Source organism: Terriglobales bacterium (assembly GCA_035487355.1).
In the GTDB taxonomy this organism is placed as follows: Bacteria; Acidobacteriota; Terriglobia; order Terriglobales; family Acidobacteriaceae; genus QIAW01.
Genome location: DATHMF010000022.1, coordinates 1 through 57,671, shown reverse-complemented (window position 1 = coordinate 57,671; position 57,671 = coordinate 1). Strand labels below are relative to the sequence as shown.

53 protein-coding genes and 1 tRNA gene (1 of these 54 running past the window's edge) are annotated in these 57,671 nt (G+C 54.0%); 34 read left to right on the top strand and 20 right to left on the bottom strand.

Features of this window, described 5'->3' with window-relative positions; translation table 11 throughout:
* Together VK738_04410 and VK738_04405 are read left to right on the top strand one after the other, a co-directional pair.
* Nucleotides 1-756: the 3' portion of a hypothetical protein gene (locus VK738_04410; protein ID HTD21871.1), read on the top strand. 741 nt of this gene lie to the left of the window's left edge; only the last 756 of its 1,497 coding nucleotides appear in the window; its start codon lies off the left edge, out of view; the stop codon is at nt 754-756.
* 322 nt (nt 757-1,078) lie between these two features.
* Complete coding sequence (locus VK738_04405; GenBank protein HTD21870.1) at nt 1,079-1,375, top strand: hypothetical protein; 297 nt, start codon at nt 1,079-1,081, stop codon at nt 1,373-1,375.
* 34 nt (nt 1,376-1,409) lie between these two features.
* On the opposite strand, the gene VK738_04400 is transcribed toward VK738_04405, so the two are convergent.
* Entirely contained in the window at nt 1,410-1,568 is a 159-nt protein-coding gene (locus VK738_04400) for a hypothetical protein (protein ID HTD21869.1), read from the bottom strand.
* A gap of 40 nt (nt 1,569-1,608) precedes the next feature.
* Here VK738_04400 and VK738_04395 point away from each other — a divergent pair, with 40 nt between their 5' ends.
* The 24 genes from VK738_04395 to VK738_04280 all read left to right on the top strand — a co-directional run bounded on the left by VK738_04395 (nt 1,609) and on the right by VK738_04280 (nt 26,826).
* Entirely contained in the window at nt 1,609-1,995 is a 387-nt protein-coding gene (locus VK738_04395; GenBank protein HTD21868.1) for a hypothetical protein, read from the top strand.
* A gap of 9 nt (nt 1,996-2,004) precedes the next feature.
* Nucleotides 2,005-2,622, top strand: coding sequence for a hypothetical protein (locus VK738_04390; GenBank protein HTD21867.1), 618 nt, complete (start codon nt 2,005-2,007; stop codon nt 2,620-2,622).
* A 124-nt stretch (nt 2,623-2,746) separates the two neighbouring features.
* Nucleotides 2,747-3,064: a hypothetical protein gene (locus VK738_04385; GenBank protein ID HTD21866.1), complete on the top strand. Its 318-nt coding sequence runs from the start codon at nt 2,747-2,749 to the stop codon at nt 3,062-3,064.
* Nucleotides 3,061-3,510: a hypothetical protein gene (locus VK738_04380; GenBank protein ID HTD21865.1), complete on the top strand. Its 450-nt coding sequence runs from the start codon at nt 3,061-3,063 to the stop codon at nt 3,508-3,510. Before VK738_04385 ends, VK738_04380 begins: the two co-directional genes overlap by 4 nt.
* Before the next feature lie 82 nt (nt 3,511-3,592).
* Nucleotides 3,593-5,467, top strand: coding sequence for a hypothetical protein (locus VK738_04375; protein HTD21864.1), 1,875 nt, complete (start codon nt 3,593-3,595; stop codon nt 5,465-5,467).
* A complete protein-coding gene (locus VK738_04370) occupies nt 5,464-6,000 on the top strand; it encodes a hypothetical protein (GenBank protein HTD21863.1) in 537 nt (178 codons plus the stop codon). Before VK738_04375 ends, VK738_04370 begins: the two co-directional genes overlap by 4 nt.
* A 169-nt stretch (nt 6,001-6,169) precedes the next feature.
* Nucleotides 6,170-6,409: a hypothetical protein gene (locus VK738_04365; protein HTD21862.1), complete on the top strand. Its 240-nt coding sequence runs from the start codon at nt 6,170-6,172 to the stop codon at nt 6,407-6,409.
* A 109-nt stretch (nt 6,410-6,518) separates the two neighbouring features.
* Nucleotides 6,519-7,082: a hypothetical protein gene (locus VK738_04360; protein ID HTD21861.1), complete on the top strand. Its 564-nt coding sequence runs from the start codon at nt 6,519-6,521 to the stop codon at nt 7,080-7,082.
* Entirely contained in the window at nt 7,079-8,386 is a 1,308-nt protein-coding gene (locus VK738_04355) for a hypothetical protein (GenBank protein ID HTD21860.1), read from the top strand. The genes VK738_04360 and VK738_04355 overlap by 4 nt, the downstream gene beginning before the upstream one ends.
* Before the next feature lie 60 nt (nt 8,387-8,446).
* On the top strand, nt 8,447-9,304 hold the full coding sequence (locus VK738_04350; GenBank protein ID HTD21859.1) for a tetratricopeptide repeat protein: 858 nt from the start codon (nt 8,447-8,449) through the stop codon (nt 9,302-9,304).
* Between the two features lie 289 nt (nt 9,305-9,593).
* Nucleotides 9,594-12,200 carry a hypothetical protein gene (locus VK738_04345; protein HTD21858.1) on the top strand — a complete coding sequence of 869 codons (2,607 nt, stop codon included), beginning with the start codon at nt 9,594-9,596 and terminating at the stop codon, nt 12,198-12,200.
* Nucleotides 12,193-13,518, top strand: a complete 1,326-nt coding sequence (locus VK738_04340; GenBank protein ID HTD21857.1) for a hypothetical protein — start codon at nt 12,193-12,195, stop codon at nt 13,516-13,518. Before VK738_04345 ends, VK738_04340 begins: the two co-directional genes overlap by 8 nt.
* A gap of 86 nt (nt 13,519-13,604) precedes the next feature.
* Nucleotides 13,605-14,897, top strand: coding sequence for a hypothetical protein (locus VK738_04335; protein HTD21856.1), 1,293 nt, complete (start codon nt 13,605-13,607; stop codon nt 14,895-14,897).
* 118 nt (nt 14,898-15,015) lie between these two features.
* Nucleotides 15,016-16,608 carry a hypothetical protein gene (locus VK738_04330; protein HTD21855.1) on the top strand — a complete coding sequence of 531 codons (1,593 nt, stop codon included), beginning with the start codon at nt 15,016-15,018 and terminating at the stop codon, nt 16,606-16,608.
* Between the two features lie 6 nt (nt 16,609-16,614).
* The gene (locus tag VK738_04325) at nt 16,615-17,256 is read left to right on the top strand and encodes a hypothetical protein (protein ID HTD21854.1); all 642 of its coding nucleotides are present in this window, start codon (nt 16,615-16,617) and stop codon (nt 17,254-17,256) included.
* Between the two features lie 28 nt (nt 17,257-17,284).
* Nucleotides 17,285-18,070 carry a hypothetical protein gene (locus VK738_04320; GenBank protein ID HTD21853.1) on the top strand — a complete coding sequence of 262 codons (786 nt, stop codon included), beginning with the start codon at nt 17,285-17,287 and terminating at the stop codon, nt 18,068-18,070.
* 81 nt (nt 18,071-18,151) lie between these two features.
* Nucleotides 18,152-18,889 carry a hypothetical protein gene (locus tag VK738_04315; GenBank protein ID HTD21852.1) on the top strand — a complete coding sequence of 246 codons (738 nt, stop codon included), beginning with the start codon at nt 18,152-18,154 and terminating at the stop codon, nt 18,887-18,889.
* Nucleotides 18,890-18,944: 55 nt separating this feature from the next.
* On the top strand, nt 18,945-19,313 hold the full coding sequence (locus VK738_04310; GenBank protein ID HTD21851.1) for a hypothetical protein: 369 nt from the start codon (nt 18,945-18,947) through the stop codon (nt 19,311-19,313).
* 85 nt (nt 19,314-19,398) lie between these two features.
* Nucleotides 19,399-22,089: a hypothetical protein gene (locus VK738_04305; protein HTD21850.1), complete on the top strand. Its 2,691-nt coding sequence runs from the start codon at nt 19,399-19,401 to the stop codon at nt 22,087-22,089.
* Nucleotides 22,090-23,067, top strand: coding sequence for a hypothetical protein (locus tag VK738_04300; GenBank protein HTD21849.1), 978 nt, complete (start codon nt 22,090-22,092; stop codon nt 23,065-23,067). It abuts the gene before it with no gap.
* Between the two features lies 1 nt (nt 23,068).
* Nucleotides 23,069-23,485 carry a hypothetical protein gene (locus tag VK738_04295; protein ID HTD21848.1) on the top strand — a complete coding sequence of 139 codons (417 nt, stop codon included), beginning with the start codon at nt 23,069-23,071 and terminating at the stop codon, nt 23,483-23,485.
* Complete coding sequence (locus tag VK738_04290) at nt 23,472-24,122, top strand: hypothetical protein (GenBank protein HTD21847.1); 651 nt, start codon at nt 23,472-23,474, stop codon at nt 24,120-24,122. The genes VK738_04295 and VK738_04290 overlap by 14 nt, the downstream gene beginning before the upstream one ends.
* Nucleotides 24,123-24,131: 9 nt before the next feature.
* Nucleotides 24,132-25,019, top strand: coding sequence for a hypothetical protein (locus VK738_04285; GenBank protein ID HTD21846.1), 888 nt, complete (start codon nt 24,132-24,134; stop codon nt 25,017-25,019).
* A gap of 31 nt (nt 25,020-25,050) precedes the next feature.
* Nucleotides 25,051-26,826, top strand: a complete 1,776-nt coding sequence (locus VK738_04280) for a transglycosylase SLT domain-containing protein (protein ID HTD21845.1) — start codon at nt 25,051-25,053, stop codon at nt 26,824-26,826.
* Nucleotides 26,827-26,869: 43 nt separating this feature from the next.
* Here VK738_04280 and VK738_04275 read toward each other — a convergent pair whose 3' ends face one another.
* On the bottom strand, nt 26,870-27,310 hold the full coding sequence (locus VK738_04275; GenBank protein ID HTD21844.1) for a hypothetical protein: 441 nt from the start codon (nt 27,308-27,310) through the stop codon (nt 26,870-26,872).
* 421 nt (nt 27,311-27,731) lie between these two features.
* Nucleotides 27,732-28,424, bottom strand: coding sequence for a hypothetical protein (locus VK738_04270; GenBank protein ID HTD21843.1), 693 nt, complete (start codon nt 28,422-28,424; stop codon nt 27,732-27,734).
* 344 nt (nt 28,425-28,768) lie between these two features.
* Here VK738_04270 and VK738_04265 point away from each other — a divergent pair, with 344 nt between their 5' ends.
* From VK738_04265 to VK738_04250, 4 genes are all read left to right on the top strand, one after another.
* Nucleotides 28,769-29,422 (top strand): histidine phosphatase family protein, encoded by a 654-nt coding sequence (locus VK738_04265; GenBank protein ID HTD21842.1) that lies wholly within the window; start codon nt 28,769-28,771, stop codon nt 29,420-29,422.
* Nucleotides 29,382-29,666, top strand: a complete 285-nt coding sequence (locus VK738_04260; protein ID HTD21841.1) for a hypothetical protein — start codon at nt 29,382-29,384, stop codon at nt 29,664-29,666. The genes VK738_04265 and VK738_04260 overlap by 41 nt, the downstream gene beginning before the upstream one ends.
* 73 nt (nt 29,667-29,739) lie before the next feature.
* Entirely contained in the window at nt 29,740-30,225 is a 486-nt protein-coding gene (locus VK738_04255; protein HTD21840.1) for a glycosyl hydrolase 108 family protein, read from the top strand.
* Nucleotides 30,226-30,312: 87 nt separating this feature from the next.
* Nucleotides 30,313-30,486, top strand: coding sequence for a hypothetical protein (locus VK738_04250; GenBank protein HTD21839.1), 174 nt, complete (start codon nt 30,313-30,315; stop codon nt 30,484-30,486).
* Nucleotides 30,487-30,990: 504 nt separating this feature from the next.
* Here VK738_04250 and VK738_04245 read toward each other — a convergent pair.
* On the bottom strand, nt 30,991-31,461 hold the full coding sequence (locus VK738_04245; protein ID HTD21838.1) for a DUF1203 domain-containing protein: 471 nt from the start codon (nt 31,459-31,461) through the stop codon (nt 30,991-30,993).
* Nucleotides 31,462-32,021: 560 nt separating this feature from the next.
* Between VK738_04245 and VK738_04240 the strand changes: the two genes are divergently transcribed.
* Nucleotides 32,022-33,017, top strand: a complete 996-nt coding sequence (locus tag VK738_04240; GenBank protein HTD21837.1) for a tyrosine-type recombinase/integrase — start codon at nt 32,022-32,024, stop codon at nt 33,015-33,017.
* 827 nt (nt 33,018-33,844) lie between these two features.
* On the opposite strand, the gene VK738_04235 is transcribed toward VK738_04240, so the two are convergent.
* Nucleotides 33,845-35,191 (bottom strand): DUF2252 domain-containing protein, encoded by a 1,347-nt coding sequence (locus tag VK738_04235; protein HTD21836.1) that lies wholly within the window; start codon nt 35,189-35,191, stop codon nt 33,845-33,847.
* A 701-nt stretch (nt 35,192-35,892) separates the two neighbouring features.
* Here VK738_04235 and VK738_04230 point away from each other — a divergent pair.
* Nucleotides 35,893-37,815 carry a 30S ribosomal protein S1 gene (locus VK738_04230; GenBank protein HTD21835.1) on the top strand — a complete coding sequence of 641 codons (1,923 nt, stop codon included), beginning with the start codon at nt 35,893-35,895 and terminating at the stop codon, nt 37,813-37,815.
* 108 nt (nt 37,816-37,923) lie between these two features.
* On the opposite strand, the gene VK738_04225 is transcribed toward VK738_04230, so the two are convergent.
* From VK738_04225 to VK738_04215, 3 genes are all read right to left on the bottom strand, one after another.
* Nucleotides 37,924-38,361 carry a carboxypeptidase-like regulatory domain-containing protein gene (locus VK738_04225; GenBank protein HTD21834.1) on the bottom strand — a complete coding sequence of 146 codons (438 nt, stop codon included), beginning with the start codon at nt 38,359-38,361 and terminating at the stop codon, nt 37,924-37,926.
* A gap of 79 nt (nt 38,362-38,440) precedes the next feature.
* Nucleotides 38,441-38,851 (bottom strand): hypothetical protein, encoded by a 411-nt coding sequence (locus VK738_04220; protein HTD21833.1) that lies wholly within the window; start codon nt 38,849-38,851, stop codon nt 38,441-38,443.
* The gene (locus VK738_04215; GenBank protein HTD21832.1) at nt 38,841-39,038 is read right to left on the bottom strand and encodes a hypothetical protein; all 198 of its coding nucleotides are present in this window, start codon (nt 39,036-39,038) and stop codon (nt 38,841-38,843) included. Before VK738_04215 ends, VK738_04220 begins: the two co-directional genes overlap by 11 nt.
* A 113-nt stretch (nt 39,039-39,151) precedes the next feature.
* Here VK738_04215 and VK738_04210 point away from each other — a divergent pair, with 113 nt between their 5' ends.
* A complete protein-coding gene (locus VK738_04210) occupies nt 39,152-40,630 on the top strand; it encodes a M20/M25/M40 family metallo-hydrolase (protein ID HTD21831.1) in 1,479 nt (492 codons plus the stop codon).
* 5 nt (nt 40,631-40,635) lie between these two features.
* Nucleotides 40,636-41,586 (top strand): rhomboid family intramembrane serine protease, encoded by a 951-nt coding sequence (locus tag VK738_04205; protein HTD21830.1) that lies wholly within the window; start codon nt 40,636-40,638, stop codon nt 41,584-41,586.
* Between the two features lie 60 nt (nt 41,587-41,646).
* On the opposite strand, the gene pyk is transcribed toward VK738_04205, so the two are convergent.
* The 12 genes from pyk to VK738_04145 all read right to left on the bottom strand — a co-directional run.
* Entirely contained in the window at nt 41,647-43,236 is a 1,590-nt protein-coding gene (gene pyk / locus VK738_04200) for a pyruvate kinase (GenBank protein HTD21829.1), read from the bottom strand.
* A 36-nt stretch (nt 43,237-43,272) separates the two neighbouring features.
* Entirely contained in the window at nt 43,273-44,154 is an 882-nt protein-coding gene (locus VK738_04195) for a YihY/virulence factor BrkB family protein (protein HTD21828.1), read from the bottom strand.
* 253 nt (nt 44,155-44,407) lie between these two features.
* Nucleotides 44,408-48,607, bottom strand: coding sequence for a DNA-directed RNA polymerase subunit beta' (gene rpoC, locus VK738_04190; GenBank protein HTD21827.1), 4,200 nt, complete (start codon nt 48,605-48,607; stop codon nt 44,408-44,410).
* Between the two features lie 171 nt (nt 48,608-48,778).
* Nucleotides 48,779-53,254: a DNA-directed RNA polymerase subunit beta gene (gene rpoB, locus VK738_04185; GenBank protein HTD21826.1), complete on the bottom strand. Its 4,476-nt coding sequence runs from the start codon at nt 53,252-53,254 to the stop codon at nt 48,779-48,781.
* A 387-nt stretch (nt 53,255-53,641) separates the two neighbouring features.
* Nucleotides 53,642-54,025, bottom strand: a complete 384-nt coding sequence (gene rplL, locus VK738_04180; GenBank protein HTD21825.1) for a 50S ribosomal protein L7/L12 — start codon at nt 54,023-54,025, stop codon at nt 53,642-53,644.
* A 186-nt stretch (nt 54,026-54,211) separates the two neighbouring features.
* A complete protein-coding gene (rplJ, locus tag VK738_04175) occupies nt 54,212-54,745 on the bottom strand; it encodes a 50S ribosomal protein L10 (GenBank protein HTD21824.1) in 534 nt (177 codons plus the stop codon).
* A 71-nt stretch (nt 54,746-54,816) separates the two neighbouring features.
* The gene (gene rplA / locus VK738_04170; GenBank protein HTD21823.1) at nt 54,817-55,524 is read right to left on the bottom strand and encodes a 50S ribosomal protein L1; all 708 of its coding nucleotides are present in this window, start codon (nt 55,522-55,524) and stop codon (nt 54,817-54,819) included.
* Nucleotides 55,525-55,591: 67 nt separating this feature from the next.
* Complete coding sequence (gene rplK / locus VK738_04165; protein HTD21822.1) at nt 55,592-56,026, bottom strand: 50S ribosomal protein L11; 435 nt, start codon at nt 56,024-56,026, stop codon at nt 55,592-55,594.
* A 51-nt stretch (nt 56,027-56,077) separates the two neighbouring features.
* Nucleotides 56,078-56,698 (bottom strand): transcription termination/antitermination protein NusG, encoded by a 621-nt coding sequence (gene nusG / locus VK738_04160; protein HTD21821.1) that lies wholly within the window; start codon nt 56,696-56,698, stop codon nt 56,078-56,080.
* 11 nt (nt 56,699-56,709) lie between these two features.
* Nucleotides 56,710-56,970, bottom strand: coding sequence for a preprotein translocase subunit SecE (secE, locus tag VK738_04155; protein ID HTD21820.1), 261 nt, complete (start codon nt 56,968-56,970; stop codon nt 56,710-56,712).
* Between the two features lie 66 nt (nt 56,971-57,036).
* A tRNA-Trp gene (locus VK738_04150) sits at nt 57,037-57,112 on the bottom strand.
* A gap of 324 nt (nt 57,113-57,436) precedes the next feature.
* The coding region (locus VK738_04145; protein ID HTD21819.1) for a hypothetical protein at nt 57,437-57,671 on the bottom strand (235 nt) is incomplete at its 5' end.

Here is a 57,671-nt window from a genome sequence, read left to right as displayed (position 1 = left end):
GGACACCTACTGGGCCGCTGGGACGTCTTTGCAGGACAGTACTTCGACAATTTTGATCCAACAAAACAGGTCAAGCGACCGGAAGAGATGGGGATCCAAGGCTGGCATCCGCGATGGATTGGCATTGACTGGGGATTCCAGCATGACGCGGTTGCTCATTGGTGTGCACAAGACGGAAAAGTAACCAATATCTATCGCGAACTGGTACGCAACCATATCGGACCGCGAGCACTGGCACAAGAGATTGTTGACCGATGCCAGTATGCCCTGGAGAAAATTGACGGCATCTTTCTCTCGCCAGATGCTTTCGCGCAGAGAACCAGCGAAGACAGCATCGCGGAGCAGATGCGGCAGATCTTTATCCACAACGGCCTGCCATCACCGCAACGAGCGGATGATGACCGCATTGGAGGCTGGATGCTGATGCGGGAGATGCTGGAGCGGGGTGAGCTGTTCATCGGTTCAAACTGTGACAAGCTCATTTCTACGCTTCCCCAGATGAGCCGCGACGACAGCAAGGTGGAAGACTGCGCAAAGTTCGAGGGCGATGACGCCGCTGACTCGGCCCGCTACGCGCTTAAGAGCCGCCTGGGCTCAAGAAAGATGCCCATTGAGGACCGAGTTCTGGCACAGATTACAACGGACGACTTACACAGCCGAACGCTGATGTACCAAAAGTTTGCCAGTGAGGAAAAGAAGAAGGACAAGCCGATCAAATTCTTTCGCCGACCCAAGGCGGGAGCATGGAGGGGTTAGGTTATTGACACTTCGCTACGCGTCGGCCTTTGGCAGAGCGGAGTTGTTCATCTCAGTAGCTTAACGGCCCGGCTAAAGAGGCTGCAGAAAAACATCGATTCTGGCGCTCCACTTCGTTGTGCGCTTGCTTTCGGCAGAGCGGAGTTGTTCATTTTCAAGAGCTTGACGGCACAGCTAAAGCTGTGCCTCTCCGAAAGATCAAACTAAATTGAGTTTCTCCGCAACCTGTAAAGTCGTGCCCTCACACGTGATCACGCCGAAAGGTATGGCCACGCTAGAAACGCTCTAGTATCCGATTCATCACCGCATAACTGAAATCACCATGGTCACTTATCTTTTCACGGTTGACAATGTAGGGCAGGGCGAACAGATCATTGTGCAGAGTATCTGTTCGCGGATCCGCCTCAAGCAGAATGACCAATCGGTCTCTACATTACAGCCCTTTGTGGTGAGAATTCCGGGCGCCAGCTCGCCGGCGGTGCGGCATGAGGGCGGAGAGACGATTGAATTCCTGGGAAGATTTACCCCCAACAGCGTGCTGGGTTACGTTGAGCTGGTGAATTCCGCGGCCGTACAGTTTGCACAGATTGAAGACTTCCCCGCGGCGATGCCGTTGTGAGCCATGCATGAGATTTTGTTGGATTCGTCATCCCCTAGCGCGAAAGTACCTGAATGGCAATGGGAAGTTTCATGTCAGATCTCTTCTCCTCAACGACGCCAAGCTGGAAGAGATCGCCGTTGATGCCAGAAAGCACCACCCAACCGAGATTGAGGAAGAACTCGAAGCGCGAGTGTTGTATCGCTATGCGCACCTATATCCAATCACAATTGAACGGATTATGAGGTTTTTATATGAGCGAGCAAAACGTAAACATTGACCGAGTGGGTGGAACCCAGGTCACAAGTCCGTTGCCGGTTTCGGGAACGGTGGCACTGACCACTAATCAGTCTGTGCAGGATGCAGCGGACGGTACGCCAGCGAAAGCAGCCCCACCTGTCGCTATTCAGACGGGCGGAACGGATACGTTGAACCTGCGGACGTTCTCCACTGACCAAAATGGGAATTTAAACATCAGCCCAAATGGGATTTATGACCTGCTGAGCTCAATTCTGCTGGAACTTCGGGCCATGAGATTGGCAATGGTTTCTCTTGCGTGCCAGGGGAATTTGGCCGATCCGCAAGACTTCTCGCCATTCAGTTTCCAAGATGGCAACGTGTCCGAGGCAGATGTCAACTAGGAGATTTGAATGCTTCTACAAGGTGAAGTAGGACCAAAATCGTATCAGGACGGAGCAACACCCAACCTTCGCTTCGGCAGACTGGCGGACGCGATATTTTCAGAGCTGAATGGAAGATATTACGAACAGGTCTACAGGGGCAACGTCTTTATCGCCGCGCTGCAAGCCGGCACGGCAATTACCAACTTGAATGCTACGGCAACAGGACTGATTTTGACAAACCCTGCAGGTTCCGGTAAGAACCTGGTGCTGTTAGAAATCCTGTTGGCGCAAACTTCCACAGCCGCGGCGGCAACGAACTGGGTGGCACTCGCCGCCAACGTGAACCCGACAGCGGCGGCGGTAGTCCATACAACCCCAGTTACACTGCGGAATGCTCTGCTCGGCTCCGGGGCCAGCTCTGTAGCTTTTGCCGACAGCGCGGCTACGCTTCCGGCAGCGCCAGTTGTGATTCGGGCGCTCCATGCACCCTCGATCTCGGCAACGGCGACGACGGCCGTGCCTCCGTTTATAAAAGATGAGGTCGCGGGCGCAGTCATCGTGGCACCGGGCACTGCAATCTCGCTTACATCAAGCGCCGCCTTCAGCGCAATTGCCTCGTTCACCTGGGCAGAGCTGCCGATTTAGAAGCAGTACTCAGTTGTCAGTATTCGGTACTCGGTTGCCATTCGCAAATAGTTGGCGACTGAGTCGTAAGCAATCACTACGGCTAACACCCCAGTTACAAAACTTCAATCGACATTCAATCACCATGGAAAAACTACGACAGCTTTGGGCGTGGATAACGACCTCGCGGTACGTGCTGCACCTGGAAGAGGAAAACCGGCAGCTCAAGGAAGAAAATCGCGGGCTGCTGAATGCGCTGCTTTATCAGCGCAACCTGCCTGCAATCGACAGAGCGGGACGCGTGGGCGACAAGGCCGGGACACAGATGCCGCGCAGGATGTCGTTCCATCAGATGCAGTTTGAAATTGACCGTAAGGCGCATCAGCAGCAGTTGCGCGATGAGGCAGCGCGCGGAAAGAAAGAGGCAGAGCCATGGGCTTCCCCTACCACCCAAGACCAATGAAAGCGGGCTGGAACAAAGGTGAGTTGCGCAGCAGCAACATGAATTCTGAAGGCACGGACCAGGGTTGGCGTGATTCAACGCCGCATGGTTCAGGCGCGGCGGCAGGATCGGGCACTGAGGTCAGCGGTTACGTGGAGTCTCCGGTGGAGAAGCGCTGCGGCACGTGTGAGTACCTGGAGAACGGAAAATTTTGCAATCAGGAGACCGTACTTAAAGATCCGGAGGTACCAAACAGCAGTAACGGGCTGAAGATCGTAGATCCCAAGAACGGGTGTTGCAGCTTCTGGGAGGCTGGCGAGACGGGCAGCCGGCAGCAATCACACGAGGCTTTAGACCAGCCAAAAGACAAACCGAGAACCGGCGCTACATCTTTGAAGCCATCATCGGAGCGCCGCCGTGAGGGGTCTGATGAGAAAGCTCCTAAGTTGAGAATGACCTTCTATTAACAGAGCCTTTCGAGCAAGACGCACTGGCCGCCATATGGCGGCTTTTTTATTGGGCAATGAATTCCGTTCTACGAGGACATGAATGATGGCACCGTTATTTTGGAACCAGGGACCGGCCAATCAGCAATCTGGGCCGCTTCCCAGTTACTATCCTCCGCCCGGTCAACTCTATGGCACAGATCCGGCATTGCTAAACATTGCCATGAGGAGGTACCTGCTTAATCAGCAGAAACAGGCGCAACCAGGGATGGGGGCCTCAGGGAATCCGCTCTGGCAGCCAGCAACTATGACCTCTGCGCCTGCTCCTTTGGGGCGGTTGGGACCAGGTGGACTGGAGAGACCACTGGGCTTAGGCACACAATCACAGCAGGGTACGCGGTTGGGGTCGGGCTTTTTTCAAACTCCTGCGAGCGGGCAGAGGGTTCTCGATGGGCAAACGAATTTAGGCCAGAACGCTAACGGTGGATTTGGCGGCTGGAACCCCCAGCCGATTTCTTCCAGGCCACTTCCGTTGGCTGGACCGTCAGACTGGAACGGAATTCCTTCAGGGCCCTTGGCCAGGAACGTTAATGGCGGAGTGGGTGGAAACGGGTCAGGCGGGCTGGGGTTGACACCGGCTTACCGGACGACACAGGCGCCGGCCTATCCGACCACACAGGCGCCGTCAACGTTCAACGATCCGGTGACGGCGATCCGACAGAGGGCGGCACTTCAGACTTTGAGAGGATTGTATGGGTTCGGTGGATTGACGGACCAGGAACTCAATCGCCTGGCGGCCCGTTATGGCTATGCGTCGAATGGCATGGGTGGGCAGCCGACCCAGACCAGCAACGCGCTGGCCTCTTCAGCTCAATATAGGCCCGCCAGCCTGTCGGCCTCGAATGGGCAGCCGATGGCAACGACCACAGCGCAGAATCAGCAAGGACACCATAGACAGTTTCAACACCCGATTAATTACCTCAGTCCCCCACTTGCGCCAGCTCCACCAGGGGTTAACCAAAGCGCCTGGAAGGAATCGGTTAGGCAGTACCAAGCTAACAGAGGGAATGACGTGCCGGCGGCGCCTTATCCATTACATGGGTGGGAGCTTGTATCCGCGGAGGACAGAAAGAAATTGGGGAATATGATGTCTAGCGGCAACCGAGCGGGCGCAAATGCCTATGCTAAAGAGGTGGCTGAGAAAGCTTATAGGGACCATCCGGTAGAAAAGTGGCTGCCTTATGGCCCCAACCTGCCCAGCACACGAGAAAGTGTCCGGGATGTAGACAATCTAGAGCATTCTGGCGAGTGGGCGCACGTTTCGCCGCAAGAAAGGTCGAATCTGGCCGCTTTGCTGGCCAAAGGGCAGGTGGACGAGGCGAACCAATATGCAAGAAAACTGAATAGCGACGTGCAAGTCAGGCTGGCGAAACGTAGCCTGGATGCGCGGCCGGAACCTCCGTCGCTGGCGCCTGAGTTCTGGGACACGGCTAAAATCAACAAGCTACGCGGATATCAGGCGGCAAACATAATTGCTAACGAAGATCGTGACGTTCTGCCTGGCCCCTCCACGCCGGAAGACCTGCAGAAGGCGAGAGTAGCGCAAGCCCATGCCATTATCAATGCCGACCGGAATCTGGGGGATGCGAGACAAGGTCTTGTGGGTACGGCGCCATCCGAAATCAAAGACCGGAAATTTGCCAATTCGGAGCAGTACCGGCAAGCATTGAACGCTGTGCGTACATCTCGGGAAGAAGATTTACGAGGAATTGACCCAACTGGGGATAGAATGCCTTTTAATAATCGGTACAACACCCTCGATAAGGGCAAACGTAAGATTGGTAGCGAAAGTGTAAATTTGCATCAGCCGTACGGACCTTTTGTGTGGGGCAAGACACCTACTTACGTAATGCTGTACGACAATACTCAGGACGAACTGAGAAGAATCGAGAGGATGAAGAAAAAGGAAAAGAAATGAAGTCTGTAATATTCTCTTGCGTTGTCGTGTGTAGTCTACTCATCTCAGCAGCGGCTGGAGCACAGCAGCCAAGCCAGCGTGAAGTTCAGAAAATGCTCGACTGCACGATGCGTCCCAGCCACGGTCCCTGGGTGGATGAAGACCTTTACTCATACGGTCGTCTAAGTTTCAGCTATTTTTACCAACCTCAACAAACGGAAGAAGATGATCAGGGCGATAATCTGTACTTTGCGTTCTGGAACAAAAGCAGAACTCGCGGCAAGTTTGTGCATTTTTGGTTTCGCCGCAAAGACGTAAAAAATGAGTTCAATCTCATCAATGATGGTTGGATTCGAACCACGAAACGCAAGCTCAATGTGGATGACGTTATGGGCGGAGTCTATGAGTATGAAAAATATACGAAGCTGCTACCCCGGCTAAAACGGCAGCCGCTTCACACGGTGGCAATGCGGCAAATTCACCGGACATCTGCAGTATGCACGTATCTGGGTGGCGGCGTCAGCAACAGCTACGATACTCCAGAAAAACCATGAGAGCGAAAATCATCACTAGAAATCTCTAGCGAAAAACAGAGCGACTGCCGGCGGGACGCCGGTGCTACGGATGAAAGACTTGCTCTCAGCTTGTCTATCCCTATCTTCTTTATATGGCTCCTGTTTATATAGCTCCTGAAAGATGACGGCCGAAGGCTGGCCAAATCATATGATCGCAAAAGCAACTGTTACACAATCGGAAGAGGGCAAAGGCCTGGAGTTCAAGATCCTGGCGCAGGCGTATGACAGCAGCCAGCACACGCTGATGCAGCGGGTGTGCCGCTTTCCGGAAAATTTTGAAGTAGAGTTCGACGAGCCGCGCATGGAAGAGGGCTACCTGTCGTTTACATTCAAGATCGTTGAATACAAGCCTTTGATTCCGATTCCGCAGATGGAGTCGGAGGCGTAGAAAGCATTTCGGAGTTTGCGTATCTGGGGTTGAGCCGCCCGATGGCGGCTTTTTTATTGGACGAGAGCCCCTAGTCCACAGATTGAATCCTGACACGAGGACATGAATTATGGCAGCGTCATTTGGAAAGAGAACACAAAGCCAAGGACCGGTGCAACAGGCGGGGAATCCTGCCGAAGCAAACCAGAAAGGGCAGCGGCTGCCTAGCTACTATCCGCCACCGGGCGAACTCTATGGCACGAATCCGGCGCTGCTGAATATCGCCATGCGTCGGTATCTCCTCGAGCAGAGCAAACAGGCACAGCCCAGGATGGGTGTGGCGGGCAGCAGCGGTACGAATCTATTGGGAGGCGGGTTGGCGGGTGCTCGTCCGCGGCTTGGTGCTCCCATTTTGGGAGGAGTGCTGGGGAGTACAGGTGTCGCGCCCAATTCAGGAATAGGCAGAAATACACTCTTCGGTTCCACCCCGCTCAATGCGAGACCGGTTCCGGCGATTGGGGGATATGGTCACGGCGCGCAGCAAGTAATGAGCGGGACTCAGCATGGTAGTGCAGGCGGCAACCAACAACCATCACCGCAAGGCTGGGTGACCGCAACGGGCCCTAACGGTCACAAGATTGCTGTGCATAACGGTCAATGGGTTGATGCACAAACTGGGCAACCAATTCGATGAGTTCGTCAGCAATTCCTCCGCTGCCGGCGGGGTACAAACTGGACCGGCAATCAGGCGTGGCGCACTCGGGGATTCCACCGGTTCCTACCGGCTATCAGCTCGATCATCCTCCATTGCCGCCAGGTTACAAGCTGGATCAGCCACAGAGCACAGCACGCTTCCGAGACCCTTGGGGCTCGCCTCGTCCCGCTCCCACACCAAGCGCCCATTACAGGGGTGGCGGTTCCAAACCAGCAGAGTCGCCATTCAGTAAGAACTTCCAGGAAGCTGTTCCGGAGGTTGGCAAGGGGCTTCTCGGATTAGGCGAAGGTCTGTTCATGGGACCGCCAGGCATGGCGATCATGGGGATGAAGCATGGTTGGGATAACCTGCAATCGGTTCGACAAACCGGCAAAACTCTTGAACAACGCCATAATGAAGTGCAAAGAGCTGCCGGATACGGCCCTTTCTATCGTTATCTTTCAACTCCGCTGGCTGAAGGGATCGGCGTCCCTGTCCGTAACATCGAGCAGAATGCCAAAGAAGGAAAGACCGGGGCAATCTGGGGCGATATCGCAGTACCTCTAGCGACCGCTGTCGCGCCGATAGCGGGCCGAGGCGCAATGCGAGCCCCAGCAGTTGAAGGTATCCTGCCTGAGAGCGCGCCGATGCCTAGCGGCGTGCTAGACGAAGCCGCCCCGGTACGGATGCTAACGCCGGAAGTCACGCCTTCGGATGTGCCGCCTGAAGCTGAGCAGAACTACCACGCTCCTCAGTACAAAGCGGCCCCAGCCAAGGCTCCCAGAGCGCCGCGAGGCGCCGCGGTTGAAACGAAACCGCTTACACCGGAACAGGAGGCAGTCAGGACCACCCCTGAATGGGTTAGAAACCCTGAAACGGGCAAGATGGAGCTCGCTTCAGAAGCCTCCGAAGCTGCCAAAACAGAGCCCGAACCGGCAGCGAAAGCCTCACGACGAGCTAAGGTTTCGGAACGTCCTGATCCGCAGGATAGGCCGGTTACATCGAATAGGCCAAAGACACCGAAGGACCGAAGTCTTCAAGGCACGCAAGAGCAATTAGAAGGGGTGGGACAGTATCAGAAGATTAAGATAAAACAGGGGAAACAAGCTGGTGAAGAAGGTGAACAACCGGGAGGCTATAACCTCGTTCTTGGTAAGAGTGACCAGGGTGTCCAGCAGCCCCTCGACAAAATCAGAAGCCTGGAGGAGGCAGAGAAGGAGGAGGAGCGAAAGAACGCAGAGGAAGACAAGAAGGCAGAGGAGCCTGGAGAAGCCAGCAGAGGAGCCACCCGAGGAGCCAGATGATGAGTAGATTGGTTGAAAACAATAATTTAACATTGGGGAAGTTGAATCGGAGTGTTAAACATGAGGTCGTTGGAAGATAAGGCTAAAGAGGCAAAGAACTCAGGCGACCTTGAGAGTGCTCTCAAGCTCAGGAGAGAGATTGCAGTAAAAAAACAAACCGCTGTTCATTTCTGCCTCTATGGAAGAGCTGCCGAAGAACTGAAGCGATGGAGAGAAACCGAAGAGGCTTATAAAGAAGCATTACGGCTAGATCCAAACTTTTCTCATGCAATGAAGTGCATGGGAATTCTGCAGTTTAAAAGGACGGATGGGCGCAGGAAAGAATCCCTGCGGGCCGCAAGAGACTGGTTCTTAAAAGCGCTCAAGTATGAATACGATGTGGGCACGCTTACATTTCTGGGCGGCACATATCATGCTTTGAATGACATGGCAGCGGCCCGCCGGACTTTTGAAGAAGCGATTAAAGTGGATCCGAATTACGAGGAGGCGCTCTATAACCTTGCGTTTATGGAGAAAGAGAGAAATCCTGAAAGAGCGGTCAAGTTATTGGAGAAGGCGATTGAAATCGATCCGTATTATGCGGCTGCACACCACCATATCGGGTTGCTCTATCACAAATCAGGCGATCTCGAGCGAGCGGAGCATCATCTACGGCGCACCCTGGAGAACGACCCGGAAGAATATTGGACGCATCTGTATTTGGCCAATTGCTTGGCCGGACAAGGCAAAGACGATGAAGCCGAGAAGGAATACCGCTACGCCACAAATTCGCATCCAGAAATTGTAGGAGGGTTTGAGTTCTTCGCGCGGTTTTTGGAAGACATAGGGAAAACAAAGGAAGCAGCGGAGGCCCGCAGTAAAGTGAAATACGAGCCGGGAGAGCCGGTGGTTCGTCCACGCAAAAGTCAAGCTGGGTAAGTACGATTTTGTGAGGTACGATTTGCAATGCGATTTCTGCATTTGGAAGTAAACTACCTGTAATTTCATTCAAATTTTCTCGGATATCAGCCCTGATCTGCGTGAGATGGAGGGAGCCCATTACCGGCCCCCTCCGCTTTCAGGATGACATAAAAACAGCAACAAGGTTACAAAGGAAATACACTACTGGCGCTATCGCACAGGCGGGGACGCCTGTGCCACACGATCCACTAGAAATCGCGCGTGGCTGATGCCATGCCCTATCACTCTGAAACTTTCCAAATAATCTATGGCAACCAGCGCATTTACTACGCCTGAACTTGATGGTAAACCACAAGAACCAGTCTCAAACCCCAAGTTCCAGGCTCCAAGCACAGAAGCAGATCCAAGCTCTCAGCCACAAGCTGCAAGCAATTACGGCCCCAACAACGAAGAGCTGGAAAAGAACGAGCCCGAGATTGTCTCGGCGCTGCGCGACCTTATCTATAACTACCGGCGCGAGGGCATCGTAAGCCGGCGGCAGGAGATCAGACGAATACGGCAGGCGCGGCTGTTCTGGGCGGGGCTGCAATACAACTTTTTCTCTCCCTCGGACATGAGCTGGCACCTGCCCTTTGAGATGACGCCAATGGACGACGCAGCGCAGTACGAGGGGCAACGCTACCAGTTCGTCACCAATTACTTCCAAGCGTTCGGGCTGAGTTTTATCGCCCTGATCTCGCAAGACGTGCCTTCGGTGCGGGCGTTTCCGCAGTCGGCACAGTCGGAGCAGGACATTTCCACGGCCAAGGCGGCGACCAAGATCGTGGACCTGATTGAAGAAAACAACCATGTGGCCGACCTGCTGACCTCGGTTGGCTGGTATTTGTGGACCGACGGAAAGATTGGCAGCTACACGCGCTACGTGGCCGATGGCGACAGGTTCGGCTACCGTGAAGTAGAAGACTACGACGTGGACATGGTGAAGCTGGGAGAGGATGCGTATCTGTGTCCGGTGTGCGGAAGCGAAACACCCACTAGTACTCAGTCCTCAGTACTCAGTACTCAGAAAAGCAGTTCCGAGTTTCCAGTTTCGAGTTTCGGGTCGCCAAAACTGAGCGCCGACGAGTTGAACGGTGAAACTAACGGCTTGCAAACACGAACGACCGAGGCAAACACTTCTGAAACCGGGCCTAATACCTTCGGGGCTAGAACCAGTACTTTTGGAGCGGTGTGCAAGTGCGGGCAGCCACTGACGGAAGAAGATTTCAAGCTGGCGGAGATGGTTGAATCACCCAAATTAACCAACACGCGCAAAGTACCGCGAGGGCAGGAGCTTATCACGATCATCGGTGGACTGGAGCTGAACACGCCGGTGTGGGCGACGGAGCAGCACGAATATCCGTACCTGCAGTGGGAGGTGGAGGCGCACCGGGCGCGGCTGCGAGCATCGTATCCTCATGCGGCGGACAAGATCATCAATTTTGGCGCGGTGGATGCCGAAGACGTTTACTCGCGGGCCTCGCGAATCAGCGTGCGGCAAGGGTTGCCGGTGGCGCATACGGGCGACGCGCTGGAGAAACTCGTCACCTACCTGCGCACATGGCTGCGCCCATGGGCGTTTTACGAAATTGAAGACAAGAAAATCCGCGAGAGGTTGCTGGAATTGTTTCCCAATGGCTGCTACATAGCCTTTGCCGGGAACACGTACCTGGAGAGCCGCAACGAGAAGATGGATGAACACTGGGTGGTGAAACATGCGCTGCCCGGCGATGGACAGAACCGGCCGGCAGTTGGCAGCTCGATGATGGAGATCCAGGAGAGATATAACGTCCTCTCCAACATACAAGCTGAAACCTACGAGTTTGGCATTCCGCCGGTGTACGCCGACCCGGAGACGCTGGATTTCGATGCGCTGCCTTCGCAGACGGCCGAGCCAGCCGCGCATTATCCGGCGAGAGCAAAGCCAGGGATGTCACTAGCTGACAGCTTCTTTCAGCCGGCACCAGCGGTCATTTCCCGCGACTTCATTCAACACCAGCAAGACTTAATTGGCCCCGTAGCACAGATGCTTACTGGGCTGTTCCCCGCCGTGTATGGCGGCTCAATGGATGACATCAAGACGGCGAGTGCCTACGCGCAGGCACGCGATCAGGCCATGGGGCGCCTGGGCATGGTGTGGCGGCGGTTGAAAGATTTTTACGCTCGCACTATGGAAAATGCGGTGGATTGCTTCCGCAAGAACCGGCCTGAAGATGTTGAGATTCCCATTCTAGGAGAGGGCGGGGAGTTTGAATCGAAGTGGATCCGGGAAGCGGACCTGCGCGGCAATATCCAGATGCGAACGGAAGTTTCCGAGACATTCCCGCGCCTCAGGAGCCAACAGCGGGCGGTGCTGCAGCAGTTGATGCAATCCAAAGACCCTGAAATTACACGGATTCTTGCTGATCCGGCCAACATTAACTGGATCAAAGACACAATCGGGCTGACCGAGATCGTAGTCCCTGGAGAAGACTCGCGGGCAAAGCAGATGCGGGAAATTGCGCAGTTGCTGCAATCGGGACCGATACAGAGCGCGACACCCGATCCGATGACAGGCGCCATGGTTCCAAAGACCATGCCCAGCATTGGGATTGATGAGCTGTTTGACGAGCACGCGGTGGAGTTTGGCGAGTGCGTGCGCTGGGCCAACTCCGATGCCGGCCAGCAGGCGAAGATTGATGATCCGCAGGGATTTGAAAATGTTCGTGCCCATGCGCTAATGCACAAACAGGCGATGATGCGTAAGCAGGCAATGATGGCGAACGCACCAGACGCAAAAGCCGCTGCGTCCAAAAACACAAAAGCGCCAGGGATGGTGCAGGCCGCTCCAGGCAATCCAGCTTTGCAAAAAACACCAGGAGACATCAATGCCTGAGATAGAAGCCGCCCCAGCGGTGAACTCTGGGACAGCGACATCGGAAACCATCGCAATAGAAGATGATGCGGTAGAGACCGGTCCCGCGAAGTCAGACGAGGAACTTGTTGGGCTCGAGCCTGACGCGTACCGTGCTGAATATAAAGAACCAAACGATCAAAAAACGCAGGAAGACAATCCACAAGCGGCCAAAGACGAAAAAGATGTTCCCTCAGATGAAGAAGAGATTGCCGCTGGCCAACCGTTTCCAGAGTCATTCAAAAAGGCGATTGCAGCTAACCCTGAAATCAAGCCCGAATTACAGCGGCTTTGGGACCAACATCAGGCCTTCCGCGAGATCTTCCCCACGGTTGCTGAAGCACGCGCTGTGCGGGAGCTTTTCCCCGGCGGTGCTGCGGATGCGAAAGCGGTCCTCTCCAAGGCAAGGGAGATGGAGCAGAGCGACCAGCTATTTTTCTCACGCGATCCTTACGCGCAACGAGAGCTGGCGGCCAACATGCTTGCGATGGACCCGCAGGCGTTTGGCGCAATGCTCAAGGTCAGCTCGGACCTGGTAAGAGAAAAGCAGCCGGAACTTTATCAGGCATTTACTTCAGGTCTTGCGACCCAGGCACTTGCGGGAGAGGGTTTTCATGAGCACCTGGGGATGATAGCGCAGGCACTGGAAAACAACGATCTGCATTCGCTGCAGCGACTGGCAAGCCAGCTCGTACAGTGGGTCAGTGGAAATGGAGGATCCACCGGGCAAAGACCGCCACTGGCGGAAGCGAAGACGCAGCGCGAGCAGATGCTCGAACGCGAACTCAACAGCCTCACCCTGCAGCAGAGTGCGACATTTTCAGATTCAATAAACCGAACTGTGATTCCACAGATTGATGGCGAAATTCACAAACTGATCGAGCCGGTAGCCAAAGGACTACCCGCCTATGCCCGCGAAGGAGCAGTTCAATCTCTCGCTGATCAAATTCACGCTGGAATTCAACAGCGCCTTAAAAGCGACAACTATTACTACAACCAAGTCATTCCCCTTCACACGAGCATGAACTACGGAGCGCAAAACCGTGAAGTTGCTTCCAAGATCATCGTCTCACGCGCACTCTTACACCTTAAGCCCGTGGCCAAACAGGTGTTGCAAACCTGGACGCCGCGGCAGATCGACCAAGCCAAATATGCAGCCGAAAAGGCCGAAAGCGCGGCACGCCGCACCGATATTAGCGGCGGAGGACTCACGCACGGCAGGCCGCACGCCAAGATCACCAAAGATGAGGCGCGCGACATGTCGGATGAACAATTAATTGATTGGGCCCTCAAACGTTAATCGAAGCCAGCGTCACCGCGCCATCTTAAAAAACAGTTCTCAGTTCAGTCTCAACAAAACCACGAACTTAGAGCGCAGGAGCAACTATGCCTATTGGTGCAGCACAATCAGTCAACGATACCCTTGCTGCGCAACTGGAAAAAGTCCGCGACGTGTTGTCGCTCATGTACGAGCGCGATGACGAGCTTCTCGGGCTGATCCAGAAGCGCGGAGACATTGAATATGTGTCCGCCCGTTTAATGCGTATACCACTACAGATCACGCCTGGCGGACGCGGCCAGCAGTACAGCCCGGATGGCGGCGCCGTCGGCCGTGGTTCAGCAACCCTATACGACGTAGCGCAGGTCACACCGTTTTACTGGTCATTCCCGATTGAAATCAACACCCAAGTCCGCTACACCACGGATTCCAAAGAGAAGGCAGTCGAGAACGTGGTGAAGCGCGAAGTCACCAACGGCATGGCGCAATTCCGCGCTTTCCTGAATAAGCTGTTGCAGACCAATGGCAACGGCGTACTGGGAGCCATCAACAACGTCTCTGGCACTACATATACAATGGCGGTTCCCAATGGCGCGGCACTGGTCTACAAAGGCCAGCAAATTCAGGTGTATGACAACACGTTAAGCATCAATCGCGGTCCGGCCAATGTAACTGCAGCCGATCCGGTGACGGCGCAGACTATTACAGTGGACGCTTCTCCGTCGGGAACCGTGGCAACAGACGTCATCGCCGTACAGGGACTCTCGGGCAGTCTGACAACGCAGTCGTCATTGTTCGGGCTCAAATACCACCAGAATAATTCCACAACGGGAACGTGGCTGAACCTGAATCGTGCGACCTATCCGGTGGAACTAGCAACACCGCGCGTTAACGGCGGCAATGCTGCGCTTACTCCCACAATGGCCCGCCTAGCCTACAACAAAATGCGCAAAGCATTAGGCGTAAGAAAAGACCAAGACATGAAGAAGCTTATTGCGTACATGAACGTTGAGCAGGAACATGCCTGGGAAAACCTTGGAATCACCATTAGCCAAGTCATCAAGGAAGGGCCCAACGGCGGAGCAGACTCTTTGGATCTGCTCTTCACCGGACAGAAAACAATTGGCGGTGTCAAGATTCAACCTTCAATCTATGCCGACCAAACCCGTATTGACTTCATTGATCTGAGCCACTGGGGCAGGGCTGTCTCTAAAGACATTGGATACTGGGATGATGGTAGCGGGAAAACTATATTCCCAATCATCGTCACTTCGGGTCCTGGCGCCGGTGCGCCGCAGGCAACGCAGTGGTTCTCATTCGATACTGGCTTTCAGGTGTGGAACGATTCACCACGTTCGGGGGCATTCATTGACAACCTGGCTCGCCCGACCGGGTACTAAAAACAATCTCTAACTTCGAGCAAATTTAGTGGCCACTTTTGGGGTGGAACTCAACCAAGTTCCGCCCCAACTTATTTCATCCCGGCATACCGGGATTGAAAATCAGGAGATTTTGAAAATGAAAAAGGTTCTTGCAGCACTCGCAATTGTATTTGCGCTCTCACTGTCGGCTTTTGGGCAAGGAGAGCCAAGCCGCGCTCCCGGACGCGCGTTCGTGACCGCCTACAATCACTGGGCTGTGCAAGTGGCCAGCGGAAATGCAGCCACTGGTACACAAACCATCCAGCTCAAGCAGGGAATGGTCAACCTTACCGATGGGCGATCCATCAATCCGTTCAATGTCAATGCTCCCATCACAATTGACATCGGAGCCAACCAAGAAACGGTCACACCCACTTCGGTTTCCGGGTGTGGGAGCGCGGCAATCCCTGGACAACTCCCAACCTGCGCCATCACCGCAAGCTTTTCATTTCTGCATGGTCCGGGGACGTTTGTCACCTCCGGGACCTTTGGCCTACAGGAAGCCATCAACGACTGCGCGAGTCCGGTGCAGCCGACTAAGTGTGGCATGGTGACAGTGGCAGGGGACTTCAACGGAACTGACACAACACTCTTCAACTCTGTTCTCTCTCCCACCTTCAGTTCTGGAGCGACACTTCCGGGAGCAATTGCTGCCACGGTGACCATTGAAGACTTGCGTAGCTTCCCGCCGCGCTACTGGGCGCCTGAACCTTCGGCGGTCATCTTGATTGCCGCACCAGCCGCGCCAACCCTAGGCGTTGTGACCGGAGGTTTGAGTTCGGGCGCATACAAGGGAACGGAAGCCTATGTAGATTGCCGAGGCGGCATAAGCCTTGATTCAGCAGAATCGGCTGCCACTGCCACCACGACAGGGGTAACTTTTCCATCGCCGGCGGCAACGGCTGGAGCTTGTGGATGGTTGCCCCGGCTGAGTACGGCGGGCGGCAGCGGCAATGAAATCCTGGCTGCCTCTCCGCTGACTTCTGCTAATTGCCCCCTGTCAACACTCCTGCCCGCTTCTTCAATTCCAGCGTGTGCGATTGGAGCAACCGCTACCATAACTGCAGCCAACCCATCAAACACAGCTAAACCGAGCGTCGAATCCAATGCCTTTGTGAGCTATACTCCGCAGCCCTTCAGCGGTGCCTTTCCCGCGCCTTTCGTCCAGAACTACCCGTTTGGCATCTTTGTGGCGACGGCAACGCTGAATGCTTCCAATGCTGATGCTGCTCAGATCGGTCCTATCCCGGCTGGATACTTTAACAAGCTGGGCGCTTCCTGGGATCTCTGCATTAAGGGCGCGACAGCAACGCAGGCAGCGGGGTCCCTATTAACCGTAAACGTTAACATAGCTAATGAATATGCGCAGTCCCCGGTTACGGTTTCTACGCTTGCTTTCCCAACGCAAACACAGGCCGCTGCAGGAACGTTTGAAGGCTGCGTTACATTGCAGACTTCAACGACTGGGTCCAGCGGTAAGTTCTGGGCATCAACCCCTGACGGGCCGTGGGTCAACTTCCTGAACACAGTCCCTGCTACTCAAGTAGTGACCGCCGATGCTTCCGCAGCGGCATCTTCAGCGGTCAACCTGACTAAGCAGATTTACCTTTCAGTGAACCTGCAGGCAGCCAACGCAAATAACATCACAGGCCCGATTATTAACTCGGTGTCTATTACTCCAAGGCAATAAACGAAAATGGAAGCTCCCAAGTGGGTGGCTGAACGGCTTTTGCTGGTTGGTGGCAAGAACCGCTTCGGCGACCCTAATTATCGAACATCCTGGTCAAGTACTCGCACGGAAATTGTTGGAGGCGAGTGGGAGGACTACAGCGAAAGCGGGATTTGGATCCGGACTGTGATCGAAACACGTCGCGTGCCCAAGTATTGGACACATCCTGATCGCTGGATCGTAGAAAAGTGGCTGCCACCGGAAGAATATGGCTCTCCTGAGAGCTGGCATCAGCAGACGACGGAGTATCTCCGTGGACAAGCTGTTGCCCAGCTCGGGCCGTACCCGGAGCGCGGAGATTATGAACTCGCTTTTGTAGTGGAAGACCACAATGGCAACTTTGTGCCGCTGACAGAGCCGATTGTAGAAGGAATCGTCAGATGCATTGAGGCCAGCCGCAATTTTTCAGCCGCGCAAAGGAAGGCGGCACTCTTCCGTCGGGAAGAAAAAAAACAGGAAACCATTCAGAAGGAAAACCTCGATATAGTTTCCGATGCTATGTTGCCGTTCCATGGAGCGAACGGCCAGGTTGTCTTGACCGGTTTCAAAGACTTGCCCGACGGCAAGGCTAATAATCCTCAGTTGTCTGTGACTAATCCTCAGCACTGAGATCTGAAAAACTGAGCCAGGAGGATTTGTGGCAATTTCCATAGATGAATTACGGGCAAAATTTCACAAAGCTGTACGCGATGGCAACATCCTAGCAGCAGAGGAATTAGCGAAACAACTTAACAGCCAGCCTTCACATGAAGATGCTTTTATCTGCAACATTACGGAAAAGACATGGGGGCCTATCAATATGTGGCACTATATGGCTCCTGTCGTAATCCACGGGAAAAAGCCAAGTGACGGCTACAGCATTACGCGCATCACTCCACATACGGACCACATTGACCTTGGGGAAGGCAAAACGCTGCCAGTTTTCATCCCTGCGCGCGAGACCGCGGAGGACATTTGCAGAATTTTTAATAATGACATCGGTGAACACAGCTATTCTGGATTCTTCGTCATTGAAAACGGTGAGACACCCACAGAACATGAAGTGGAGAGCGCGAGAGGGAAGCTAGAAGAGTTTTACAAACGCCTAGTCAATGTAGCCGATCAAGAATGGGACCGAGGATTGAAAGTTAACATCAGCGATTTGCACCGTTCGGCTGGACGATATTTCAAGCTCAACAAACCTTGGCTCCCCGACCTGCGACTGAAGAAAGAATGCCCCGTGTGCGCGGAGAGTATCCCGGCAAGTGCAGCCAGATGCAAGGGATGCGGAGCGATTCTCGATCAAGAGCTGGCAGCAAAATATGGGCTGGTTAAGCCTAAAATTCAGTCACAATCCGCGGGATCGTTGCTCCAAGCTGAGCTTGAGTCGGAACCTGTCCTTGCAGGGAAACAAGAAGTGGCTCGCGGGAAGCAACATAGATAGAGCTCTTACATCGAGCATGAATCCGTCGCATGTCCCCATAACGCTGTTCCAATTGTGATCACAAAGTAAAGAAAAGAATAAATGCCATCCATTGTTGTTCCATTCGGACAATTCGATAATGCCGGAACCATAGCTACACATGCCCAAGCTTTGCTGAATGACCAAGGCGCAAACCTTTACGTTGCAGTTGCGATGGGAACGCAGGCAGCCGGGCAGATCAACCTTATCCCATATATGAACGTGGCCTACCGCAAAATTCAACGGTCGCTGGCAAACATTGGCTCGACGGTGTTCACAGAAGACGATGTGTACGCGATCATCCCAGCGATGACAGCGGTGGACCCGTCGGCAGTGGTGACGTACCAACCGCCAGGAGACCTGCTGAACCCACTCAAGTTATGGGAGCGGCAGAGCGGCAGCTCGGACGACTTTGTCGAGATGATTGACATGACCGAACGTGGCGGGCTGCCCTCGCAGATGCAAGGACCAGCACTTGGATTCTGGGAATGGAGAGTTGACGCAATCTATTTTATCGGGGCCACGCAAGACAGGCAAATAAGATTGCGCTACCAGAAACAGTTACCCGACCTGATAGATAGTACAAGCCCGGTACTGATTCGTAGTTGCAGAAATGCGCTTACGTTCTTCACTGCGGCGCTGGCTTCGCAGTCGAGAGGGTCTCCACTGGCAAGAGATTGGGACGCAGCAGGGCAAGACGCACTTAACGCGATCCTTTCCCGTGATATTCGCAGCCGACAGCGTTCGCCTGTGCGCCGGAGACCATACAGTAGCCGACAGACTCCAGCATTCTGGTATTGAGAGGTAATGCTGAGTGTCAGGCATGTTTTCAGCATGACAAATTAAGGAGAAAACAATGGCAGTTACGATCACGCTCACATCCAACAATATAGATGCCAGCGCAAACAATTTTGTTTATGCAATCGCAACTTTGAGTTTTTCAGGAAGTTATTCTACAGGAGGTGATACGCTCGATTTTTCAACTGTAGCCTCGGTTGTGCCCAGCGACCTGCCTCCCATAAATGTCATCGCGGATTCAAATGGAGGCCCGGGAACCTTCGGGTTCTCGGGCGGGTACTTCCAGATTGTTGCAGGAAACACACTGAAGACGTGGCTCATAAAGTTCATTCAGGCAGGCGGCAGCGAACTCGGCGCCGGCGCTTACCCCTCAACTGTCCTCACGGATTCTATCTTCCTGAACATCACTTACCGCAAGCTTCTCTAAAAGCAGTACTTCTTTAAAAGCAACTATTAGAACTCGCACTAAGTGCTGAGAGACCTACAACTTTGAAATCGAGGGCTGAGTAACAATGTCGGTTGCCGGATACATTGACGTTCCCCTTGAAGTATTCTCTGGGTTGGTTACTGACCTTTCGCCCTCAGAGCTTCCAGCGGGAGTGTCCCCAGACTGCCAGGATGTAGCTTTTGAACTGGCAGGAGCGGTAAAAACTCGCCCAGGGTTGCTAGCGAAGGTCACTGGCCTAGGGCCTAATGTTAACTACATAAAGACGTACATTCCACAACCGGGTACGGTGAAAACCCTAACCTTCGACTCTGCGGGGCAGCTCGCGCAGGAGACGGCGGACGGGGTTGTTTCGTTGGCTTCACCCTCGCTCATGACCGCGAGCTCTTATTGCAAAAGCACTTCGCAGTTTGCCAGTGCCACCAGCCAATTCGCTAAAGAGTGGCTGGCATTCAGCGATGGCAAGTTTGGGACAGATATTCCGCGATTGTTCGATAACGTCAACCTGGATAGGGTAAGCCAAGCAGGTCCGGGAGCAGCGATTACAGCGGTAGAGTCGGGCGCTGCGGGGAATATACCGGCTGGGGTGCACAAAGTTTCTGTCTTCTTTGTTGACCGGCAAGGCTACTGGACTCAACCCTCGCCGCCGACAACTTGGACCGCCAGCGGAGGGAAGAAAGTCACGCTCACGAATGTCTGGACCGGGCCTGCGAATATTCAGGCAAGGATTGTTTGCTTTACGGCTGCCGGGCAGTCGAGCTTCTTCTTCACCAACGGCCAAAATGGCCTGCCGCAAATGGAGATTTTCGACAATAACCCTGCCAACACAGGTCCTTTGGATTTCGACTTCACTGATGCCCAGTTGCAATCAGGAACCTCGGTGGATTACCTATTCCGCCTGCTCGAGCTGGGGGAATGTGCTGGCGTTATTGACTACAACGGGCGGCTTATCTGGTGGGGAGAGCGAAACAAAGTCAACAACTTCCTCAACCTGACGTTTGATGGCGGATTCAATGGCAATGTTCCCTTGGGATGGACATTAGATGGCACATTTGGCACGGGGGGCTCACAGGAGAGAACCAACGTGGTTTGGGGCTCTGCCTATAACATGCTAGGGAATGGTAATGCGGCGGTCGGGCTTATCTTCCAGAGCGCCTATCAAGACATCAATGGAGTTCCCATTCTTCGCCCCAATGTCGGGTATTCGGTACGGGCCAGGGTGCGACTGTCGGGAAGTCCGGGGCTAGGAGCATCATTCAAGATTGACCTTGCCAGCTCAACTGTCAACACAACTGGAATGTTGCTGGCTTCCAGCCAAGTCACATCCAGTTACCAGGAATTTACCGCAGTGCTGGGAACGGCGGCGCAACTCGCCACCATCCCTTCTGATCTAGTGATGCGGGTGTTTACCACTGGCACGCCGAATAACGGCGCCGGCTTCATCGTGGACAACATCGAAGTCTATCCCACAAACCAGCCCTACAACGACAGCACTTTGAGGGTGAGCCGGGTCTTTGACCCGGAAAGCTATGACGGAGTTAATGGAGTCATCTCAGTCACACCTAACAACGGGCAGAGAATTACTTCTGTCTTCAAGATCAAAGAGCGGCTGTTTATTGTGAAAGAGAGAAGCCTGTATGTCACCCAGGACACGGGTAATAGCGAGCCGGCGCAGTGGACGGTGACCGAGGTCAGCAACAAGATCGGAACGCCATCTATTAACGGAGTTTCGGTCGGTGAGGACTGGGCCATCCTCGCAGACCGAAGCGGGGCCTATTTGACGGATGGCGGCGAACCGCGAAAGTTGAGTCAGGAGATACAGCCGACATGGGATGCCATCAATGACAATGCCTTACAGACAATCTGGACGGCGGTGGAGACGCGCACGCGCCGGATGTATTTCGGAGTTCCCACTATGGCCAATATTACGGGCAGCGGGGCATCTCGCAGCAGCAATGTGGTAACCATTACCACATCCGCGGCGCACAGCTTCAGCGTCGGCGGAGCAGTAACGATTGCTGGGGTAAGCGATCCCAGCTTCAACAGCACTTTTGTCATTTCTACAATTCCGAGTTCCACGACTTTCACTTATACGCAGGTCGCTGGCAACGCCTCGAGCGGTAATGGAACAGCAGCGTTCGCAACTCCCAATAAGATTTACACGTTAGATTACCGGGGAATGAATTCAGCGGCAGAAATTGCCGACGGGCATGCGGTACAGCTTTTCATTTATACGGGAACATTGCGGGCTCTATCTAAAGCCCGGCGTTGGGCTCCATGGAACGTAACATCAAATTCCGGGGCTGTTATAGAGCGCTTTGACGGTACTGCACAGATGGCGATTGGGAATGGAGCCGGGAACGGGAAGCTTTACCTGCTCTCGGACACGCAATTTACAGATGACGGCGCAGCTATCAACAGCTATTACACCACCTATTTTTTCCTGACGCATGAGCAAGAGGCCCAGTTCAGGATCACACCCCATAGAAAACTTGTTCCCTATCTTACGATGTTTGTCGAGGGCAGCGGGACACTGGCGATCTCGGCGTTTGCCAACAGCCTCCTGACCACAGCACAGGCCATACCTAGTCTCACTTTATCCAATCCAGCAACGCGCGATTTGGAGCGCCCCATCAGTGTGCTCAGTGAAAGAATTGCGTTCAGATTTGGAACGAACGTCGTAGGTTCATGGTTCAAGATGCAGAAATTTATTCCTGCATTTGTGCAAGACCCAGCGGGCCCGGTGAGGGGGGCCTAGATGCTAAGCAACCGATGGAACCAGGTAAAGGACCCTGAAGCCAAAGAGAGCCTTCGTCTGATCGAACAGGCCATCAATCAGCTCGGCAACGCTATTGGGATTGATCCTTTCCCGAGCCAACAGAATTTAGTTGCAAAAGCTGGTAATCCTATCTTTGCTCCGCAGCCGCCCTCGGCTTTTTCGGTCACTCAGGTCAGTGGAGGAGTTCTTGTTTCCATCACGTCCAATTCAGCAAACATCAAACCGGTGAATTATTTTGTGGAATCTTCGGCTACGGCGGATTTTGCCAGCGCAACCGTTTACCCGTTGGGCATTCTGCAGGCCGCTACTATCAACATCGGCACGGCAACATTGTATTGGCGGTGCCGTTGCCAAGCGTTCACTTCGCAATTCAGCGGTTATCTCCCCTTTGGTGCGCCGACGGCTGTAACGGGAGGGTCTTCAGCGCTGGGCAGTACCACGGGAAGCGGAGCCGTGGTTCTGCAGACCGGCCCAACGATCGTTACACCCACTATCAGCGGCAACGAGACCGTTACGGGAGATTTACTGCTCAATGGAAAGATCAAGAACCAAGCGGGCACCACCATCATGGGTGTCACGCAAAAGACCGGGAGCGGAACCGGCAACTACTCAACCACATTGGCAGCGTTCACCGACATTGATGGAACGAATCTATCATTCACAACGGTCGTTCCTGTTGGATGGAAAGCTCTCATAACATTTAGTTGCAGTTGCTCACTGAGCGCCACTACGAATGCCAACTTCGCCATTACTGATGCAGGTGCAGGGTTGATGACACAGGGTCTGACCGGGACCACCATCCAGATCATATCGTTCCATATCCTCTTTACCGGCGACGGAGCATCGCACACCTTCAAGATGCAATACAACGTCGCTGGAGGCAATACCCTGACGGTTTTCAACAGTGCCGCAACGCTAGCTCCGGTTCTGACTGTGCTTCTCATGCCCTCAAATTAACATGAAAATCCGCCACGCCACAGCCGAAGACGCCAGAGCTTTAAAGGCCATACACGCGCAGATGGGCATTGACTACCAGCTTCCCGAATTGGAAAAGATGGCGAGCGCAATTGTCTTTGAAGATGACAGTGGAACGGTGCGCATGGCAATTCTGCTGAGACCAACGGTGGAAGCTTACATGCTGGTGGATCGGGAAGATAAGGTTTCCGCGCGAGAGCGATGGTCGCGTTTTTTGTGCATCCACAAGGCCGCATTGCAGGATGCGGCTGCCAAGGGGATCGAAGATGGCTATGCATTCCCGCCTCCACATCTAGACAAATCATTTGGCCGTAAGCTGAAACGGCTAGGATGGTTTCGGCCATGGCCAGCCTGGAACAAGATTGTAAAAAAGGAGGACAACCCTGATGAAAATCTATAACAAACTGGTGATCTCGATGATCACAGGCGAAGTTCTGGAAGAGGACTCTAACGACTATTCCGGACCGATCGCCTGGGCACGCGGTGGCGAGACCTCATCGCAAAAGCAGGCGTCTGCTGCTGCTGAAGCTGAGCGGGAAAAACAGGACGCTTACAATCAGCAGCTCTTCACCCAGCAGCAAGCGGACCGCGCAAGGCTGCTGCCGCAATACCAGAGCATTTACGACACGCCGATGTCGGCAGAGGAGAGAGGCGCGGGATTGGCAACTGCGGGCGGTCCATTCGACGCGGCGCAAACCGTTGCTGAACATCGCGCCGGTGTCACCGGCAACTATTCTGGGCTCGGTGAAAATGAGGACCAGCTCGCACGCAGCCGCTCACAAGCACTGTCACAAGAGCGAGGGCAACAAGACGCAACGTCGATGGGGAGGAAGATCGCCGCGCTGCAGGGCATGAGCCAACTGTACGGGATAGACGCGCAGACAATGGCGCGGTTGATGGGAATCCCGGTTGAGTACCTGAACACGCAGGCGGGAATTGCGAACGAAGCAGCGCGTAACCCAAGCTTCCTCGACCAGCTCGCGCTGACCACATTGAGCGCCGCGGGAGGGATTGGCGCGGCATACGCGAAGAAATAGGAGTCTGACATGGCACCACTCTACGGTTTTCCCGATGACCTCTGGCAACAGATGCTGAGCCGCATTGGCCCTGGTCTGCCAACCATCCAACAACAACTTCCGCAGCGGCGGACTTTGGGAATGCCGCCGCGCAACGCACCGGCGCCGATCAACGTACCGCCGTCTCGCGGGCCGATGCGCGGGCCGATTCAAGATGCGACAGCTCCCAATGTGCCGTTGCCTGGCTCGCCGCAAGTGGATTCCGTAGTCGCCGGCATGAAAGACCTCTACGGAATAAATCCGGCAATGGCTAACGCGGTCGCGCGCCGGCAACTCGCTCCCAATACAGGAACGAAGCAAACGGGCGCCGGGCCGATCGGCGCGAATGCCTTCGACACCGCCAACCCGCAAACCACGGCAGCGTTCAACGCAGCCAACCAGCGGCTGAGCGGCATGGAGCAAAAGGGACCTCCGCAGTATCACGGTTTCAAAAAATTCTTCGACACGCTGGCGCGACTGACACCGTACGGGAACCTGGTCGAAGGTGCAGCCGGCATCGGAACCACGGGATACCGGGACCGCCTAGCGCACGCTAAAGAGGACGTGGACCGCCTGGGACAACAACTCAATCATGACTCTGTGCGCCGATATCAGACGCGGCAACCGACACAAGATAGTCAGGCAACACCAGCCGGCTGGAGTCTTCAACCAAATGATGATGCTCAGCGGGACGAGGACACCGACCATCAGGATAACGAAGACGAGCAGAATCTCCCATACCAGGGTCCTACCGACGGAATGGGACTGGGGACGTACGATTCTCCACAAAACTCAATCATCTCTGCTCTGAACCCTGTCCAGGCCTCGCTCAAGAAAAAAGCTCAAGCTCCTCGTGAGCTTTGGACTTTCTACTCCTGAACGCTGACACTCCCAATATTGGTAATCACACATGGCAGGTCAAGTCGTAAAGTTCAATCCGGTGGCAGAGGTGCGGCTACGGTATCCAGGCCTCGTGGGGTCGAATGATCAAACCATCCTGCAGCACTTGAGCGACCCCAATAAGTTTCGCTCCGCCTTTCCGGAATACGGCCATCTCAATGACGCGACTATCCGGCACAATATGGGCCAATATTCGGCCTCGGCACGGCCGGAACAGTTAACGCCTGCGCACAGTCGAGGCCCACGCATTACTCCGGGAATTCAGGACGATCAACGTTACGAAACCATCAAACAGCAGCAATACCGTGGTGTTGCGCCTTCCAAAGACGAACAGATCTGGGCCAAAGCCTATGAGAAGCGCAAGGCCGCTGGCCCCGCGACCAACGCAGTAGAGGCCGCCGAGCATCACGACAAAGGATTACTGGCTCCCGAAATGGGAAGCGGCACCATTCAGCCGGGCACGCTAGGAAGTGGCGGCTCGGGCATGGCGGACACCAGGTTGGGAGGCTCAGGCACCCGGGCGGGTGCGAACTTGTTGCGAGTCAACCCTGCCTGGCAGGTCGGCGGCACGGGAACGACAGCAGGAAACACGCAACCTCTGCTGCCAAACGCTCCCTCTTCGCTCTCCCGTCCGGCGGGTTACAGCCCCGCTCTGTCCGGGCGGCCACAGCTCTCCGTGGGAACCTATGGTAACAGCAGGCTGCTGACTCAGAACGCTATTCCGACGCCCTCAGCGCGACCAACGGTGCCGAACGACCGGGACTATGTGGAATCTATACAGCGGCAAGGGGCACTGCAAGGGATGGCTGGGTTGTATGGAATCGACCCTGTGCGGTTTGCCGAGATTGCTGGCGTAGCAATCCCGACGAGCGCAGTTCCTGGTGGGCCAATGGGTCAAAACATCAATCCGCAATGGAGTCAGTATAGTTATAGTGGATTACCGATTCATTCAGCCGGCTCACTGGGATTAAGCAACCAAACCGCCCCAAACAAAATGGTGGCTCCGATCCAGCAATTGCGGGACGGTGATCAGAGCGGGCAGGTTCCGAAAAAGGGTGCGACTTCAGTTCAACACACGACCGAACACCGGAAGACACATCGCCAACCGCCGTCGAATCTGCCCACTACTGTTCCGCAGCAACAGGCTGACCCGAAAGACGTGGAGGCGCAAATAGCCGCTGAAGCAAAGAAATATGGAATTCCGCTTGACATCGCTTTGGCTGTAGCGGACCAAGAGAGCTCCTTCAACATCAACATGGTGAATCCGCTCAGCTACGATTATGGATTAATGCAAGTCAACTGGACATACTTCCCCACTGCGGAAAAGCTGCAAGCAAAGCAGAAAAAAATAGCCGAGATGAGAAAATCCGGCAAGGCAGAGCACCAGATAAGAGAGCAAATGCTTAAAGAAGAACCCTTGAAGGATGAAAACGGAGTCGGCATCGAAATTGATCAAAAACGTGTACTGAGCGACTGGAAGTACAATCTACACATCGGCATGGCCATTCTTCGAGACAACTATCGGTTTGCGAAGAAGCATGCTAAGCCTCCTACTCCCGAGAATATCGTTCGCCTTACATATGCCCGTTATAATTCCGCAAGTTGGAAGCAATACGAGGAAATCCAGTCAGAAATTTACAGAAACGTGTACTGGTTTGTAGAAAAATATAATAAATACACTCAACACCCGATCACACTGAAAGCCCCTCTGTACCGTCCTCATAAAGCTCCAAGATCGTCCCACCGACATGCCCAGCATCCTACTGAACCGCTTCATAAGCGTTGAGACCAAAGGACGAGAACTAGGGAAACTAGATTTTGATGTCATTTTATAGCTTCTTCCCAGCGCGAATACCCTCATCTGAGAGTTCAGTATGCATACCGAGTTCTACAAAACGATTGCCCTCCCAGTGCAAAGTGAAGACATCCATGGCTGACACACAGCATTTTGCATCTCCAGGAAGAGGATGGCCGCTGCGCACAATCAGCCTTCTTGACTTTTCGTTGAAGGATAAATAAGGCTTGCTGGTAACAAAATCATTGTCCCACTCGAGCTGCTCGATCGTCATCAAGTGATGGGCTGTTAATTCAAAGACTTGCGCTATCCCTTCCACCGTGGAACTCCCGTACCCGCCCTGCAAGGTATATGAAACTATTGCATACTGCCGGTCACCATTCTCGGATGGCAAGTAGTGAATAGCATTGAGGTGTACGGATTGAAATCCTCCGTGTCTGTATCGGATGAAACGTTTGCCGTGCTCAATCTTCATTGTCGCGTTTGGGTTTCCATTAGCATTAAAGACATGCATGGCGAGATCTTGGAAATTGACATCTTGGATTCGCTCATATTGACCCCGGAATGCGTAATGTATAGAGAAATTGTTCAAAAAGGGTCCAATGTCGGCAGCATATGGTACAGAGTTCGATTGCATCGAAGACCGGGAGCGCGCAAGCGTGGAAGGCGGGAAAAGGGTACAAAGGCTCAACAAAAAAGATATGGCCAGGCGGCCCGGCAGAAAAGAGCTTGTACTAGTAGGCTCGAAAGTGGGGACTTTCATCATTGCGTACCAATTCCGTCGGTAAGCGGCTCGAAAAGCTTTCAGTAGGCAGTGCCGACTTTATTTTAAAGCAACTTTCTCTTAATGCAAGCATTTCGGGATGCCAGCCAAGCGGTCGCGAAGCACTAGGCAATTACGGATCGAGTTTCTTTCCCATGCGGATTCCATAGTCAGAAAGTTCGGGGTGCATGCCGGGATTAACGAAAGCACTCCCATTCCAGTTGAAAGTGACCACATCCATCGCCGATACACAGCAGTGCGCGTCTTGTGGAAGATAATGGGCAGCACGAATAACCAATGTGTGGGATTCTTCATTGAAAGATATGTAGGGCTTGCTAGTGTCAAACTCCTTATCCCACTCAAGCTGCTGGATTGCCGCCAAACGATGTTTGTAGAGTTCAAAGACTTGCGCTATTCCACCCATAGGCGACCCTCCACTTCCGATAGACCATGTGTACCAAACTACGGCATATTGCCGGTCAGCATCCAGGGAGGGTAAGTATTGAACGGCGTCAAGTTCTACAGCCTCGAATCCCATTTCTCTGTTTCTGACGGAGTACCATCCATCCTTAAGCTTTACTGTGAAATCTGGTTTCCCCTTATCGTTGAAGTAATGAAAGGGGAGATTTAGGAAATCAACGTCCGCTATTCGTTCATAAGGCGTTGGGTAGGCATAGCGGACAGAAACATCATTGACGATATCTTGGTGGGAGCCTGCGAGCGCACAAAACGAGGGAAAGGCACAAAGACACGTCAGAAAAACTAAGACGAAGAGGCTCCGCAGAAAAGAACTTGCATTCGCAGGTTCGAAGGCATGGACTTTCATAACAGCACCGGCCGCGCACAGGCTCGCGGCTGAGAATAATTTCTTTGCCTCCGGCGTTGTGCGCCAAGCTTATTCCGGAACAACTTCTCCAAAAGCGCAACCAATCAAAATACACGGCATTTTGCCCCGTTTTCCAATGGGTTTCTATCAAAAGCAAGGCTTCCACACGCAAATTGCAGAGGACTTGAGAGACAACCACTTCCAAGAGAACAGCCAAGGTAACAACATATGCCCCTCATGCACATGTCAAGCTGCGCCATAACAACCAACGAAACCACAGAAGACAAATTTGGATGGATGCGATCCGCGCTTCTGGTGCTGATGCTCCTCGAGATGTTAACACTATGGAAAACACTCTTTATTTAATCCGCCACGCACCTACACGGCTCAACGACCCCGAGCACGAGCGCTCGCGCGGCTGGGGCATGTTTCCGCCAGATCCCGAAAAATTAAAAGAACTGGTCCCACAGATTGCCGAAGTGCTGCAGAACGAAAGCATCCGCCGGCTGGTGGCTTCAGACCTGCCGCGTGCCGCCGTTACAGCCCGTGAGTTGGGGAAAGAGATGGGAATTCCACACCACGTCACGCGTCAGCTTCGCACTTGGAACACGGGCGGTATGACCGGCAAGTCAGAAAAAGAAGTAGTACCGCTAAAGAAGAAATACATCGAGCATCCTGATTTGAAGCCACCTGATGGTGAACCGTTTGAGGCTTTCGAGAAACGCTGGGGTAGGGCGCTGCGGCAATTTATGAGACATAACGAGAGCCATCCTGATGACCAAGTTGCTCTGGTGATCCACGGAAATATGGATATGTCTGCTCCGGCAATTGTGCTCGAGGAAAAAGTCACCGCCAAACATTATGACCAGATGCGGCCGCCAGGTTCAATTTCGGTTTTGCGCTGGAGCAAAGGCACTGAACCACACATTGACGTCGTAAACGAAGGGATAGGCAGCAATGACGGAAGCCGAGACGCTGATAATTCAGAAGATAGATGACGTCCATAAGCGCATTAATGATATGCACGGCCGTATGGACGAATTGACCAGAAGTTCCACCGCGCTCGAGGTCAAAGTGACAGAGCTCGTAGGTAACGGGCAGCCAGGCAAGATTCGCCAAATGGAAAAAGATATTGAGGTTCACAGCAAATTTATGTGGATTTTGTTTGGGCTCCTGGGTGCCGGCTCTCTGAGTGAACTGGCGGCGCATGGCAGTCAATTATTGAAGCTGATCTTCAAATAAGTTCTGCTTGGTAGCGCGCAAAACCGCCACATCACGACTGAATCTCCATTGAATACCGAGGCAATTTGCATTTATGGCTGACTTTCAGCAAGCGTTCGATTTCATGCTCCCGCATGAGGGGCAATATGTAAGTGATCCCACCGATCCCGGTAGTGAGACGAAATATGGGATCAGCAAGCGATCGTATCCCAAGTTGAATATCAAGAACCTGACCGTGGAACAAGCGGCGCAAATCTATGAACGTGATTTCTGGGAAAAGATTCATGGCGGCAAGATTCAGGATCAGGCTCTAGCCAACAAACTTTTCGATCTGGCGGTGAATATGGGCGTAGGGCGCGCGATTCGGTTACTTCAAGAAGCCTCTGGGCTTTGCGGTCTGCCGCTCAAGGAAGATGGTGTCATGGGAACGCAGACGCTCACTGTCATTAATATGTGCAACTCCGGTGCGCTGCTGCTGGAATTCAAAGCGCTGGCTTCGAGTTACTATCGCGAGCTGGCGCATGTGCATCCGGCGCTGCAGCGCTTTTTAGGTGGGTGGCTGAAACGAGCAGCGGCTTAAAGCGCCGCAGCGTATGTAGGCCACCTGAAACATTAACTGCAACAGCTTTGGCGGGAGATCTCCCGCCATTTTTATTTGGAGGATAGAATGAAAAGCAACTTAGCAAAAATCTTTGGCTGGATAGCCGCTGGGGCTTTGTCGCTCTCGCAATTGGGCCTTCATGTCGGGCATATTGGCAACACCGACGTGCTTGGATTGATTGGAGCGATTGCCGCAGCCATAGGAATCCACAGCGCCAGCAACACCGACGGCAAAAACTAAGGGCGGCGTCAGTCGGTAGTTTTCAGACGTTAGTCCCCAAGTTAAAAATTCTGCTTACTACAGACTAATATTCCCTGCGGGCGAAGCCGCTCTTGAGCTTCGCCTTTCCTCTTTTCTCGCGGCCTAGTTTCAGCCTCTCGCCGAGAAACTAGCCACCTCTGATTAACCCCTCACGTACACCTGCCCATCATCCGCTACTCGTTTGTCTCTATATTCTTCACCTTCTCCAGGAAAATTAAGCACGCAGCAATATTCGCCTCCTCAGTCCATGTCACTTCGTCAGTTATTCTCCTTCCAATAGTTCCACCAATTCCCTTCTAATTCCAAAACTTGATACCAGGTCAATTGGGTCAGCACGCGGCTCAAGTCATCCATCTGCGATGAGGTGTTGAGTCCCGATAAAAAAACAGCTAGACAAGTGTGTGTTGTTTAGTGGCTTTCTAGCTTACGCGGATGCTGGCGTGCTCATGTCTTTGCATACTCATGAGATAGTGCACTACCGTCTTACTCAGCACGTTCTAGGCGAAAGTCATAGCAACCAGCTTCTGTGTCACGAACGTGCAAATACCGGACGCCGGGCAGAGCGAGTAGGCTTTCAACCGGCCCTTCAACCAGACCATTATCGACGTACTCCTCTCCTGCTATTTTCCGCCCCGCGCCGTAGGCAATCATGGTGAGCCGATGCGAGCGAATGTCTTTAGGAAATCCCGAACTCTCTTCATGCCGATGGCACGGTTCGGCATGAATGAAGATGGGGCCCGGCAGTGGCAATGGTTCTAAACCATGGAAAGGATCGTAGGTAAACAAAATGCGCTTCTCTTCTCCAATTTGGAAGGTGTGGAGACAATGTCGACATGGACCGTACCCGGTTGCAACTTCTATGTAGGCAGGATGTCCATACCCGGGTGCTTCAAGAGTCGCGCGTACACGTTCTGCAAGCTTAGTTGGGATCGCGATGACTCGAATGGAACTCATTTTTCCCCTCTTCATAGAGATTGAGATATCAGGCAGTTGCCAAAGCTCATCCCGTAAATTATGGGGCTACTCCGTTTTGAGAGCTATCCGAAGCTTGCGTTCAATGTGGTAATTGGTTATGAAGAAGCACACAGTGAAAATGAAGCTGATGGGAGTGCGGAAGCTCTCCACAGCACAACCCATACGGGAATATCCCGCCTAAGTACTTCCTTGTTGGAATCTTTCCAAAGTGGCACAAAGTGCGTTTTTTGTGACTCTTCTTTTTTATGTACCCTTCAATCCCTCCGCATCCAAGCGAATTAAAGTTCTGTAATACTTTAACGAGATGAGGCGTTTTTGAGTTCCATTTTGGCTTGAGGACCATTCTGGCACGGCTATTCGCACCGTGCCGCCAGACCAGGAAAAGATTTATGTATATCTTAAAGCTTATATCATTGAAAACAAGATAACTATAATTATTGACAGCGAACAAAAGGCGAATCTACAATTCAATCTTCCGCTGATTCCCACGCGCGCATTGCTGCCATGGTCCAGCGTGCGAATCCAGAAAGAAGGCTGTTATGCAATTTGCCATTACCCCCGATGAATCTTTTGCCACCGCCGCCGAAATCTGGCTTCAGTCTCGCAAATTCGATGGTCCTGCCGCCCCCCACGGGACTCGGCGCCGTCATCGTTATGTTAGCGAGCGTACCCTGAGGAGTTATGCCCAGTACATCCGTTCGTTGAATCAGTTTTTTGGTTGCATTTCTATCGGTGAAATCAATGCCGGTCATCTGCGCAAATATCAGGCCACACGCGCACCCCATGCTGGCCCTAACAAGATCAACCAGGAGCTTGGCCTGCTGATACAAGTCTTAAAGCGCGGCGAGTCCTGGTCGCTGGAGTTGGAAGAAGCCTATGAGCCGCTGCAATACGAAGAAGGCGAGATTCCGCGGGCACTTTCCCCCGAAGAGCAGGAGCACTTTCTTTCCGTTGCATCCAGCCAGGAGCGCTGGCGGGTCATATATTGTTATGCGCTCATCGTTCTTAATACCACGTCTTCAAGCTATGAGATGCGCGGACTGCGCTTGGGCGATGTCTCCCGTGGCGATGCCATGATCTATGTTCGCTGGGGGAAGAACAAATACCGCGTGCGCAGCGTCCCCCTGCTAGAGGATGGCCAGTGGGCAATAGCACAGCTCATCGAGCGTGCCCGCGTTCTCGGTACTCGTGATCCGCAGCACTACCTTTTCCCTATGCGCCTCATCACAAATATGTGGGATCCAACTCGCCCGGTCAGCGATTGGGGCTTGGTAAAACCGTGGAACGAAGTGCGCTCATCTGCCGGCTTCCCCTGGTTCCAGATCAACGCCCTGCGTCACACCGCACTTACCCGCTACGCTGAGGCTGGCACGCCGATAGAGATCATGAAGTCCTACGCCGGCCACATCAGCGAGAAAATGACGCGCCATTACGTGCAGATTGGCGAGATCGTAAAGCGGCGCTACGCGGTCGCGGCCGCGCAGAAAAAGCCCACCAGAATAGGAGCGGCGCCTCCCTGGGCGCAGTCCATGTAAACGTCTGGAGGGGAAAGTGCGAGCTTTGCTTGTCAAAAAGGAATAATCACGAAGAAGAAATAAAACCTGGCTAAAAACAGTACTCATAGGGTAACTAACAAAAAGATTTCCAGATAGGATTCTTTCCCATAATGGAATTACCGCGCCTTCGATTTTGCAAAACAGTTGCTGCAAAGCTCTGGCTGTGCGATTAGAATGCCAACATATCCCCTCAACTCTTACACAAGGCCTCCGATTTCCACTTCGGGGGCCTAAAATTCCACGAAGCAGTCTCGATGTTCGAACCGCAGGGAAATTGGAGAGCCAGAAAAGTTAGCCGCACCCCTCATTGTTTTAGCTGGCCTCCGAATGAGGCCCAATGGGCACTGAACAGACCATTAATTCGACTGGTACTGGCCCGTGAGTGCGAAGACCGCCGTAGGTCAGGTCGGCGTAACAGCAGGTAAACAGAGTATTTGCCGCATCCGTTTCTAAAAATATTTGATAGTGCTGGATTCATTACAACACTGGTCTTTTTGCTCTTAGGCGGCTCAAGCGCGCCATGAGCAGTCGCACCTCGAACTTTTTACAGATAAAATCAGCTCCTGAGGAACATAATTTTTCTAAAATGTTTGGAAAATGTCACTTGAAATTATGCAAACTAAAGAAAGTATTACAAATTATGTTATTGACAACTTATCCTGCAATATTTAATGTACTCTCACAAATAGCGGTGACCACTGTTTATGGTTGGCTGAGAAGACAGCACAAGGTTATATTTGTGTAGAACAGAGTTCTCATAATCCCTTGGTCGCAGGTTCGAAAAACCAAATATTTTTGATTAGTGCTTATTCCTTTGACGCTTGAATTTTTCCGGCTTTGATCATGGTTTTAAGCTGCGTATGATCACGGCAAGCTTGGTCGGCATAGGAAAAGGCAAATTTTGTAATAGCCTTATCGATCTTGTCGCTGGAACCAAGATATCCGGTTAAGGCTGCTGGGTTGCCTGCGCGGGAATGTCCTTTGGCCAGCAGTTCGCCGCATACCCGGACATAATCCGTCAGCCCCTGTCCTTTCAACTCCTCCATCTCAATGCCGGCCTTATGATCATTGAGCTGTCGAACCAGGTAGTCGCGGCCTTCGATGGCAGTCCAGCCCAGGAGCGGATCGCACTGGGTTTGCATACGACGCTGGCCTTCCACCACTCGGCGGCCCTCATTTAGAAAATTCTCGATCTCTTTCACATAGCGCGCATAGGCGGTAGGCGGCTCCTCTTTTATTTGCAAGAACAAAGGATCCTTGAATCCGTTGCCGAACAGAAGCACGACGTAGTCGCGTGTTCCCACGCTTCCTGTTCCTACTACTTTGAACGTGACATCCACGGGAGAATACTGGTCGAGCAGCTTCTGGCGCTCACTCGAAAGAGTCTCGCGATAGCTCTGAAGCGCGGCAAGCACCTGACGCACTATGCGCCTAGGGACATGCATGAGCAAGGGCTTGGATTCAATGAAAGCCGGAAGGCGGTTTTTTGTCTGGCGCGTATATTTTTCCAGAGTCTCTAAAGGGGTTGCGTGGCGGGCCTTCTGGAGAACCTCCGCGATTGGTGCCAGGCGCAAATGACGCTTCACATGAAAACGTTCCAGATCAATGAACGTCATATTCGAAAATTTTGAGACCGACGTGCGATAGGATTGCATCAACAGAAGCACTCCTTCTTTACAGCGCTCTTCAGAGCAGCCAGCCTCTCTGCCGGCAAGCACCACACTTGCCGCCATACGTTTTATGTCCCACTCCCAGGGTCCACGAATGGTTTCATCGAAATCGTTGATATCGAAAATTAACTCGCCATCGGGAGCGGCATAAGCCCCGAGATTGCGGACGTGGGCGTCTCCGCAGATTTGTGTGATCAGTCCGCTGGTGGGCAAGGTGGCCAGATCAGCGGCCATGAGTGGGACATTTCCCCGAAAAAACCCAAAGGGCGAGGCGGCCATGCGCCCAATCTTGACAGGAACGAGTCTGGGAACCCGACCACGATTGGCAGCTATGATCAATTCAATCGGATCAAAGCGCCGGCGCTTACTGTTCCATTCTCCCAGAGCGGAACGACTCGCGACCTCACGGCGGCTTCGGCCATAACGCCGAAGTTCATCAGGGCCAGGAATTTTCCTGCTGAGCGACTTTAAAGGTTGTTCCATACACGCAAGGGAAATACCGCAAATTTAGCCATTGGTCATTTTAACGATGAATTCACACAGTTTTAATTTTCTTTTTGCTTACGTTCGTTACTATTCACCCTAATTTTGGTTAGCTCCATACTGTTGACTCCGAATGCTGTGATGCCGCAATGGCGTCACAGCTTTTTTGTCTTTGATCTAAGGGCTCCGCAACGCTTCGCTGCTGCGCCCTCGCGCTTCGCTCGCGCTGCCCGGCGCTCGCTTCTCGCTCACCCCATCCAAAATCTAAGGGCTCCGCAACGCTTCGCTGCTGCGCCCTCGCGCTTCGCTCGCGCTGCCCGGCGCTCATATTTTCGCTCACCCGGTGCTCTAAGGGCTTGGCGGCCCATGCGAGTCTGGCTGGTCCTCGCTAACTGCCCTGGCTGCGCTCACCTTATTACGGTACGGCGTTGCTCGAGATGGCACATTTTGCGAAACTACAGAAATGGAGATAAAGCAAGTGGTTGCATCGCAGAAAGTGCAGCAGGAGGTTTGACACCCTTTGCACAGGATTGTTATAGTCGAAGAGTCTTGCAATGGGGTCCTCAGTGCAAGATTCCGGCCGCTGGGAATCCACTAGCACGCTCGAAACAGGCACGTTCACACCTGCAGAAGCATTTACCAGCCGTCGTCTCGATTTCTGATTCCAGGGGTTTCTATTTCCTGGAAAGGCAGATGGCAGCATGATTTTTGTAGATCACGCGTTCGAAGAGAGTCCATCCCGCACAACCGAACCCGCGTCTTACGAGCAACCTGCGGAAGAGCAGGGCACCAGTCTGGCCCGTTCGAGTGAAGAATCTGCCAACGATGCGACACAGGGCGGGAATATCGCAAGCGATCATCATTTTGAAAACCTCCGGCACACCGGCAGCCAAAAGCTTCCCGGCGCTCCCGGTGACAAACAAGAAACCAACATGGAAGATTTCGCAACCGTTTTAGAAAATTTTGAAGCAGCCCAAACCGAAGCCATGGCCGCGATGGAGAACAAAGTTCTCACCGGCACTGTGCTCAAACTCACCTCCACTTACCTTGTCGTGGATATTGGCGGCAAGTCCGAAGGCATGGTCCCTCTCGCGGAGATAACGGACCACGAGGGCAACCCCAAGTTCAAGCCCGGCGACGAGATTGCCGTCATGATGGAGCATGGAGAGACCGAAGAGGGATATCCCAAGCTCTCGCATGTGAAGGCCCAGCGCCTGCAATCCATGGAGGCGATCGAAAAGGCCTACGACGAGAAGACCACCGTCAAGGGACGCATCGTAGAACGCGTCAAGGGTGGGCTCTCGGTGGATTTGGGCGGCGCGCTCGCATTCCTTCCCGGCTCGCAAGTAGACGTGAAGCCAGCGCACAACCTCGATGCCATGAAAGGGCAGGAACTCGAGGTTCGCGTGATCAAGTTAAACCGCAAGCGTGGCAACATTGTGGTCTCACGGAAGGCGATCCTCGACGAAATTGTGGCTGAGCAGCGCTCCCAGACGCTCGAAAAGCTGTACGAAGGAGCGGACCTAACTGGCACGGTGAAGAACCTGACTGATTACGGCGCGTTTGTGGACTTGGGCGGCATTGACGGTCTGCTGCATATCACCGATATGTCATGGGGACGCCTTACGCATCCTCGCGACCTGGTGCATGTTGGTGACGAGATCCACGTCAAAGTCCTGAAATTCGATAAAGACAAGCAACGGGTATCGTTGGGCTTCAAGCAACTCACGCCCGACCCCTGGCTCGACGCGGCCGAACGTTATCCCGTCGGAGCCCATGTAAAAGGACGCGTCATCAGCGTCACCGATTACGGCGCTTTCGTAGAACTGGAACAGGGAATCGAAGGCTTGATCCATGTAAGCGAGATGAGCTGGTCGAAGCGCATGAAGCACCCCTCAAAGATCGTTAAAGTCAACGATCAGGTTGAAACCGTGGTGCTGAATGTGAATCCTGCCGAACGGCGTATTTCGCTTGGCCTCAAGCAGCTCGAAACCAACCCCTGGGACACTCTCCACGAGAAGTATCCCACTGGGATGGTGGTTGAAGGTAAAGTTCGGAACCTCACCGAGTTTGGCGCTTTTGTGGAGGTCGAAGAAGGAATTGACGGGTTGGTCCACGTGAGCAATATGAGCTGGACCAAGCGCGTGAAACATCCTTCCGAAGTTCTGAAAAAAGGTGAAAAGGTGAAAGCCGTGGTGCTGGCCATCGAACCCGAACACCGGCGCCTCTCTCTTGGCATCAAGCAGTTGCAGCCCGATGCCTGGCAGAGCTTCTTCGACACTCATAAAATTGGCGATGTGGTGCACGGCAAGGTGTTGCGCACAGCCCAATTCGGCGCCTTTGTGCAGATTTCAGAGGGCGTGGAAGCGCTTTGCCATAACTCCGAGGCGGTGGATGAGCACGGCTCATCCATTAAGCTGGAGCCCGGCCAGGAATACGATTTCAAGATCGTGAAGATGAATCCTGAAGAAAAGAAAGTCGGGTTGAGCTTGCGTGGAATAGGTGAGGAAGCCAGCCGTGCCGATGTGGAAGCCTATAAGCAACCGGTTTCCAGTTCTTCCGGCGGAACAACCACACTGGGCGAGATCATGTCACTCAAGCGAGCCAGCAACGACCAGAATTAACACTTTTTGGCAATGGATAAAGCCGCGGAGTCGTCCGCGGCTTTTGTTTTTTTAAACAGGCTTCAGGCATAACTTAGGGTTGCAACGAAAAATGAAAACTACGCCATCCTACTTTGATTTTGATTCTTGTGGTTCTTTTGGTTTTTGATCTATGTGTAAATTAAGTGTAGTTTTTTCGCGTGAATCGAACCCACTCAGAGTTTTGGTGGGGCCTTTGCTTCCGTTGAGCCCCGCATAAAGCTCGTAGTCCTGATTGGGCACAAGACCGGTAAATTGATAGCTTCCATTGTCGTTGGTAATCGAAGTTTTTACAGCAAGAGTCTTGTTGTTTTTCAAGTACACAATCGCATGAGGAATCGTGTTATCGTTCTGGTCGAGAACTACACCGGTTACAGAGCGCACGGTCGGCGCCTTCTTTGGAGCTTCAGGCGCCATGGTTCCCTGATTCGCGCTATTACCGCCGCCAATACTGTACTGGAAGCCGTAGGCCAGTTCACCTGCCAACACTAAAGCAAAAAATGCGATAAACCGTTTCGTATTCGACATTGTGTACCTCCTTGTGGGCTCACATCGTCTGCCAAAAAATTAAGCCCCGCCACACTTCTTAGTCTCTCACGTATGCCTATTACTCAGTTAGATGCAGGCCGATATCCTGGCGTTCATCATTTTCGATATGAACTTTTACATCCGGTGGAGGCGCGCCTTTGTGCGTCTTCACGTCCGCCCATACGATGTAGTCGGCTTCGCCCGCCGGAACACGCTGAGCAAATTCACCCCGCTGGTCGGAATACAGCTCCCATTTGGCCTTTTTCTCATCGGCGCGCCGGATCTTGACTTTCACGCCGTAAAGACCGCGGTTATCGGGGCCATAGACGGTGCCATAGATCAGCGCATAGGGCTTTTCTTTAGAACGGGAATGCGAGCCGGACTGTCCCGCCAGCGTCTGCGGAAGATATGCTGACATAAGAGCTGCGATAAGCAAAACCGCCCGAGCAGAAAGCAGCCACGAAAGCGCGCCGGAGGAATTAGTATTCATCTTCCTCTTCTTCTTCCTCGTCTTCGTCTTCTTCCTCTTCTTCCTCAACAACACGGTTTAGTTCGAGTGGATTGATGGTCACTACTTCAAAATCTGTGCCGCACTCGCCGCAGGAGACGATGTCGCCTTCATCTACTTCGTCTTCGGCAATATCGAGGTCGGATTCACATTCAGGACACAGCACCATTTGGTTTTTTCCTCATTCTTTCTTTCAAAGTCCCTATTTATATTTAGAATCTTATGTGCACCAGCGTCAAGAGGGCTGGGGGCATTACTCGTAAATTAATAAGGAATTCTTCTATGACTGGCAAGCAATTTTTTCTGCCTATTGTTTTTCTGATGACCCTATGCCTGGGAGCCGCCGCCGAAAACCCTTCCGCCACGAAATCTTCTCAGCCCACTGCAAAATCTTCTCACACTACAAAGGCCAAAGGGACAACAGTCGCCGCACAGGCCAAAATACAGTCTGATGCCACCATCGCCCAGGCTTTGAAGAGCATCTCAGCGACCCGAATTCAGCAGACTATTGAGACGCTGGTTAGCTTCGGCAATCGTAGCACTCTCTCTTCCACGCAACCGGCGGCGAGCGGTCACGGCATTTATGCCGCCCGCGACTGGATTAAAAGTGAGTTCGAGCGCTACTCGAAAGATTGCGGGGATTGTCTCGACGTGCAGCTTGATACCTTTACCCAGCCGGTTTCTGAGCGGGTCCCGCAACCGACCGAGCTTTCCAACGTTTATGCGGTTTTGCGGGGAAGCGATCCGGAGAGCGCCAATCGCATAGTGCTGGTGACCGGCCACTACGATTCCCGTAACAGCGACACACTGAACACGACCGATGCCGCTCCGGGCGCCAACGATGACGGCAGCGGTGCGGCGGTTTCGCTGGAATGCGCGCGAGTTCTCAGCAAGCTTAAGTTCCCCGGAACGATTATTTTTCTGACCGTTGCAGGAGAAGAGCAAGGGCTCTACGGCAGCAAGCACTTCGCACAAATGGCCCGGCAGAAAGAGTGGCAAATTGAAGCGGTCTTGAACAACGACATTGTTGGAGGAGACAAAAACCCTTACCAAAATTCGAAGACTGTGCGTGTCTTTTCGGAAGGTGTTCCTGCCGCTGCTAATGAGGCGGAATTGCGCTTGATTCGAGCCCTAGGAGGGGAAAATGACTCGCCCTCACGCGAGCTGGCGCGCTACATCACCGAGGTAGGCAATGCTTATCTCTCGCCATACTCCTTTGCTCCGACCCTCATCTACCGCCGCGACCGTTACCTGCGAGGGGGCGATCACACTTCATTTAATGAAGAGGGCTTCGCCGCAGTTCGATTCACAGAATGGCGTGAAGATTTTCACCATCAGCACCAGAACGTGCGCACGGAAAATGGCATCGAATATGGTGATTTGCCAAAGTTTGTGAATTTCGACTATGTGGCCAATGTGGCACGGCTCAATGCAGCTACGCTGGCGTCACTGGCTTTGGCCCCAGCGCCGCCTCAGGACGTAAAGATTGAAACCAAGGAGCTGGAAAATAATACTGTGCTGGCTTGGATCCCTTCGGCCGACGGCAATGTTGAATATGAAATCCTGTGGAGGGAAACCGACGCAAGCGCCTGGAACATAGTTCCCAGGGATCAATCAAAGCTCTTTAACGCGGAGTATGGGAAAAACGCGCGCAGCCTTGCAAACGTTGCTATCTCGAAGGACAATGTAATCTTTGCCGTGCGCGCCGTGGACAACCAGGGACACAAGAGTTTACCGGTGGTTCCCACTCCAGAAAGATAAAGTTTATGGTACAGCGAAAATACCGGCCTCCGAGTACGACGACGGGTGGAATGACCCTCTCCTTGCCCCCATTTACTCGTGGTGTGGTGTGGCTGCTTGCCATTAACCTTGGGGTTTTCCTGCTGCTTGAACTTTTCAGTCTTTCTGCTCCAACCATGCCGATTGTGGGGGTCGTATTCAACTTTCTTGCTCTGTGGCCCAAGGACGCAGTGCACGGGTTTGTATGGCAATTTGTAACGTATGCATTCATCCATGTTGGCGTACTCAATATTATTGGTGTGCTGCTGGGCATCTGGTTCTTAGGATCTTTTCTTGAGTCCGTGTGGGGAACACGGCGTTTTTTGATTTTCTATCTTACCTGCGCCCTGGCGGGAGGAGTGGGCTCCACAGTGCTGGTCTATGCCCTCAAAATTCCCCTGGGTTTCAAGATGCCCTTCATGGGCGCTAATGGCGCCATCCTGGGCATGTTGGGAGTTATTGGAATCTTGTGGGCGGACATGGAATTCATGATGATTCCGTTCCCGTTCATGATCAAAGCCAAATATCTGGTATGGATTGCCATTGTTGTGGATTTGGTTCTCTCATTTACCGAGATGGCTGGAATCTTGAACTTGGGCTCAGCTTTCGGCGGACTTATCTACGCCGTGCTTTACGTCAAATTCATGGACCGCAGTCTTTCCAGACGAAGATCTGCTCCTGCCGTATATGTCGGACGTGGGCTCTCCGACCGGGCTTTTGATGAACCTACCCCCGGCAAGAAACCATCTTTCCTCGCCCGCTGGCGCGACGCTTACTACCGCTGGAAGCGCCGCCGTGCCGCCCGCAAGTTTGAAGTTTACATGCGCAAGCACGACCGCCAAGTGTACTTTGACGAGCACGGCAACTACATTGATCCAGAGTCTGCAGAAGGCCGCCGCCGCGAAGAAGATGACAGCAAGAAGCCTTGGATTAATTAGCGTTTCCGCAACAAGAATCTAAGCTTAAGGAATTGAAGGATTTGACCCACCCTCTCTTCCCTATCGCTTTCGGCGCTCCTGTGCAGCGTGGATACGCGCGGGTTTGCGGCGTTGTTTGCTGCGCGGACGATGGAAATCCTGGGCATCGCTGGCCCCGACTACATGCAGCCGCATGAAGTTAGTTGAACCGGAAAATCTCTGGGTGCCGGCTACGACCCCCATGACATCACCTGGCGCAACTGCGTTTGATCGTAAGAGTTCGCGTTCGGCGTAGAGCACCATGTCTTCCGCCGAAGGAATTCTTCCGCAGGCTACCGGATAGACTCCCCAGAGCATATTCTGGCGATTACAGACGCGGGGTATGTGGGAGAAGCCGTAGATCAAACACTTGGGCCGATATTTGGAGATGAGTCGCGCCGTATTGCCGCTTTCCGTATACACGGAGATGGCGCGCATATCAAGATCAAGCGCAGCATGCGCCACCGATTCGCAAATGGTTTCCGCAATCGAGAGCTGATGCGTATTGTGGCGGCGGCGGATCACGGTCTCACCCATATTGCTTTCGGCCTCGAGCACAATCCGCGACATGATGGCCACGGCCTCGCGCGGATATTTGCCGCTGGCGGTTTCCGCCGAGAGCATCACGGCGTCGGTGCCGTCGAAGATGGCATTGGCCACGTCGCTGGCTTCGGCGCGGGTGGGGCGCGGATTTTCAATCATGGACTCCAGCATCTGCGTGGCCGTAATCACCGGCTTGCGCCATGCCAGGGCACGCCGGATGATGTGCTTCTGGATAATCGGCACCTTTTCTGGCGGCATCTCCACACCTAAGTCGCCACGCGCCACCATAACCCCTTCCGCTACATCGAAAATTTCTTCCAGATGCTCGATGGCCTGCGGTTTTTCCAGCTTGGCAATCACGGGCATGTCGGAGTTGTGCATCGCCAACTGGCGCTTGACAGCCCGCACGTCATCGGCGGTGCGGATAAAAGAAACCGCAACTGCGTCTACGGCGTGCTTGATGCCAAAGGCCAGGTCCTGCTCATCTTTTTCCGTCAGGGAAGGCACGCTGAGCACGCGCCCGGGAAGGTTGATGCCCTTGTGCTCGCCCAGCAAACCGCCGTTGATGACCTCACACTCCACGTCGTCGCCGTGAATGGCGCGCACGCGTAGCTCGATCAGCCCGTCGCATAGCAGAATGCGTGCACCCGGTTCAACGTCGTGCGCCAGGGTCTGGAAAGTGGTGGAAATCAAGGAAGGCGTTCCCAGCACGTCACGGGGGGTAATCACCACCCTTGAACCGGCCTTGAGCGCAACCGGCATGCGGGATTTGAGCCTGCCGGTGCGAATCTTGGGCCCCTGCAGGTCTTGCAGGATGCAGATGCTGCGGCCTTCTTTTTCGGCCACGCGGCGGAGCAGCTCAATACGCTTGGCATGGTCCGGATAGCCGCCATGCGAGAAGTTCAGGCGGGCAACATCCATGCCCATACGCATGAGATCGCGCAGCACGGCTTCGGAACTGCTCGCAGGGCCAATGGTACATACGATCTTGGCACGGCGCTTACTATCACGCACAGGCGAGACTGGTTCGTGATCGTGCTCTTGCACTTCATCCATGTCCTTGATATCCAGCGGTGGAACGGTTGTCACATTCGTTTCCTTAGTTTATTAGTTTATTCGTTTTCTTCAGCGGGATTGAACTGCGGGCTCTGCCGCTTTGGCATCTTCCACCGGCGGGGCCACTATAGTGCGCGGGTAGATGAGCGCGTTGAACTCAGCTCCAATCAGTACGATAAAAGAGATTATATAGAGCCAGACAAGCAGTGCGATGGCCACACCCAGCGGCCCATAGATCTGGTTATAGTCAGCATAATTGATTACATACCAGCCAAAAATTTCGGTTGCTGTCAGCCAGAGGACCGTAGCCAGGGCTGCCCCCGGTAAAACACGGTACCAGGGTTGCCAGCGGGGCAATCCAAAATGGTAGATCAACGCCAAAACAGCCACGCTGGTGAGCATGGAAATAAGCCAGCGCAACAGCGACGATAACATCAGAATCAGCGGCGTCAACTGGCCGCTGCTGTGCAGAATCCCCCATTTTTCGATCTCGCTGCCAAAGGCCGCAGAAAGCGTCGCCATGGTCATGGGAACAAAGGAAGCCAGCACGAGGAGAAACGCGATCCAGCGCTCTTTAAAGGGGTTCCAGCAGTGCTCCATGCGGTAGGCACGCACAAAACCATCCATCCATGAAACCACCACTCCCGAAGCTGCGAAGAGCATGATAGCTGTGGCAGAAACCAGGGTGCTGAGCGGACGCGCCTCCGGGTTCTCAAAATATGAACGAACTGCCTGTTTCGCGCCGGGCGGCATAATGGCATTCAGCGCTTCGCCAATTTCCTGAACAAATTCGACGCTTCGATGCGATGCCGTCAAAACAGATGCCAACACCATCAGGGCAGGAAACAGCGTCAGAATCGAATAGTAGGCCGCTGACCGCGCCGAGGTGAACACGTCATGCTCAAAACCGCGCCACAATGCCAAACGAAAGAGTCGCAGAAAGCGAAGCATAAGCTGTTAAGAGTACCAGTCAGCCAACCTTGGTGGCTAGTGTTGATCCTCCCAGCCTCACCTCATTAAGACGGCGCTTTGGAATCAACAAGTTATCTAGTGAGCAGCGGTAAAAGCACTTACGAATGAATTTTGGAAACTCAACTTCATCAAGCGCGCAAGTGCGATCAGCAGGCGTCGTCGGCCAGACAGCAATGCCGCGACCCCTTATAAAGAAGGCGCGGCATTGCCAAAAAAGACCTCTCTGCAACAACTATTCTGCTGTTAGCTCTTCGGTCTCGCCTTCCTGACGCATGAGTTCGAGCTGACGCTCGGCCTCCTGGTAGGCCTGTGAGACCTCTTCCTGCACCTTGGCGGCAGCTTCTTCCAACTCCGGCGCCAGACGCACGTTGCGATAATGCTCCATGCCGGTGCCGGCCGGGATGAGGCGGCCAACGATTACGTTCTCCTTCAGCCCGCGCAGGTGATCTACCGCTCCGTTGATGGAGGCTTCGGTCAGCACGCGCGTCGTCTCCTGGAAGGAGGCGGCAGAGATGAACGAATCGGTAGAGAGCGAGGCCTTGGTGATGCCCAGCAGCAGCGGACGGCCTGTTGCCGGTTTGCCGCCGTTGGCAATCACGCGATCGTTCTCTTCGCGGAAGTGGAACTTATCCACCTGCTGCTCGAGCAGGAAGGTGGTATCGCCCACGTCCTCGACCTTCACCCAGCGCATCATCTGGCGGACAATCACCTCAATATGCTTGTCGCTGATGTTGACGCCCTGCAGGCGGTAGACCTCCTGGATTTCGTTCACCAGGTAGGCCTGCAGCTCCTTCTCACCCAGTACGGCAAGGATGTCGTGCGGGTTGAGCGGGCCATCCATCAACGGCTCGCCGGCCTTCACGCGCTCGCCTTCCTGCACGTTGATGTGCACGCCGCGGGGCACGGAGTACTCTTTTTCCGTTCCCGTGTCACTGATGACGAAGATCTTGCGCTGTCCTTTGGCGACCTCGCCGAACTTCACCGCACCGTCAATTTCGCTGATGACAGCCGTCTCACGCGGCTTGCGAGCTTCAAACAGTTCCACCACGCGCGGCAGACCGCCCGTGATGTCCTTGGTCTTGGTGGTTTCACGCGGAATCTTGGCCAGCACATCGCCAGGATGCACGGTGTCTCCGTCGTTGATCATGAGGTGGGCGCGCGACGGCATGAGATAACGGCGCGTGCTCTTGCCCTTAATGAGGATCGCCGGCTGGCGCTTCTCATCGGGCGACTCGGTGACCACGTGGCGTGAAAGTCCGGTGACTTCATCCACTTCTTCGTGCAGGGTCAAGCCTTCCTGCAAGTCTTTGTATTGCACTTGTCCGCCGATTTCGGTCAGGATAGCGAAGGTGTATGGGTCCCACTCCACCATGGCCTGGCCGAGTGTGACTTGGGCACCGTCTTCGACTTTGATTTTTGCGCCGTATACCACGGCGTAGCGTTCTTTTTCCCGGCCCTTTTCGTCTAAAACCGTGATGGAGCCGGCGCGGTTCATCACCACCAGATCGCCTGCCTTGGAGCGGACGGTCTGCAAACCGACAAAGCGCACCATACCGGCGTTTTTTGCCTCGAGACGCGACTGCTCGGAGACACGCGATGCGGTTCCACCGATGTGGAAGGTACGCATAGTAAGCTGCGTTCCCGGCTCACCGATAGATTGGGCTGCAATCACGCCTACGGCCTCACCCAGCTCGACCAGGCGTCCTGAGGCGAGGTTGCGTCCGTAGCAACTGACGCATACGCCGCGCTTGGATTCGCAGGTCAACACCGAGCGGATCTTAACGCGCTCGATGCCGGCAGCCTGGATCGCGGAAGCCAGTTCTTCGTTGATATCTTGATTGACGTCAACGATGACGTTGCCCTCGTAATCCTTGATCTTCTCCAGCGAAACGCGTCCAATAATACGGTCACGCAGCGGCTCGATGATGTCGCCGGCTTCAACGATGGAGCCGACATAAATGCCATCCAGCGTGCCGCAATCGCCCTCGCTGATGATCACGTCCTGGGCCACGTCTACCAGACGGCGGGTCAGATAACCGGAGTCGGCTGTCTTAAGCGCCGTATCTGCCAGACCTTTGCGCGCTCCGTGCGTGGAGATGAAGTACTGCAACACCGTCAACCCCTCGCGGAAGTTTGCCGTGATTGGCGTTTCGATGATTTCACCTGACGGCTTGGCCATCAGACCGCGCATGCCGGAGAGCTGGCGAATCTGTTGTTTCGATCCGCGGGCGCCGGAGTCGGCCATGACGTAAATCGGATTCAGGTTGCCGGCCTTGTCCTGCTGCTTCATGGCATCGAACATTTCATCGGCAACTTTTTCCGTGATCTTCGACCAGATTTCTACAACTTTGTTGTAGCGCTCGCCGAAGGTGATGGCGCCATCCAGGTATTGCTGTTGCACGCTGATGACTTCTTTTTCGGCGCGACTGACCAGCGTGGCCTTGTCATCGGGAATGACCATGTCATCAATTCCGATGGAAAGACCGGCGCGAGTAGCGGAGCGGAAGCCAAGCTGCTTGACCTGGTCGAGCATCTTGACAGTGGTCTCGAGACCAAAGCGCAGGTAGCAATAGTTCACGAGCTGCCCGATGCCCTTTTTCTTCAGCAGCCCGTTGATAAACGGCATCGCGTCAGGAAGCTCGTCGTTCAGGATCACGCGGCCTACGGTGGTATTCAGCAACTGGCGCTCGACTTTTTTGGGTTCGGTGTGCAAGACATCCTGATCGTCGTAGGCCGCGGTAAGGTCAATGACCTCGCCGCTGTACCGCAGACGAATCGGGGTTAGCGTCTCCACCTCACCGGAATCGAGCGCGAGCAGCACTTCATCAATATTGGCGAAAGCCCGGCCTTCACCCTTGGCGCCCTTGCGCTCTTTGGTCAGGTAGTAAAGTCCCAGCACCATATCCTGCGTGGGCACCGTGATGGGCTGGCCCGACGCGGGAGAAAGAATGTTGTGGGAAGAGAGCATCAACACGCTGGCTTCCACTTGCGCTTCGGGCGAAAGCGGGATGTGCACAGCCATCTGGTCGCCGTCGAAATCGGCGTTGAAAGCGGTGCAAACCAGCGGATGGATCTTGATGGCCTTACCTTCCACCAGCACGGGCTCAAAGGCCTGAATGCCAAGACGGTGCAGGGTGGGGGCGCGGTTCAACAGCACGGGATGGTCCTTGATGACCTCTTCCAGAATGTCCCATACAATGGGCTCTTGCTGCTCCACCATTTCCTTGGCCTGTTTGATGGTGGTGCACTGCCCGGTCTGCTCTAGCCGGTGATAGATAAACGGCTTGAATAGCTCGAGCGCCATCTTCTTGGGCAGGCCGCACTGATGCAGTTTGAGCTCCGGACCTACCACGATGACCGAACGACCGGAGTAATCCACACGCTTGCCCAGCAGGTTCTGGCGGAAGCGTCCTTGCTTTCCCTTCAGCGTATCGCTGAGCGACTTGAGCGGACGATTGTTGGCGCCGCGCAGTACACGTCCACGGCGGCCGTTGTCGAAGAGCGCGTCCACGGCTTCCTGCAACATGCGCTTTTCGTTGCGCACGATGACCTCAGGAGCGTGCAGGTCCATCAGCTTCTTCAAGCGGTTGTTGCGGTTGATCACGCGGCGATACAGATCGTTCAAATCTGAAGTCGCAAAGCGTCCGCCATCGAGCGGCACCAGCGGGCGCAGCTCAGGCGGAATGACCGGAATTACATCCAGGATCATCCAATTGGGCTTGTTACCGCTTCTGCGGAAGGCTTCCACGACTTTCAGCCGCTTGGCATACTTGAGGCGCTTCTGCAGCGAGCTCTCGTGCTTCATCTTCTCGCGCAGCTCCAGCGACAACTCATCTGTGTTAACGCGCTTGAGCAGTTCTTTGATAGCTTCAGCGCCCATCATGGCCTTGAAGCCGGTGGCGCGGTACTGCTGGTCGAGCTCGCGGAAGTGCTGCTCGTCTTTAATGACCTCGTAGTCCTTCACCGGGGCGTCGCCGGGATCAACAACGACATAGGCTTCAAAATAGAGAATGGACTCTAGCTCGCGCAGCGAGATATCCAGAATGTGGCCGATGCGCGAAGGAAGTCCCTTGAAAAACCATACGTGCGAGCAGGGCGAGGCCAGCTCGATGTGTCCCAGGCGCTCACGCCGCACCTTGGAGAGCGTAACTTCAACACCGCACTTGTCGCAGATGACGCCGCGGTGCTTCATGCGCTTATATTTGCCGCACAGACACTCCCAGTCGGCGACCGGACCAAAGATGCGGGCACAGAACAAACCGTCACGTTCCGGCTTGAAGGTACGGTAGTTGATGGTCTCAGGCTTGGTGACCTCACCATGGGACCAGCTCCGGATCTTTTCCGGAGATGCCAAGCTAATGCGGATAGCGTCAAAATCACTGACCGGGTTTCCGAGATCGAATGGGCTCGAACGGTACAAGGGTTCCTCCATGTGGCGTCTGCGTGCACCACGAACGGCTCCGAAAATCAGTGGCCAGTTATGAGTGGCCGGTTGCCAGTTTTCTTGCCTGCAGCGTCGGAGCGTTTTGCAGGCTCAATGCAATTGAAATTTGGAAGCCAGCCACAACTGGCTACTGGCAACTGGCTTCCGGCAACTTGTCTTTTAGTCGGCGGCGGCGGCCACAATCTGCTTCTTGCCGCCTTCCACCTTGATTAACTCAACATCGAGACAGAGCGATTGGAGTTCGCGGACCAGAACGTTGAACGATTCCGGAACGCCGGGCTCAATGGCAGCTTCGCCCTTGACGATGGCCTCGTAAATCTTGGTGCGGCCATAAACGTCGTCAGACTTCGCTGTCAGCAGCTCCTGCAAGATGTAGGCAGCGCCGTAAGCTTCCAGCGCCCAGACTTCCATTTCTCCGAAGCGCTGTCCGCCGAACTGCGCTTTACCACCCAGCGGCTGCTGGGTGATCAGCGAGTACGGACCGATGCTGCGCGCGTGAATCTTGTCATCAACCAGGTGAGAGAGTTTCAGCATGTAGATGTAGCCTACGGTCACCGGCTGCTCGAACTTTTCTCCGGTCATGCCGTCGAACAAATCCACTTTGCCTGATGTCGGCAGACCGGCCTCAGAGAGCAGAGACTTGATTTCCGTTTCGCGGGCTCCGTCAAACACCGGCGAACCGAAATAGACTCCCTTCTCGAAGGTTTCTGCCACGCGCATAAGTGCTTCATCATCGAGTTCAGTGATGGTGTCTACAAAAGCGCTGTCTTTGAAGATCTTCTTCAGTTCGCGGCGTACGTCTTCAACCTTGATCCGGGTGCGGTCCAGAAGTTCAGAGACGCGCTGGCCGAGCTCGTGACCCGCCCAACCCAGGTGGGTTTCAAGTATCTGTCCCACATTCATACGGCTGGGCACACCCAGCGGGTTGAGGACGATCTCAACCGGCGTTCCGTCAGCCAGATAAGGCATATCCTCTTCCGGCAGAATGCGCGCGATCACGCCCTTGTTGCCGTGGCGGCCGGCCATCTTGTCGCCTACGCTGAGCTTGCGCTTCATGGCGATGTAAACCTTTACCAGCTTGATTACGCCGGGAGGAAGTTCATCGCCCTTTTGCAGCTTTTCGACCTTCTCTTTGACGATCTTGCGCAGAACGTCAATCTGGCGCGAGGTCATCTCTTCGATTTCATCAATCTGCTCGTTCACACGCGGGTCTTTATCGGCATACTTGATGCGCTTCAGGTTGCGCGTCGAAATACGCTCGATGGTCTCGCGGTCGAGGACCGTACCCTTGGTCAGAAGACGCTTGTTGGTCTTCTCATCGTGCAGGTCAGCCTCGACTTTCTTGTCGCCCAGCAAAGCTTCCAGGCGTTTCAGGCGCTCGTCGGTGAGAATTCGGATCTCATCGGCAAGGTTCTTTTCCAGTCGCTCGACTTGAGTGGCTTCGATCTGTTTCGCGCGCTCGTCTTTTTCCTGGCCTTTGCGCGAGAAGATTTTCACATCCACCACCGTGCCTTCGATACCAGGAGGGCAGGTGAGAGAGGCGTCACGCACATCGCCGGCCTTTTCGCCGAAGATGGCGCGTAGCAGCTTCTCTTCCGGCGTGAGCTGGGTCTCGCCTTTGGGCGTGACCTTGCCTACCAGAATGTCTCCTGGCTTCACGCTGGCGCCGATACGAATGACTCCGCTTTCATCGAGATCACGCAACGATGACTCGCTCACATTGGGGATATCGCGCGTGACTTCTTCCGGTCCGAGCTTGGTATCGCGGGCCTCGATCTCGAACTCTTCAATGTGAATGGAGGTGTAGTAATCCTCCTTCACCATCTTTTCCGAAATCAGGATCGCGTCCTCAAAGTTGTACCCGCGCCAGGGCATGAAGGCCACAAGCACGTTGCGGCCCAGGGCCAGTTCGCCCTGATCGGTGCAGGGGCCGTCGGCGATCACCTGCCCTTTCAGCACGCGGTCGCCCTTACGGACAATCGGCTTCTGGTTGATGCAGGTGTTCTGGTTGGAGCGCTTGAACTTGGTCAGCGCATAAATATCGCTTCCCACCTCGCGGGAGAGCTGCGTCGGATGATGCTCGCCTTCCACGCGTACGATGATGCGCTCGGAATCCACTGAGTCCACAATTCCGTTGCGGCGGGCGAGGACAACTGCGCCGGAATCGCGCGCGGTGACTCCTTCCATCCCCGTTCCCACAATGGGAGCTTCGGCGCGCAACAATGGAACCGACTGGCGCTGCATGTTCGCACCCATGAGTGCGCGGTTGGCGTCGTCGTGTTCGAGGAATGGGACCAGCGACGCAGCCACCGAAACAAGCTGCTTCGGGCTGACGTCAATGAAATCCACCTCGTCGCGGCTGACCAGCACAAAGTTACCCGCCTTGCGGGCGTTCACCAGCTCGCTGGTAATGCGGCCCTTATCATCTAACTCTACGTTGGCCTGCGCGATGACGTGGCGGTCTTCTTCCCAGGCAGAGAGATAGAAGGAATGTGGCTCGTTCTCGATTTGGCGCTTGCGGCGCTCCTTGAGGTCGGCATTGGCCTTCTCTACTTCGTGCTTTTCAATGACGTCTCCGACGCGGTAGTCGCTGTCCCCGCCGTTGACAACGGTAATAAAATCGAGCACACGTCCGGCCTTCACCTTTCTATAAGGCGACTCGATGAAGCCGTAGTCGTTGATGCGGGCATAGCAGCTCAGTGAAGAGATAAGCCCGATGTTTGGACCTTCCGGGGTCTCGATAGGACAAATACGCCCGTAGTGCGTAGGGTGCACGTCGCGCACTTCGAACCCGGCGCGCTCACGAGACAAACCACCCGGCCCAAGCGCGGAAAGACGCCGCTTGTGCGTGATCTCGGAGAGCGGATTGGTCTGATCCATGAACTGCGAGAGCTGCGACGATCCGAAGAATTCCCGGATGGCAGCCATGACCGGCTTGGCGTTGACCAGGTCGTGCGGCATGGCCGTGGACATCTCCTGATACACCGACATCTTCTCTTTAATCGCGCGCTCCATGCGCACCAGACCGATGCGGAACTGGTTTTCCATCAACTCGCCCACGGCTCGTACGCGACGATTGCCCAGGTGATCAATGTCATCCACCAGGCCGATATTTTTGCGCAGCTTCAACAGGTAGCGGATCGTACCGTAAAAATCTTCCGGCTCCAGCGTGCGGTTGTCGAGGCTGGAAGCATCGGCCTTCTCGAACAATTTGATATTGAACTTCAAACGGCCCACGCGAGAGAAGTCGTACTTGCGCGGATCGAAGAACATGCCATGAAACAACGCTGTGGCAGTATCCAGAGTCGGCGGATCGCCCGGACGCAGTTTGCGGTAGATTTCAATCAGCGCTTCCTGCGGCGTCTTGACGGAATCGCGGCGCAGGGTTGTGCTGATGACCGTTCCCACGTCGTCGCGCTCAGGGAAGAACACCTGGATTTCGGCAACACCCGCTTCAGCGATCTTGGAAAGCTTGTCGGTAGTGATTTCGGTGTTAGCTTCAACCAGGACTTCGCCCGTATTGGTGTCCACTATATCGGCGGCAGCGTATGCACCTTCCAGATCGCCCACATCAACTTCAATTTCTGAAATCTTTGCCTTCTGAATTTCCTTCAGAAGAGCATGGTTCAGCTTGCGGCCGGAGTGCGCAATTTCTTCTCCGCTCTTGTTAACGATGCGGTGCGTGAGCTTCATCCCCAAAAGACTGGTAGGCTTCTCGACGCCTGGTTCCAGGGTCCAGTAAATCTTCTTGTTCTTCAACGCAATCTTGTCTACGGTGTAGAACGTCTTCAAAATATCTTCATCGGAGCGCAGTCCGAGCGCGCGCAGGAAGATAGTCCCCAGGAACTTGCGCTTGCGATCAATGCGCACGTAAAGAATGTTCTTCTGGTCGTATTCAAACTCCACCCAGGAGCCGCGGTAAGGAATGATTTTCCCGAGGAAGTAAGTGCGGTTCGCGGCAGTCTCAAAGAAGACGCCCGGTGAACGGTGCAACTGGCTGACAATCACGCGCTCTGTCCCATTGATGATGAATGTCCCGTTTTGGGTCATCAAAGGCACGTCACCAAAGAACACTTCCTGCTCTTTGATGTCGCGAATGCTGCGGTTGCCGGTTTCGGCATCTTTGTCGAAAATCGTGAGGCGGATGGTCACCTTCAGCGGCGCAGAATAGGTCATGCCGCGCTCTTCACACTCGTTCACGTCGTACTTCAACTGCAGGCCGACTGGGTCGCCGCACTTGGTGCAGAAGTCCGGAGTGTTGGTGTTGTAGGTTCCGCAATTGCTGCAGAGCACATCGCCAGCATGGAACGGATCGGTGATTACAGTGTTGCCGCAATTCCGGCAGGTGGTGCGCAGGTGGTGCAGCCCCTTCAGGTGGCCGCATTTACACTCCCAGTTGCCGATGGCGTAATCCACGAAATCAAGCTGGGAAACATTGCGAAAGTCCGTAATGGGAAACACGGAGGTAAACACGGATTGCAATCCGGTCTCCTGGCGCTCGCTGGGCAGCCGGTCCATCTGCAGAAAACGCTCGTAGGAGCGCTTCTGGACTTCAATCAGATTAGGAATCTGAATGGTCGCGGGAATTTTGGAAAAGTCTAGGCGATTGCGAGAGGCAATATTCTTGATCGGCATTGGTCAAAAATCCTTCTAAACTCAGGGAAACCCTGGAGTCGCTTCATCAGGCCACGAGCTGTTCAGCGTCGTGGCGAAAAAACCACAGCTCTGCGGCTGTGGGTTTGGACTTAAAAATGCAGCAACGCTCGCGGAGACGTATTGCCCCGCAAGCGCCATTTCGAGCACTTGGCCTCAATCGAGATTTATTTGTTAACGCGCAGTTTGAAAAACCAGTCGGTTGAGAGGACGCCCCGCCCTGGTCAGCAGTTCGTCGTAACTAATTGTAACAGAATTCTCAAAGCTGCGTTGGCCACCAAGCAGTCTTTTCTTCTGTCAAAGCTGGGATTGGACCACCGGAATACCTCCCCAATGGCCCCAATCACCTTGTAGGCAAAAAGCTTAGCCTTACTTTACTTCGACAGTTGCGCCGGCTTCGGTAAACTTCTTCTTGATGGTCTCGGCTTCTTCCTTGTTGACGCCTTCCTTAATGGTCTTAGGAGCGCCATCCACCAAGTCCTTGGCCTCTTTCAAGCCCAGGCTGGTGACTTCACGTACAGCCTTGATTACATTGATCTTATTGGCGCCTGCACTGGTCAGCACGACGGCAAATTCGGTCTTTTCTTCCGCCGCAGCCGCTGCCCCCGCCGCCGCACCGCCGCCCGCCACAACTACCGGGGCTGCTGCCGCTGCCGAGACACCCAAGCGCTCTTCCAGCTTTTTCACGAGCTGGGCCGCATCAAGCAGGCTCAACCCTACTATTTGTTCTTCCAATTGCTGTAAATCAGCCATGTTGTTTCTCCAAAATTTGAATTTGTGCTGTTGAGCCTTCCGTTCTTTTGGCTTCCGATGCGCTCCAGACAGCGCGCCAAAGAAACTTCATTGACTCAGAACCTGTAGCCAGAACAGCGCACCACCCGCCCTGGCGAAAATTAATTACCGTGTAGAGACGCAACATGTTACGTCTCTACAAAAATCCTAGGCTTCCTTAAATTTCTTCTTTTCCACGCCTTGATTCAGCACCACAGCTACATCACGGCCGACGGCATTCAGAACCGTAACCAGACGTTGCGCTGGGGCATTGATGAGGAACAGCAGCTTGGAATAAATCTCTTCCTTGCTCGGCATGCTGGCCAACGCTTCGATCTCTTTGATCGAAATAGCGCGGCCTTCAACGATGCCCGCCTTGAAGGTGAACTCCGGGTTATCTTTGGCGTACTTGGTGAGCGCCTTGGCTAGCGCCACCGGATCGCCTTCCGTGGTTACGACCGAAGTAACCCCTTTGAGGTTCTTCAGGCCCTCTTCGATTGCTGTTCCCTTGGCGGCGCGAGTGGCCAGTGTATTCTTGACCACGCGATAACGGCCACCCACCGAGCGCACCGATTTACGCAGTTCAAAATCCTGCGCCACGGTCAGCTTGGCAAAGCTGCCTACAATGGCGCTCTTCACCTTCTTGAAGTCAGCGCCCATCTTTTCAACTTGCTCAATCTTTTTTGCTTTAGTTACGGCCATTTTCTTTTCCTCTTGGCTCAGCGCGCCGTGCGCGCTTCAAATCTCTTTGACATCATCTTGCTGCAAAATCTTTACGCCTTTGCGGCTGCTTCCACTGCGGAGGTATCAATCTTGATTCCCGGCCCCATGCTGGAAGAAAGCGTCACGCCTTTGATGTATTTGCCCTTGGCTGCAGCCGGCTTGGCCTTGATAACACTGGTCAGCACTACTGTGGCGTTCTCCACCAGCTTATCGGGCGTGAACGAGATCTTGCCCACAGGCACATGCACCAGCGCGGTTTTATCGGTGCGGAACTCGACCTTACCGGCCTTGATTTCGGTCACAGCCTTGGTCACGTCATTAGTGACCGTGCCAGTCTTGGGGTTGGGCATCAAACCACGCGGACCGAGCACCTTGCCCAGTTTACCCACAGATTTCATCATGTCGGGCGAGGCGATGACGGCGTCAAAATCACTCCAGTTTTCTTTCTGGATCTTTTCCACCATGTCTTCACCGCCGACAAAGTCCGCCCCGGCATTGCGGGCTTCCTGGAATTTGTCAGCTCCAACGATGGCCAGAACTTTTTTGGATTTACCCAAACCGTGCGGCAGAACTACTGTGCCGCGTACCATCTGGTCTGCATGCTTGGGGTCTACCCCCAGCCGCATGGTGACCTCTACCGTCTCGTCAAATTTGGTATATTTGACCTTCTGTAAGAGGGGCACCGCTTCGTTCAGGGCGTAAGGGCGCTTTTCAATCGCGGCGCGTGCTTTGGTAATGTTTTTTCCTGATTTGCGCATTGTTTTTGACCTTTCAGTCTTCCACCGCTCATTTTTTGTTCCAAATGGCCGTGGTGTTTAAATTTTTTTAAGCAACTACATCAATTCCCATGGAGCGCGCCGTTCCCTTCACACTCTTGATTGCGGCGTCAACGCTGGCAGCATTCAGGTCCGGCATCTTCTGCTTGGCGATATCGGCAACCTGCTTTTCTGTGACCTTGCCCACTTTGTCCTTATTCGGAGTGCCTGAGCCTTTGGCTATTCCAGCCGCGCGCTTGAGCAGCACCGAAGCCGGCGGCGTCTTGGTGATGAAGGTGAACGAGCGGTCGCTATAGACCGAGATCACCACCGGGATAATCAACCCATCCAACTCTTTCGCCGAAGTCTTGGCGTTGAACTGCTTGCAAAACTCCATGATGTTGACCTGCGCCTGTCCCAGTGCAGGACCAACCGGCGGCGCAGGCGTGGCCTTGCCTGCCGCGATTTGCAACTTGACTTGTCCGGTAACTTTCTTGACTGCCATAAATTTCCTAAATCCTTTTTATGAATTCCAAATTCTTTTGCAGGTGTGCTCTTATGCCACCTTTTCGACTTGCCCAAACTCCAGTTCAACCGGGGTGGCGCGTCCGAAAATTGTGACCATGACCTTCAGGGTCTCGCGATCCTCATTGACCTCATCCACGACCCCGTTAAAATTGGCGAACGGCCCTTCGGTGATGCGCACGGATTCGTTCTTCTCGAATTTGACCCTGAGTTTGGGCTTGTCTTTCCCACTCGAGACCCGGTAAACAATCTGGTTGACCTCTTCTTCGCTGAGCGGCGCAGGATGCTGCGCATTACCCAAAAAACCAGTCACGCGGGGCGTGGATTTGATCAGATGCCACACGTTGTCATCCAGGTCCATCTCCACCAAAACGTAGCCCGGATAGAACATCTGCTCGCTGGTGTACTTCTTTCCGCCGCGCATCTGGGTCACGGTCTCGGTGGGGATCACCACTTTGCCGATTTTCTCCTGCAGTCCAAACGCTTGCACGCGCGACTCCAGCGACTCTTTTACCTTGCGCTCAAACCCGGAGTAGGTATGGATGATGTACCACCTAAAGTTCGGGTTCGATGGCGTCCGCTGCTCCGGCGCAGGAACACCTGCGCCCTGCGGTTCGGAGTCTTTCGCGTTAGATTTGATTTCTTCGCTCATATCAGTGCTGCTTACTTGGAGAAATAATGGAATACCCAATCAACACCTCGGCCTAAAAGAAAATCTACTATCGCAAAGTACGTCCCGAATATCGCCACCGCGACAATGACCACAATCGTCGTGGCACGAACCTCTTTGACGGACGGGCGGGAAACATGCCGCATCTCATTGCGCACCTCGCTTAAAAAACTGCGGGTGCGGGTAGGAAACGACTTCAGCCTTTCCCCAATGCTGTCGTTCTCATAATTCGTTGCAATTGCCGACTTTGCCATTTGAATCCTACTTTTCTTTTAGACCCAGCCGCTTCCGGCTGCATCTGCTCTCTTCTCTTTAAGTCCTGGCAGGGGCGGAGGGATTCGAACCCCCAAGTCCGGTTTTGGAGACCGGCAGTTTAGCCGTTGAGCTTACGCCCCTCCATAAATTGAGCAATTTTGAAATTATGTAATTGGGAATTGGAGTCGTTCGTTCCAGGCTCTAAATCAATTTCCAAATTACCCGATTACTCAATTATTTCACTTCTTTATGCGGCGTGTGTTTCCGGCACTTGCGACAGAACTTATTGAATTCCAGACGCTCGGTCGTGGTTTTCTTGTTCTTGGTCGTCGAGTAGTTCCGGTCCTTACACTCGCCGCACTGCAATGTAACAATCTCGCGCATAACTGCTATCTCACTATATCGTCCCTGCGGACTTAATGTTTGAATTTTGTAATCCCAAGGCTTGCGCCTTGGGATAGTTTCTTATGCCAAAACTTCCGAGATGGTCCCGGCACCCACGGTCCTGCCGCCTTCGCGGATCGCGAACCGCAAGCCCTTCTCCATCGCCACCGGCGTAATCAGCTCAATCGTCAGCGCCACGTTGTCCCCCGGCATCACCATCTCCGTGCCGCCCGGCAACTCCGCCACGCCCGTCACGTCCGTCGTACGGAAGTAGAACTGCGGACGGTAGCCCTTAAAGAACGGCGTATGTCTGCCG

What these genes read in the sequence shown, in the direction of transcription:
- VK738_04265 (HTD21842.1), top strand. Translation starts at nt 28,769, where the DNA reads ATGGAAAACACTCTTTATTTAATCCGCCACGCACCTACACGGCTCAAC.
- VK738_04380 (HTD21865.1), top strand. Translation starts at nt 3,061, where the DNA reads ATGAAAGCGGGCTGGAACAAAGGTGAGTTGCGCAGCAGCAACATGAAT.
- VK738_04255 (HTD21840.1), top strand. Translation starts at nt 29,740, where the DNA reads ATGGCTGACTTTCAGCAAGCGTTCGATTTCATGCTCCCGCATGAGGGG.
- rplA (HTD21823.1), bottom strand. Translation starts at nt 55,524, where the DNA reads ATGCGCAAATCAGGAAAAAACATTACCAAAGCACGCGCCGCGATTGAA.
- rplL (HTD21825.1), bottom strand. Translation starts at nt 54,025, where the DNA reads ATGGCTGATTTACAGCAATTGGAAGAACAAATAGTAGGGTTGAGCCTG.
- VK738_04260 (HTD21841.1), top strand. Translation starts at nt 29,382, where the DNA reads ATGACGGAAGCCGAGACGCTGATAATTCAGAAGATAGATGACGTCCAT.
- VK738_04375 (HTD21864.1), top strand. Translation starts at nt 3,593, where the DNA reads ATGATGGCACCGTTATTTTGGAACCAGGGACCGGCCAATCAGCAATCT.
- VK738_04335 (HTD21856.1), top strand. Translation starts at nt 13,605, where the DNA reads ATGCCTATTGGTGCAGCACAATCAGTCAACGATACCCTTGCTGCGCAA.
- rpoB (HTD21826.1), bottom strand. Translation starts at nt 53,254, where the DNA reads ATGCCGATCAAGAATATTGCCTCTCGCAATCGCCTAGACTTTTCCAAA.
- VK738_04370 (HTD21863.1), top strand. Translation starts at nt 5,464, where the DNA reads ATGAAGTCTGTAATATTCTCTTGCGTTGTCGTGTGTAGTCTACTCATC.
- VK738_04300 (HTD21849.1), top strand. Translation starts at nt 22,090, where the DNA reads ATGCTAAGCAACCGATGGAACCAGGTAAAGGACCCTGAAGCCAAAGAG.
- rplK (HTD21822.1), bottom strand. Translation starts at nt 56,026, where the DNA reads ATGGCAGTCAAGAAAGTTACCGGACAAGTCAAGTTGCAAATCGCGGCA.
- VK738_04220 (HTD21833.1), bottom strand. Translation starts at nt 38,851, where the DNA reads ATGAATACTAATTCCTCCGGCGCGCTTTCGTGGCTGCTTTCTGCTCGG.
- VK738_04305 (HTD21850.1), top strand. Translation starts at nt 19,399, where the DNA reads ATGTCGGTTGCCGGATACATTGACGTTCCCCTTGAAGTATTCTCTGGG.
- VK738_04285 (HTD21846.1), top strand. Translation starts at nt 24,132, where the DNA reads ATGGCACCACTCTACGGTTTTCCCGATGACCTCTGGCAACAGATGCTG.
- VK738_04385 (HTD21866.1), top strand. Translation starts at nt 2,747, where the DNA reads ATGGAAAAACTACGACAGCTTTGGGCGTGGATAACGACCTCGCGGTAC.
- VK738_04235 (HTD21836.1), bottom strand. Translation starts at nt 35,191, where the DNA reads ATGGAACAACCTTTAAAGTCGCTCAGCAGGAAAATTCCTGGCCCTGAT.
- VK738_04365 (HTD21862.1), top strand. Translation starts at nt 6,170, where the DNA reads ATGATCGCAAAAGCAACTGTTACACAATCGGAAGAGGGCAAAGGCCTG.
- VK738_04215 (HTD21832.1), bottom strand. Translation starts at nt 39,038, where the DNA reads ATGGTGCTGTGTCCTGAATGTGAATCCGACCTCGATATTGCCGAAGAC.
- VK738_04360 (HTD21861.1), top strand. Translation starts at nt 6,519, where the DNA reads ATGGCAGCGTCATTTGGAAAGAGAACACAAAGCCAAGGACCGGTGCAA.
- VK738_04195 (HTD21828.1), bottom strand. Translation starts at nt 44,154, where the DNA reads ATGCTTCGCTTTCTGCGACTCTTTCGTTTGGCATTGTGGCGCGGTTTT.
- VK738_04230 (HTD21835.1), top strand. Translation starts at nt 35,893, where the DNA reads ATGATTTTTGTAGATCACGCGTTCGAAGAGAGTCCATCCCGCACAACC.
- VK738_04210 (HTD21831.1), top strand. Translation starts at nt 39,152, where the DNA reads ATGACTGGCAAGCAATTTTTTCTGCCTATTGTTTTTCTGATGACCCTA.
- VK738_04325 (HTD21854.1), top strand. Translation starts at nt 16,615, where the DNA reads ATGGAAGCTCCCAAGTGGGTGGCTGAACGGCTTTTGCTGGTTGGTGGC.
- rpoC (HTD21827.1), bottom strand. Translation starts at nt 48,607, where the DNA reads ATGGAGGAACCCTTGTACCGTTCGAGCCCATTCGATCTCGGAAACCCG.
- VK738_04315 (HTD21852.1), top strand. Translation starts at nt 18,152, where the DNA reads ATGCCATCCATTGTTGTTCCATTCGGACAATTCGATAATGCCGGAACC.
- nusG (HTD21821.1), bottom strand. Translation starts at nt 56,698, where the DNA reads ATGAGCGAAGAAATCAAATCTAACGCGAAAGACTCCGAACCGCAGGGC.
- secE (HTD21820.1), bottom strand. Translation starts at nt 56,970, where the DNA reads ATGGCAAAGTCGGCAATTGCAACGAATTATGAGAACGACAGCATTGGG.
- VK738_04205 (HTD21830.1), top strand. Translation starts at nt 40,636, where the DNA reads ATGGTACAGCGAAAATACCGGCCTCCGAGTACGACGACGGGTGGAATG.
- VK738_04310 (HTD21851.1), top strand. Translation starts at nt 18,945, where the DNA reads ATGGCAGTTACGATCACGCTCACATCCAACAATATAGATGCCAGCGCA.
- VK738_04245 (HTD21838.1), bottom strand. Translation starts at nt 31,461, where the DNA reads ATGAGTTCCATTCGAGTCATCGCGATCCCAACTAAGCTTGCAGAACGT.
- VK738_04405 (HTD21870.1), top strand. Translation starts at nt 1,079, where the DNA reads ATGGTCACTTATCTTTTCACGGTTGACAATGTAGGGCAGGGCGAACAG.
- VK738_04280 (HTD21845.1), top strand. Translation starts at nt 25,051, where the DNA reads ATGGCAGGTCAAGTCGTAAAGTTCAATCCGGTGGCAGAGGTGCGGCTA.
- VK738_04395 (HTD21868.1), top strand. Translation starts at nt 1,609, where the DNA reads ATGAGCGAGCAAAACGTAAACATTGACCGAGTGGGTGGAACCCAGGTC.
- VK738_04270 (HTD21843.1), bottom strand. Translation starts at nt 28,424, where the DNA reads ATGAAAGTCCATGCCTTCGAACCTGCGAATGCAAGTTCTTTTCTGCGG.
- VK738_04345 (HTD21858.1), top strand. Translation starts at nt 9,594, where the DNA reads ATGGCAACCAGCGCATTTACTACGCCTGAACTTGATGGTAAACCACAA.
- VK738_04225 (HTD21834.1), bottom strand. Translation starts at nt 38,361, where the DNA reads ATGTCGAATACGAAACGGTTTATCGCATTTTTTGCTTTAGTGTTGGCA.
- VK738_04240 (HTD21837.1), top strand. Translation starts at nt 32,022, where the DNA reads ATGCAATTTGCCATTACCCCCGATGAATCTTTTGCCACCGCCGCCGAA.
- VK738_04350 (HTD21859.1), top strand. Translation starts at nt 8,447, where the DNA reads ATGAGGTCGTTGGAAGATAAGGCTAAAGAGGCAAAGAACTCAGGCGAC.
- rplJ (HTD21824.1), bottom strand. Translation starts at nt 54,745, where the DNA reads ATGGCCGTAACTAAAGCAAAAAAGATTGAGCAAGTTGAAAAGATGGGC.
- VK738_04275 (HTD21844.1), bottom strand. Translation starts at nt 27,310, where the DNA reads ATGAAGATTGAGCACGGCAAACGTTTCATCCGATACAGACACGGAGGA.
- VK738_04390 (HTD21867.1), top strand. Translation starts at nt 2,005, where the DNA reads ATGCTTCTACAAGGTGAAGTAGGACCAAAATCGTATCAGGACGGAGCA.
- VK738_04355 (HTD21860.1), top strand. Translation starts at nt 7,079, where the DNA reads ATGAGTTCGTCAGCAATTCCTCCGCTGCCGGCGGGGTACAAACTGGAC.
- VK738_04290 (HTD21847.1), top strand. Translation starts at nt 23,472, where the DNA reads ATGAAAATCTATAACAAACTGGTGATCTCGATGATCACAGGCGAAGTT.
- VK738_04330 (HTD21855.1), top strand. Translation starts at nt 15,016, where the DNA reads ATGAAAAAGGTTCTTGCAGCACTCGCAATTGTATTTGCGCTCTCACTG.
- VK738_04340 (HTD21857.1), top strand. Translation starts at nt 12,193, where the DNA reads ATGCCTGAGATAGAAGCCGCCCCAGCGGTGAACTCTGGGACAGCGACA.
- VK738_04250 (HTD21839.1), top strand. Translation starts at nt 30,313, where the DNA reads ATGAAAAGCAACTTAGCAAAAATCTTTGGCTGGATAGCCGCTGGGGCT.
- VK738_04295 (HTD21848.1), top strand. Translation starts at nt 23,069, where the DNA reads ATGAAAATCCGCCACGCCACAGCCGAAGACGCCAGAGCTTTAAAGGCC.